Annotated in this window: 62 protein-coding genes and 1 tRNA gene (2 of these 63 running past the window's edge); 36 read left to right on the forward strand and 27 right to left on the reverse strand. The window is 67.2% G+C overall.

Annotation, left to right across the window (positions count from 1 at the left end; translation table 11 throughout):
• The 4 genes in view from KF892_23165 to KF892_23180 are tightly spaced (at most 59 nt apart) and all read left to right on the forward strand, a layout consistent with a single transcriptional unit that may run on beyond the window.
• On the forward strand, positions 1-416 hold the 3' portion of the coding sequence (locus KF892_23165) for an isoprenylcysteine carboxylmethyltransferase family protein (GenBank protein MBX3627929.1). It extends 235 nt beyond the left edge of the window; 416 of the gene's 651 nt are visible here — the last part of the coding sequence; the start codon falls outside the window, past its left edge; its stop codon occupies positions 414-416.
• Positions 416-1,378: an NAD(P)-dependent oxidoreductase gene (locus KF892_23170; GenBank protein ID MBX3627930.1), complete on the forward strand. Its 963-nt coding sequence runs from the start codon at positions 416-418 to the stop codon at positions 1,376-1,378. The genes KF892_23165 and KF892_23170 overlap by 1 nt, the downstream gene beginning before the upstream one ends.
• A complete protein-coding gene (locus tag KF892_23175) occupies positions 1,375-4,056 on the forward strand; it encodes a hypothetical protein (protein ID MBX3627931.1) in 2,682 nt (893 codons plus the stop codon). The genes KF892_23170 and KF892_23175 overlap by 4 nt, the downstream gene beginning before the upstream one ends.
• A gap of 59 nt (positions 4,057-4,115) precedes the next feature.
• Entirely contained in the window at positions 4,116-4,979 is an 864-nt protein-coding gene (locus KF892_23180; GenBank protein MBX3627932.1) for a UbiA family prenyltransferase, read from the forward strand.
• 44 nt (positions 4,980-5,023) lie between these two features.
• Here the strand turns inward: KF892_23180 and KF892_23185 are convergent.
• Positions 5,024-5,099, reverse strand: a tRNA-Ala gene (locus KF892_23185).
• An 89-nt stretch (positions 5,100-5,188) separates the two neighbouring features.
• Between KF892_23185 and KF892_23190 the strand changes: the two genes are divergently transcribed.
• The 22 genes from KF892_23190 to KF892_23295 all read left to right on the forward strand — a co-directional run bounded on the left by KF892_23190 (position 5,189) and on the right by KF892_23295 (position 25,801).
• Positions 5,189-6,082 carry an alpha/beta hydrolase gene (locus KF892_23190; protein ID MBX3627933.1) on the forward strand — a complete coding sequence of 298 codons (894 nt, stop codon included), beginning with the start codon at positions 5,189-5,191 and terminating at the stop codon, positions 6,080-6,082.
• Between the two features lie 140 nt (positions 6,083-6,222).
• Entirely contained in the window at positions 6,223-6,645 is a 423-nt protein-coding gene (locus tag KF892_23195) for a rubrerythrin family protein (protein MBX3627934.1), read from the forward strand.
• An 87-nt stretch (positions 6,646-6,732) separates the two neighbouring features.
• Positions 6,733-8,082 (forward strand): Fe-S oxidoreductase, encoded by a 1,350-nt coding sequence (locus KF892_23200; GenBank protein MBX3627935.1) that lies wholly within the window; start codon positions 6,733-6,735, stop codon positions 8,080-8,082.
• 14 nt (positions 8,083-8,096) lie between these two features.
• Positions 8,097-8,675 (forward strand): DUF3501 family protein, encoded by a 579-nt coding sequence (locus KF892_23205; GenBank protein ID MBX3627936.1) that lies wholly within the window; start codon positions 8,097-8,099, stop codon positions 8,673-8,675.
• Positions 8,676-8,831: 156 nt separating this feature from the next.
• Complete coding sequence (locus tag KF892_23210; GenBank protein MBX3627937.1) at positions 8,832-9,272, forward strand: BON domain-containing protein; 441 nt, start codon at positions 8,832-8,834, stop codon at positions 9,270-9,272.
• Positions 9,273-9,426: 154 nt separating this feature from the next.
• Positions 9,427-9,861, forward strand: coding sequence for a response regulator (locus KF892_23215; GenBank protein ID MBX3627938.1), 435 nt, complete (start codon positions 9,427-9,429; stop codon positions 9,859-9,861).
• Between the two features lie 12 nt (positions 9,862-9,873).
• Positions 9,874-10,056: a hypothetical protein gene (locus KF892_23220; GenBank protein MBX3627939.1), complete on the forward strand. Its 183-nt coding sequence runs from the start codon at positions 9,874-9,876 to the stop codon at positions 10,054-10,056.
• A 239-nt stretch (positions 10,057-10,295) separates the two neighbouring features.
• Positions 10,296-11,186 (forward strand): EpsD family peptidyl-prolyl cis-trans isomerase, encoded by an 891-nt coding sequence (locus KF892_23225; protein MBX3627940.1) that lies wholly within the window; start codon positions 10,296-10,298, stop codon positions 11,184-11,186.
• Positions 11,187-11,295: 109 nt separating this feature from the next.
• Positions 11,296-12,126 (forward strand): polysaccharide export protein EpsE, encoded by an 831-nt coding sequence (epsE, locus tag KF892_23230; protein ID MBX3627941.1) that lies wholly within the window; start codon positions 11,296-11,298, stop codon positions 12,124-12,126.
• 10 nt (positions 12,127-12,136) lie between these two features.
• Entirely contained in the window at positions 12,137-13,591 is a 1,455-nt protein-coding gene (epsF, locus tag KF892_23235) for a chain length determinant protein EpsF (protein ID MBX3627942.1), read from the forward strand.
• Entirely contained in the window at positions 13,588-14,502 is a 915-nt protein-coding gene (locus KF892_23240) for a polysaccharide biosynthesis tyrosine autokinase (protein ID MBX3627943.1), read from the forward strand. Before epsF ends, KF892_23240 begins: the two co-directional genes overlap by 4 nt.
• 14 nt (positions 14,503-14,516) lie before the next feature.
• Entirely contained in the window at positions 14,517-15,431 is a 915-nt protein-coding gene (gene xrtB / locus KF892_23245) for an exosortase B (GenBank protein ID MBX3627944.1), read from the forward strand.
• An 8-nt stretch (positions 15,432-15,439) separates the two neighbouring features.
• Positions 15,440-16,126, forward strand: a complete 687-nt coding sequence (locus KF892_23250) for an EpsI family protein (protein MBX3627945.1) — start codon at positions 15,440-15,442, stop codon at positions 16,124-16,126.
• 11 nt (positions 16,127-16,137) lie between these two features.
• Positions 16,138-17,439, forward strand: coding sequence for a polysaccharide polymerase (locus KF892_23255; GenBank protein MBX3627946.1), 1,302 nt, complete (start codon positions 16,138-16,140; stop codon positions 17,437-17,439).
• Between the two features lie 18 nt (positions 17,440-17,457).
• The gene (locus KF892_23260; GenBank protein ID MBX3627947.1) at positions 17,458-18,588 is read left to right on the forward strand and encodes a glycosyltransferase family 4 protein; all 1,131 of its coding nucleotides are present in this window, start codon (positions 17,458-17,460) and stop codon (positions 18,586-18,588) included.
• A complete protein-coding gene (locus KF892_23265) occupies positions 18,585-19,631 on the forward strand; it encodes a glycoside hydrolase family 5 protein (GenBank protein MBX3627948.1) in 1,047 nt (348 codons plus the stop codon). Before KF892_23260 ends, KF892_23265 begins: the two co-directional genes overlap by 4 nt.
• On the forward strand, positions 19,628-20,713 hold the full coding sequence (locus KF892_23270; protein MBX3627949.1) for an acyltransferase: 1,086 nt from the start codon (positions 19,628-19,630) through the stop codon (positions 20,711-20,713). Before KF892_23265 ends, KF892_23270 begins: the two co-directional genes overlap by 4 nt.
• Positions 20,710-21,690, forward strand: a complete 981-nt coding sequence (locus KF892_23275) for a polysaccharide pyruvyl transferase family protein (GenBank protein MBX3627950.1) — start codon at positions 20,710-20,712, stop codon at positions 21,688-21,690. The genes KF892_23270 and KF892_23275 overlap by 4 nt, the downstream gene beginning before the upstream one ends.
• Positions 21,687-22,562, forward strand: coding sequence for a glycosyltransferase family 2 protein (locus KF892_23280; GenBank protein ID MBX3627951.1), 876 nt, complete (start codon positions 21,687-21,689; stop codon positions 22,560-22,562). Before KF892_23275 ends, KF892_23280 begins: the two co-directional genes overlap by 4 nt.
• A 10-nt stretch (positions 22,563-22,572) precedes the next feature.
• Entirely contained in the window at positions 22,573-23,331 is a 759-nt protein-coding gene (locus KF892_23285) for a WecB/TagA/CpsF family glycosyltransferase (protein MBX3627952.1), read from the forward strand.
• Positions 23,328-24,698: a lipopolysaccharide biosynthesis protein gene (locus KF892_23290; GenBank protein MBX3627953.1), complete on the forward strand. Its 1,371-nt coding sequence runs from the start codon at positions 23,328-23,330 to the stop codon at positions 24,696-24,698. The genes KF892_23285 and KF892_23290 overlap by 4 nt, the downstream gene beginning before the upstream one ends.
• Entirely contained in the window at positions 24,695-25,801 is a 1,107-nt protein-coding gene (locus tag KF892_23295; protein MBX3627954.1) for an NDP-sugar synthase, read from the forward strand. Before KF892_23290 ends, KF892_23295 begins: the two co-directional genes overlap by 4 nt.
• Before the next feature lie 3 nt (positions 25,802-25,804).
• Here the strand turns inward: KF892_23295 and sugE are convergent, their stop codons facing one another.
• The 14 genes from sugE to rarD form a co-directional block, all read right to left on the reverse strand.
• Positions 25,805-26,119, reverse strand: a complete 315-nt coding sequence (sugE, locus tag KF892_23300) for a quaternary ammonium compound efflux SMR transporter SugE (protein MBX3627955.1) — start codon at positions 26,117-26,119, stop codon at positions 25,805-25,807.
• A gap of 127 nt (positions 26,120-26,246) precedes the next feature.
• Positions 26,247-26,741 (reverse strand): PEP-CTERM sorting domain-containing protein, encoded by a 495-nt coding sequence (locus KF892_23305; protein MBX3627956.1) that lies wholly within the window; start codon positions 26,739-26,741, stop codon positions 26,247-26,249.
• A gap of 74 nt (positions 26,742-26,815) precedes the next feature.
• Positions 26,816-28,135 carry a hypothetical protein gene (locus tag KF892_23310; protein MBX3627957.1) on the reverse strand — a complete coding sequence of 440 codons (1,320 nt, stop codon included), beginning with the start codon at positions 28,133-28,135 and terminating at the stop codon, positions 26,816-26,818.
• A 59-nt stretch (positions 28,136-28,194) separates the two neighbouring features.
• Entirely contained in the window at positions 28,195-29,646 is a 1,452-nt protein-coding gene (locus KF892_23315) for an undecaprenyl-phosphate glucose phosphotransferase (protein ID MBX3627958.1), read from the reverse strand.
• Positions 29,647-29,818: 172 nt separating this feature from the next.
• Positions 29,819-30,289, reverse strand: a complete 471-nt coding sequence (locus KF892_23320; protein ID MBX3627959.1) for a hypothetical protein — start codon at positions 30,287-30,289, stop codon at positions 29,819-29,821.
• Positions 30,286-31,338 carry a beta-ketoacyl synthase gene (locus KF892_23325; protein MBX3627960.1) on the reverse strand — a complete coding sequence of 351 codons (1,053 nt, stop codon included), beginning with the start codon at positions 31,336-31,338 and terminating at the stop codon, positions 30,286-30,288. Before KF892_23325 ends, KF892_23320 begins: the two co-directional genes overlap by 4 nt.
• A complete protein-coding gene (locus KF892_23330; GenBank protein MBX3627961.1) occupies positions 31,335-31,607 on the reverse strand; it encodes an acyl carrier protein in 273 nt (90 codons plus the stop codon). Before KF892_23330 ends, KF892_23325 begins: the two co-directional genes overlap by 4 nt.
• On the reverse strand, positions 31,608-32,765 hold the full coding sequence (locus KF892_23335) for an ABC transporter permease (protein MBX3627962.1): 1,158 nt from the start codon (positions 32,763-32,765) through the stop codon (positions 31,608-31,610).
• A complete protein-coding gene (locus KF892_23340) occupies positions 32,765-33,682 on the reverse strand; it encodes an ABC transporter ATP-binding protein (protein ID MBX3627963.1) in 918 nt (305 codons plus the stop codon). Before KF892_23340 ends, KF892_23335 begins: the two co-directional genes overlap by 1 nt.
• Positions 33,683-33,704: 22 nt before the next feature.
• On the reverse strand, positions 33,705-34,712 hold the full coding sequence (locus KF892_23345) for a BtrH N-terminal domain-containing protein (GenBank protein ID MBX3627964.1): 1,008 nt from the start codon (positions 34,710-34,712) through the stop codon (positions 33,705-33,707).
• Positions 34,709-35,107, reverse strand: a complete 399-nt coding sequence (locus KF892_23350) for a hypothetical protein (GenBank protein ID MBX3627965.1) — start codon at positions 35,105-35,107, stop codon at positions 34,709-34,711. The genes KF892_23345 and KF892_23350 overlap by 4 nt, the downstream gene beginning before the upstream one ends.
• A 94-nt stretch (positions 35,108-35,201) precedes the next feature.
• Positions 35,202-36,335, reverse strand: a complete 1,134-nt coding sequence (locus tag KF892_23355; GenBank protein MBX3627966.1) for a beta-ketoacyl-ACP synthase III — start codon at positions 36,333-36,335, stop codon at positions 35,202-35,204.
• Positions 36,325-37,284 carry a dialkylresorcinol condensing enzyme gene (locus KF892_23360; protein ID MBX3627967.1) on the reverse strand — a complete coding sequence of 320 codons (960 nt, stop codon included), beginning with the start codon at positions 37,282-37,284 and terminating at the stop codon, positions 36,325-36,327. Before KF892_23360 ends, KF892_23355 begins: the two co-directional genes overlap by 11 nt.
• A 76-nt stretch (positions 37,285-37,360) precedes the next feature.
• The gene (gene rarD, locus KF892_23365; protein ID MBX3627968.1) at positions 37,361-38,248 is read right to left on the reverse strand and encodes an EamA family transporter RarD; all 888 of its coding nucleotides are present in this window, start codon (positions 38,246-38,248) and stop codon (positions 37,361-37,363) included.
• Positions 38,249-38,324: 76 nt separating this feature from the next.
• Here rarD and KF892_23370 point away from each other — a divergent pair, with 76 nt between their 5' ends.
• The 3 genes from KF892_23370 (at position 38,325) to KF892_23380 (ending at position 40,294) form a co-directional block, all read left to right on the forward strand.
• Entirely contained in the window at positions 38,325-38,594 is a 270-nt protein-coding gene (locus tag KF892_23370) for a MoaD/ThiS family protein (protein MBX3627969.1), read from the forward strand.
• A gap of 4 nt (positions 38,595-38,598) precedes the next feature.
• Positions 38,599-39,675, forward strand: a complete 1,077-nt coding sequence (locus KF892_23375) for an exo-alpha-sialidase (protein ID MBX3627970.1) — start codon at positions 38,599-38,601, stop codon at positions 39,673-39,675.
• Positions 39,676-39,772: 97 nt separating this feature from the next.
• Positions 39,773-40,294 (forward strand): hypothetical protein, encoded by a 522-nt coding sequence (locus KF892_23380; GenBank protein ID MBX3627971.1) that lies wholly within the window; start codon positions 39,773-39,775, stop codon positions 40,292-40,294.
• Position 40,295: 1 nt separating this feature from the next.
• Here KF892_23380 and KF892_23385 read toward each other — a convergent pair whose 3' ends face one another.
• Positions 40,296-40,664, reverse strand: a complete 369-nt coding sequence (locus KF892_23385; protein ID MBX3627972.1) for a hypothetical protein — start codon at positions 40,662-40,664, stop codon at positions 40,296-40,298.
• Complete coding sequence (locus KF892_23390; GenBank protein ID MBX3627973.1) at positions 40,661-41,614, reverse strand: MarR family transcriptional regulator; 954 nt, start codon at positions 41,612-41,614, stop codon at positions 40,661-40,663. The genes KF892_23385 and KF892_23390 overlap by 4 nt, the downstream gene beginning before the upstream one ends.
• A 102-nt stretch (positions 41,615-41,716) precedes the next feature.
• Between KF892_23390 and imuA the strand changes: the two genes are divergently transcribed.
• The 3 genes from imuA (at position 41,717) to KF892_23405 (ending at position 45,658) form a co-directional block, all read left to right on the forward strand.
• Complete coding sequence (gene imuA, locus KF892_23395; protein MBX3627974.1) at positions 41,717-42,514, forward strand: translesion DNA synthesis-associated protein ImuA; 798 nt, start codon at positions 41,717-41,719, stop codon at positions 42,512-42,514.
• An 18-nt stretch (positions 42,515-42,532) separates the two neighbouring features.
• Entirely contained in the window at positions 42,533-44,059 is a 1,527-nt protein-coding gene (locus KF892_23400; GenBank protein ID MBX3627975.1) for a DNA polymerase Y family protein, read from the forward strand.
• A gap of 108 nt (positions 44,060-44,167) precedes the next feature.
• Complete coding sequence (locus KF892_23405) at positions 44,168-45,658, forward strand: HAMP domain-containing protein (protein ID MBX3627976.1); 1,491 nt, start codon at positions 44,168-44,170, stop codon at positions 45,656-45,658.
• Positions 45,659-45,675: 17 nt separating this feature from the next.
• Here KF892_23405 and KF892_23410 read toward each other — a convergent pair whose 3' ends face one another.
• The 3 genes from KF892_23410 to KF892_23420 all read right to left on the reverse strand — a co-directional run bounded on the left by KF892_23410 (position 45,676) and on the right by KF892_23420 (position 46,842).
• The gene (locus tag KF892_23410) at positions 45,676-45,900 is read right to left on the reverse strand and encodes a hypothetical protein (protein ID MBX3627977.1); all 225 of its coding nucleotides are present in this window, start codon (positions 45,898-45,900) and stop codon (positions 45,676-45,678) included.
• Between the two features lie 81 nt (positions 45,901-45,981).
• On the reverse strand, positions 45,982-46,272 hold the full coding sequence (locus KF892_23415) for a hypothetical protein (protein MBX3627978.1): 291 nt from the start codon (positions 46,270-46,272) through the stop codon (positions 45,982-45,984).
• Between the two features lie 84 nt (positions 46,273-46,356).
• Positions 46,357-46,842: a hypothetical protein gene (locus KF892_23420; GenBank protein MBX3627979.1), complete on the reverse strand. Its 486-nt coding sequence runs from the start codon at positions 46,840-46,842 to the stop codon at positions 46,357-46,359.
• A gap of 100 nt (positions 46,843-46,942) precedes the next feature.
• Between KF892_23420 and KF892_23425 the strand changes: the two genes are divergently transcribed.
• The 3 genes from KF892_23425 to KF892_23435 all read left to right on the forward strand — a co-directional run bounded on the left by KF892_23425 (position 46,943) and on the right by KF892_23435 (position 48,431).
• Positions 46,943-47,137 (forward strand): hypothetical protein, encoded by a 195-nt coding sequence (locus KF892_23425; protein ID MBX3627980.1) that lies wholly within the window; start codon positions 46,943-46,945, stop codon positions 47,135-47,137.
• Positions 47,138-47,271: 134 nt separating this feature from the next.
• Positions 47,272-47,652, forward strand: coding sequence for a VOC family protein (locus KF892_23430; protein MBX3627981.1), 381 nt, complete (start codon positions 47,272-47,274; stop codon positions 47,650-47,652).
• Positions 47,653-47,675: 23 nt separating this feature from the next.
• Positions 47,676-48,431, forward strand: a complete 756-nt coding sequence (locus KF892_23435) for an IS1595 family transposase (protein ID MBX3627982.1) — start codon at positions 47,676-47,678, stop codon at positions 48,429-48,431.
• A 630-nt stretch (positions 48,432-49,061) separates the two neighbouring features.
• On the opposite strand, the gene KF892_23440 is transcribed toward KF892_23435, so the two are convergent.
• Together KF892_23440 and KF892_23445 are read right to left on the reverse strand one after the other, a co-directional pair.
• A complete protein-coding gene (locus KF892_23440) occupies positions 49,062-49,307 on the reverse strand; it encodes a hypothetical protein (protein MBX3627983.1) in 246 nt (81 codons plus the stop codon).
• A gap of 146 nt (positions 49,308-49,453) precedes the next feature.
• The gene (locus tag KF892_23445) at positions 49,454-49,801 is read right to left on the reverse strand and encodes a ribonuclease E inhibitor RraB (GenBank protein ID MBX3627984.1); all 348 of its coding nucleotides are present in this window, start codon (positions 49,799-49,801) and stop codon (positions 49,454-49,456) included.
• A gap of 311 nt (positions 49,802-50,112) precedes the next feature.
• Here KF892_23445 and KF892_23450 point away from each other — a divergent pair, with 311 nt between their 5' ends.
• Positions 50,113-50,964 (forward strand): IS30 family transposase, encoded by an 852-nt coding sequence (locus tag KF892_23450; GenBank protein MBX3627985.1) that lies wholly within the window; start codon positions 50,113-50,115, stop codon positions 50,962-50,964.
• Between the two features lie 9 nt (positions 50,965-50,973).
• On the opposite strand, the gene KF892_23455 is transcribed toward KF892_23450, so the two are convergent.
• The 5 genes from KF892_23455 to KF892_23475 all read right to left on the reverse strand — a co-directional run.
• A complete protein-coding gene (locus KF892_23455; protein ID MBX3627986.1) occupies positions 50,974-51,399 on the reverse strand; it encodes a hypothetical protein in 426 nt (141 codons plus the stop codon).
• Between the two features lie 712 nt (positions 51,400-52,111).
• A complete protein-coding gene (locus KF892_23460) occupies positions 52,112-52,369 on the reverse strand; it encodes a hypothetical protein (protein MBX3627987.1) in 258 nt (85 codons plus the stop codon).
• Between the two features lie 261 nt (positions 52,370-52,630).
• A complete protein-coding gene (locus tag KF892_23465; protein MBX3627988.1) occupies positions 52,631-53,212 on the reverse strand; it encodes a hypothetical protein in 582 nt (193 codons plus the stop codon).
• A gap of 109 nt (positions 53,213-53,321) precedes the next feature.
• Positions 53,322-54,068 carry a hypothetical protein gene (locus KF892_23470; protein ID MBX3627989.1) on the reverse strand — a complete coding sequence of 249 codons (747 nt, stop codon included), beginning with the start codon at positions 54,066-54,068 and terminating at the stop codon, positions 53,322-53,324.
• 148 nt (positions 54,069-54,216) lie between these two features.
• Positions 54,217-54,288 carry the 3' portion of a hypothetical protein gene (locus tag KF892_23475; GenBank protein ID MBX3627990.1) on the reverse strand. 381 nt of this gene lie beyond the right edge of the window, so only the last 72 of its 453 coding nucleotides appear in the window; its start codon lies beyond the right edge, outside the window; the stop codon is at positions 54,217-54,219.

A 54,288-nucleotide genomic window follows, 5' to 3' on the forward strand; every position in this document is an offset into this window, starting at 1 on the left:
GCGCGCGGTTCCTCACCATGCTGGCCGCGTTCCTGCCCGATGCGCTGTGGTCAGGCCCCGGGCCGTGGCTGCCGATCGGCCTCGCGGTGTTTGCGGCGGGCATCGGCTTGCGCGGCTGGGCCATCGTCACGCTCGGGCGCGCCTACTCGCACCGGGTGCGCACACCCGAGGGCGTGGGCATCGTGTCGCACGGGCCTTATCGCGTGCTGCGGCATCCGGCCTATACCGGGATGCTGCTTGCTCATGTCGGCATCGCCGTGCTGTTCTTCAATGTGTACGTGCTGCTTGCACTGGGCCTGGCCTTGCTGCCGGCACTCGTGCGGCGCATCCGCGTCGAAGAGGCTCACTTGTTGAGCCTGCCCGGTTATTCGGAGTTCGCCGCGGCACGCGCCCGGCTCGCGCCTGGGGTGTGGTGATGGGCGCGCCCCTGCAGCTGGTGCTGCTGGGTGCGAGCGGCTTCGTCGGCAGTGCGTTGCTGCGGCAACTGGAGGGCAGGGCGCATGGCACGCAGGTGCTGGTGCATCGCTCGGTGCCGGCACCCGCCTCGGCGGCGGTGACGCTGCACCCGGGCAGCCTCACCGACCTGCCGGCCGGGCTGTGGCCCGATGCGTCGCATGTGGTGATCCATTGCGCCAGCAAGCAGATCGACCACGACGGCACAGGGTTCGGCATCAACCTGCGCGGCATCGAGGCACTGTGCCGGGCCATCACGCCGCAGACACGCGCCGTGCTCTTCGCCAGCTCGTGCTCGGTCTATGGCGAGGGCGCACAGCGTGGAGTGAACGAAGACGCGCCGCTGCGCCCCGGCACGCCGCTCGCGCAATCACGTGCCGCGTGTGAAGCGCGCTTGGGGCAACTGGCTGCGCAAGGACGCTGCCGTGTCGAGGTGTTCCGCCCCCGCTTCGTGCTGGGGCAGGGTGACCGTCACGTGCTGCCCGGCCTCGCGCGCCTGGTGCGGCGCGGCCTCACGGTGGGGCGAGGGCAGCAGCGCTTCTCGGTGATCGACGTCGACGACTTCGCGCGCGTCCTGCTCGCGCGGGCCGAGGCAGCGATGCAAAGCCTGCCGGGCTTCGAGGCCTTCAACGTGGGCTATTCGAGACCGTTGGCCTTGCATGAGATCCAGGGTGCCTTGGCTGAACGTCTGGGCGTGCCACCACCCCGCTGGCGCATCCCCGTCCACCCCGTGCTGCTCGGCGCACTGGCCTGGCTGCCCGGGCTGCCGGTGCATCGATTGCGGTTGATGGGCCTTGACCACCACCTCGACGTGAGGCGCCTGCACGCCCAACTTCCTGCTCCCTGGCTGGCACTCGACCCGCTCGTTGCGCTGCGGCGTGCCATGCCGTGGGCGATCCCTTCTCCACAGGAGACCTTCGCATGACTTCCCCCATCCTCACCGACTACGGCCGCATGCCCCTCACGGCGGTCGGCGCCAAGTTCGCCCACCAGGCCACGCTGCGCAAGCTCGGGTTGCCGGTGCCCGATTTCTTCGTGCTCAGAGCCAGTCTTTTTGCCGAGCTGGTGCGCCCCAAGCGTGCGCAGCTGCAGGCCCTTCTCGCACAGGTGCGGCTCGACGACCGCGCCAGCATCACGCGCACGGCACACGCCATGCAGGCCGTGGTGCGCGATCTCGTGCTGCCGGCCGCCTTGTGCGACGACATCGAGCGCCAGTTCGACCGCCGCTTGCCCGATGCGCAGTGGGTCTCGGTGCGCGCCTGCATGGTGGCGAGCCGTGCCGAGCACAGCGAAGACTCGGTCGCCAACCCCTTCGCCGGCATCAGCGAAACCCACCTCTACGTGCCGCGGGCCGCCGTGATCGACCGTGTGCGCGACTGCTGGGCCTCGGCCTGGTCGGAGAAGGCGCTCACCTACCGCCTCTCGCAGGGCATGGATGCACTCGACGTGAGCGTGGCCGTCGGCGTGCAGCGCATGGTGTTCGGCGAGCGCTCGTTCGTGATGTTCACCTGCAACCCCAACACCGCCGCGCGTGACACGCTGCTCGTGGCCGGCCACGGCATCGGCGAAGGTGTGGTGCAGGAGGCGGTGCCGGTCGACCACTATTTCGTCAACGCCAAGACCGAGGCGATCGAGCGGGTGATCGCCGATAAGACCAAGGCGCTGGTCTTCGACGAGGTTCGCGGCCAGGGGCTGTGCGAGCAGACGGTCCATGAGGCCTGTGCCAAGGCGGCCTGCCTGTCCGACGACGAGATTCTTGAACTGCGCCGCCTCGGCCAGCGCATCGAGAAAGCCTTCGACTGGCCGCAAGACATCGAAGGCACCATCGACGCCGACGGCCAGATCCACATCCTGCAGGCGCGGCCGGTGTCGATCGACTTCACCACCAAGCGCGTGTGGACCGGGCTCAACGTGACCGAGAGCTACCCCGGCGTGTCGAGCCCCCTCACCTACAGCCTGGCGCGTCTCTTCTACCGCGTGATCTTCCGCGACATCTACCGCCGTGCCGGCGCGAGCGACCGGCTGCTCGCCGATCACCACCACCGGCTCGACCGGATGATCGGCTACGTCAACGGCCGCATCCAGTATTCGCTCAACGCCTTCTATTTGCTGCATGGGCTCGTGCCCATCTTCCCGTGGCTGGCGCGTGCGTGGGAAAACATGGTGGGGCTCAAGACCTCGTACTTCATGCACGCCGGCGAAGCGCCTGCCGAGCAAGGTCGATGGGCGAAGCGTTGGCAGGTCGCGCGCGCGATGGGCACCTTCTGCGTCGAGTTCGTGATGCTGCCGCGACGCATGCGCTCCTACAAGCAGTGGTGGCAGCAGCGTGCGTTGCAGTCGCGGGCCGTGCTGGCCGCCAAGCCCGACGCACTGGCCCTCGCCGAGGAGTTCCACCGCCTGTGGCGCGACGTTGGCCAGCAGTGGGGCGTGACACTCGTCAACGATGCCTACATCTTCACGCTGCACGCGGTCGTCAACGCGCTCTTCAAGCGCTGGAAGCTCGACGACGACCCCGCCTTGCTCAGCAACCTCTTGTGTGGCGACGACAAGGTCGAGAGCGTGGAGGTCTTCCTCTCGGTGCTGCGCATCGCCGAGCACATCCGCGCGCGGCCGGCGGTGGCCGACGCCTTTCTCGGCAGCGATGACGCCACGCTCGTGCAGCGCCTGCGCGAGCGCACGCTGGAGCCCGCGCTGATGGCCCTCATCGACACCCACATCGCGCGCTATGGCGACCGCTCGATGGAAGAGCTGAAGATGGAAAACGCCAGCCTGCGCGAAGACCCGAGCGTGCTGCTGAAGGGCATCCGCCGCTTCGTGCGTTCGGAGCTTGACGCCGAGGCCTGCCGCCAGGCCGAGCTCGGCAAGCGTGCCGAGGCCGAGGCGGCGTTGAGCGCAAAGCTCGGCCGCATCTCGCTGCGCCGCCCGTTGCTGCGCTGGATGCTCCAGCTGCTGCGCGAGGTCATCGCCCACCGCGAGAACTCGCGCTACTGCCGCAGCGAACTCTTCGGCATCTGCCGCGACATCTTCCATGCGCAGGCGCAGCACCTCATCGCTCGCGGTGCGATCACGAAGCGCGACGAGGTCTACTGTCTGACGGTCGACGAGATCCTCGGCTTCACCGATGGCACGGGTGTCGACGAGTCCTTCCACGCCACGGTGGTGCGCCGACGCGAGCAACTCGCGGCCTACGCTGCGAACGAAGTGCCCGAGACGCTGGTCACCGACGGCGCGTTGCGCAACAACCCGCTCACCCGTGCTCCCTTCGACCCCGCGCAAGCCGACCGCCAGCTGAGCGGCCTCGGCTCCAGCATGGGCGTGGCGCGTGGCAAGGCGCGGGTGGTGCGCGACCCGCACAGCGTCGACGAGCTGCCGCCCGACACCATCCTCGTCGCCCGCGAGACCGACCCCGGCTGGCTCTTCCTCATGCTGGCCTCGAAAGGCATCGTGGTCGAGCGCGGCAGCATGCTCTCGCACACCGCGATCACCGGGCGCAAGTTCGGCATCCCCACCGTGGTGGGGGTCGACGATGCGTGCAGCCGCATCCCCGATGGCGCGGCGATGGAGATCGACGGTGGCAGCGGCGCGGTGCAGTTGCTGCATTGAGCCGGGGGCAGCACATGGTCTTCCAGCCTCTCGTGGCCCTCAGCAGCCGAGCCAGGCGAATGATTGTGTTCGCCATCGAAACCCACCCGCCGCTGGTCTACGCCCTGGTGGCGGGTGGGTGGTCGACTTCCCTCCTGCTGATGCTCAGCGGTCTGGCCGACACACCGCTGCCGGCCAGCGCGCCGTGGGTGGCCGTGGTCTTCTTCCTGGTGCTGCTCTACCTGCGCGCCATCGACGAGATCAAGGACCTGCCCTACGACCGGCTGCACAACCCCGACCGGCCGTTGGTGCGTGGTGCCATCTCCGAGCCCGAGGTGGCATGCCTCGCCACCGGGGTGGCGGTCGTGGTGCTGGGGCTGAGCCTGTGGCTGTCGCCGCTGCTCGCGGTGCTGGCCGCCTTGCAGCTGGCCTATGGCCTTGGTCTGCTGATGCTGGAGCGGGCTTCACGCCGCGTCCGCGAATCCATCCTGCTCAACCTGTGCATCACCTTCCCGGTGAGCGCGGTGCTCAACCTCTACGCCTGGGCCTACCTCGCCGCCCCTGCGCTGGCGCAGGCCTGGCCGGTGCTGGCGCTGCACATGGCGGTGTTCCTGCACATGGAGTTCGGCCGCAAGCTCAAGTGGCCGCAGCATGCGCAGGCCGGTGACAACGGCTACGTGCAGGCGCTGGGCGTGCGGGGCGCGGTGACGGTCTGCATGCTGACGGGGCTCGCGGCCTGCACGCTGGCCAGTGGCGTGCACCTGCGCCAGGGAGCCGGCGCGGCGGCGCTGCTGCCGTGGCTGGCGCTATTGCCTTCGGTGGCCGGGTTGCGCCAGTTCTGGCGCAACCGCTCGCGGGCGCAGCCACGGGCCCTCAAGCCCTGGTTCGGCGCGGCGATGGTGCTGTTCTTCCTGGTCAACGTGCTGGCGGCGTTTCCAGGATGAAAAAGAGAAAACCGGCACTGAGGCCGGTTTTGATGGGTGTTTGGTGGTGGAGAGGAGGAGGATCGAACTCCCGACCTTCGCATTGCGAACGCGACGCTCTCCCAGCTGAGCTACCCCCCCACAAACGAGCCGGAGTCTATCAAAAGAAGGCGTCGGGCGGGCATTGCGTGGGGCTTGGTGTTGGGCGCAGAAGGGGTTAGAAACGCGCCATGACCACATTCGACCCCGACTGGCTCGACGTCCAATACAACAACCGGGCCCGGGTGCCGGGGTACCAGCAGATCTTCGATCGCTGGCGCACCGCGTCGGCACGGGTGCGCGAGGGCATGACCTGCGTGACCGACGTGCCCTACGGCACCGGGCCCGACGAGACGCTCGACATCTTCCCCGCCGCCGAGCCGCGCTCGCCGGTGTTCGTGTTCATCCACGGCGGGTGGTGGCGCAGCCTCGACAAGTCCGACCACTCCTTCCTCGCGGCGAGCCTCGTCGCGGCCGGGGCGATGGTGGTGATGCCCAACTATTCGCTTTGCCCGGGCACGGACGACGCGCCGGTCCGCATCGAGACCATCGCCCTGCAGATGACGAAGGCCATCGCCTGGATCTACCGCAACGCGGCGCTCTATGGCGGCAGCCCCGGGCGCATCGTCGTCTCGGGCCACTCGGCGGGCGGGCACCTCGCCGCGATGATGCTGTGCTGCGAGTGGACGGAGGTCGACAAGCGCCTGCCCATGCAACTGGTGAGCCGGGCGCTCGGCATCTCGGGCGTCTACGACTTGAAGCCCATCCAGCAGACGCCCTTCCTGAAGCCCGACCTGCGGCTCACGCCCGAGGCGGTCGACCGGCTGAGCCCGGCGCGGTTTCGGGCGCCGCGCGAGGCGCGCTTCTACGCCACCGTGGGCGGCGACGAGAGCGAGGAGTTCCTGCGCCAGAGCCAGCTCTTGCAGATGGCCTGGGGCACGCAGGTCGTGCCGCGCTACGAGCCCGTGCCGGGCACCAATCACTTCACCGTGCTGCACGACCTGGCCGACCCGGAGGGCCGGTCGCACCGCATGGCGCTGGAGCTGATGGGGCTGCCTCGCGTTAACCCTGAGAGGGACGTCTGAAAAGAGAGACGCCTGAAAAATAGGGCGCTGCTATCGCGTCGAATTGAATCTTTGTATTGGCGGCGCGAAACCCGCTGCGGTACGGTTGCCTGCGTTGGTGCCGTCATGCCAACTGTTCACCATTCATTAGGAGAGCAACGATGGCCAGCTTGAAAGGGTCCAAGACCGAGCAGCACCTGAAAGACGCCTTCGCAGGAGAGTCGCAGGCCAACCGCCGATACCTGTATTTCGCGAACAAGGCCGACATCGAAGGCCAGAACGACGTGGCAGCACTGTTCCGCTCCACCGCCGAAGGCGAGACTGGCCATGCGCATGGCCACCTCGAGTTCCTCGAAGCCGTGGGCGACCCGGCGACGGGCCTGCCCATCGGCTCCAGCCGCAACAACCTGAAGGCCGCCGTGGCCGGCGAGACGCACGAGTACACCGACATGTACCCGGGCATGGCCAAGACGGCGCGCGACGAAGGCTTCGACGAGATCGCCGATTGGTTCGAGACGCTGGCCAAGGCCGAGCGCTCGCACGCCAACCGCTACCAGAAGGCCCTCGACGCGCTGGTCGACTGACCACCGCGCCCAAGAGCCAGCAGTTCCGGCCCCGCTTGCGGGGCCGGCTTGTTCTTGCAGGAGAAGAAGCACAAGACAGGAGCGCGCATGAGCACACGGGAAGGCAACCTCGAGGCACCCACCCGGCACCCGATCGACTGGCAAAACCCGGAGTTCTATGACGAAGCGAAGTGCATCCAGGAAATGGAGCGCATCTTCGACATCTGCCACGGCTGCAGGCGCTGCGTGAGCCTGTGCCAATCCTTCCCCAACCTCTTCGACCTGGTCGACGCCACCGAGTCCGGTGAGGTGGAAGGCGTGGCCAAGGCCGACTACTGGAAGGTGGTCGACCAGTGCTACCTGTGCGACCTCTGCTACATGACCAAGTGCCCCTACGTGCCGCCGCACCCGTGGCAGCTCGACTTCCCGCACACGATGCTGCGGGCCAAGGCCATCAAGTTCAAGAAGGGCGAGGTGAAGACCGGCGAGAAGCTGCTCGCCTCGACCGACGTGCACGGCCAGTTCGCCGGCATTCCCATCGTCGTGCAGGTGGCCAATGCGCTCAACAAGACGAAGCCGATGCGCAAGGTGCTCGACTCGGCGCTCGGCGTGCACCCCGATGCGTGGCTGCCCGATCTCGCCACGAGCCGCTTCCGCTGGAGCGCCAAGAAGCGAGGCGACGCGAAAGACGTGAAGAACGGCGAACGCACGCCGGGCAAGGTGGCGGTCTATGCCACCTGCTACGTCAACTACAACGAGCCCGGCATCGGGCATGACCTCGTGAAGCTGCTGGAGCACAACGAGATCCCCTATGAGCTCGTGAGCAAGGAGTCGTGCTGCGGCATGCCCAAGCTCGAGTTGGGCGACCTCGACGAGGTGGCCAAGCACAAGGAGGCCAACATCCCCGTGCTCGCGCGTTATGCGAAGGAGGGCTACGCCATCCTCTCCGCCATCCCGAGCTGCACGCTGATGTACAAGCAGGAGCTGCCGCTGATGTTCCCCGGAGATGCCGACGTGGCTGCGGTGCAGGAGGCGATGTACGACCCCTTCGAGTACTTCATGGCGCGGCACAAGGACGGGCTCTTGAAGACCGACTTCAAGCAGCCACTCGGCAAGGTGAGTTACCACATCCCCTGCCACGGACGTGTGCAGAAGATCGGCCGCAAGACTGAAGAGATGTTCAAGCTCATCGGCGCGGCCGTCACCGTGCAGCTCAACACGGTCGAGCGCTGCTCCGGCCACGCCGGCACCTACGGCGTGAAGACGCCCACGCATCCGGTCGCGATGAAGATCGGCAAGCCCGTCTTCAAGAGCATGGCGAAGGATGAGCCCGACTACATCAGCTCCGACTGCCAGCTCGCCGGCCACCACATCGCGCAAGGCATGCAGCAGCAGGGCTCGCCCGAAGCGAGGCTGGCGCACCCGCTGAGCCTCGTGCGCATCGCCTACGGTCTTTGAAGAAAGATCTCGACATGACCATCACGAGAGACAGCCTGCTCACGCTCGAGGCCTACGCCAAGATCCGCAAGTCGAGCGCGCCCGAGATCATCGCCCACCGCAAGCGCCGCACCGTGCGCCTGGGCGAGCACATCTCGCTGCAGTTCGAAGACGAGACCACCATCCGCCGGCAGATCCAGGAGATGCTGCACATCGAGAAGATCTTCATGGAAGAGGGCATCCAGGGCGAGATCGACGCCTACCTGCCCCTCGTGCCCGACGGCAGCAACTGGAAGGCGACCATGCTCATCGAATACCCCGACGTGCACGAGCGAAAGCGCGAGCTGGCCCGCCTCATTGGTGTGGAAGACCGCATGTTCGTCGAGGTCGAAGGCCACGCGCGCATCTACGCCATCGCCGACGAAGACCTCGACCGCGAGAACGACGAGAAGACCTCGGCGGTGCACTTCGTGCGCTTCCAATTCCCGCAGGCCGCGAAGGAGGCAGTGCGCGCGGGTGCGCAGGTGAAGCTCGGCTGCGACCACACGAACTACCCCGCGCACGTGCAGATCGCGCCCGAGACGCTGGCGAGTCTGGCGGGCGACTTGCGCTGACACGCTTCCCACAAGCGTGGCGGCGCATCCCTGCGCCGCGAACAGACATTTCCTACACCCGGCGGCGGCTCGGGCCGATGTCGGCCGGGCGGTGCTGTTCCTAGAGTTGCGTTCACGGGGGTCAGCCCCGCTCTCCACAAATCGAAAGGAAGCCTCATGAACGCATTCAAGACCACCACCACCGTCGCTGCGCTGGCCGCCGTGTTCGCGCTGTCGGCCTGCGACCGCAACGCCGACGAGCGCACCGCCGGCGAACGCCTGGACGGCGCCGTCGCGAGCGCCGAGCAGCGTGCCGACGAAGCCAAGTCCGACATCCGCCGCGAGACCGCCGAAGCCAAGTCCGACATCGCCACCGCAGCCAACCAGGCCGGCGACAAGATGAAGGACGCGGCCATCACCACCAAGGTCAACGCCGAGCTGGCGCGCGACAACGACCTGAGCGCGATCAAGATCAACGTCGACACCGCCGCCGGCCACGTGGTGCTGCGCGGCACGGCGCCCAACGACGCGGCCCGCGACCGCGCCACCACCATCGCCCAGCGTGTGGACGGCGTGCTCTCGGTCGACAACCAGCTCACCGTGGGTCAGCAGGGCTAAGCGTCCGCAGCGCGGTCACACCCTGCCAGCCGCCGCTCACGCCAGTGCGTGATGCGGCGGCTGTTTCATTTGGGAACGCGCTCGCTGTCGTTGCATCGCCTGCAGGCACGCCGTTCGCCAAGAGGAGCGATCAACCGCTCACATCGAGACCCGCATGCAACGCGAACTCCACCTGGCAGGCCCGCAAGACGTTCTCTACATTGAGGACCACCCGACCAACGTGCACCTGATGCAGGCGCTCTTCAAGCGCTGCCCGCATCTCAAGCTCGTGGTGGCGCAAGACGGCCGCGAGGCGCGCCGCCTGGCCGACGAGCTGCGCCCCGGCCTGCTGCTCGTGGACCTGCGCCTGCCCGACTGCCACGGCAGCGATCTCCTCGAAGAGCTGCGCCACCGCGACGGCTACGCCGACATCCCCGCGGTGGCCGTCACCGCAGAGCCCGCGTTTCGCATCGAAGGCACGAGCTTCTGCGAGGTGTGGCCCAAGCCGCTTGATCTCGCTTTCGTGCTCGACCGGCTCGACCAGTTCGCCGCCAACGGCCCCTTCTTCGCCCACCTGCAGCGCACGCCCGCTGTGCTCCACCATGAATGAGGACGTACCGAGATGAACCTCTGCAGCTTCTCCCACCACGCCGGCGGCGCGAACACGCCGCAACCCGTGCCGCCCATGCCCTCGTTGCCGATGCCGCCCATGCAGCCTCTGCTGGAAGAGGCGCCACCCGAGATCACGGAGCCGCCGCTGCCCGGGCACTTCCCCTTGCTCGGCAACGCCCCGCACTGGCATTGATGCGCTGCAACTCTTACGGGTAAGCCCGAAAGCATCCGGTATTTCTGGGCAAGCAGCGTGCCCAAACACGCCGGCTGCATGCGCGAAACCCTCGACTTTCGCGTAAACCCGGTGGCACCGCGTTTGCCCAAGGCTCGCATCCACCAACCAACAGAGGGTGCCGCTTGGGAATCACGCGTTTTGGAATCACGTTGCGTCGGCGATGCACGGGCAGGCTGCTGCTCCTCGCCGCGGCTGCCGTGGCCTTGTCTGCCTGCGGCGGGAAGTCTCGTGAGGCCAACACGCAGATCGCCGCCAAGGTGAACCGCGAAGAGATCTCGGTCCACCAGGTCAACTACTTCCTGCAGCGCCAGGGCGGCGTCGCCCCCGATCAGGTCGACGCCGCAGGTCGCCAGACGCTCGAAGCGCTGGTCGACCAGGAAGTCGCCGTGCAGGCGGCCCTCGAGCAGAAACTCGACCGCGACCCGATGGTGGTGCAGTCGCTCGAAGCTGCGCGCCGCGAGCTGCTGGCGCGTGCCTATGCCGAGCGCCTGGCGCAGAGCGTCTCGCCGCCCACCCCGCAAGAGGTGAAGCAGTACTACGACAGCAAGCCTGCGCTTTTTGCGCGGCGCCGCCTCTACACGCTCGTCGACACCGCCATCGAGGCCACGCCCGAGCAGCAAAAGCCCATCGAGGCGCAGATGCCCACCACCCGCGGCACGGCCGACGTGAGCCTCGTGCTGCGCCAGGCCGGCGTGCGCTTCGGCTCGCGCCGCACCACCCTCGGCGCCGAGGCGCTGCCACTGCATGCGGTCGATGCCATGGCGGCGCTCAACGAAGGCCAGTCGCTGCTGGTGGGCGGCCCGCGCGATGCGCACATCTACACCGTGATCGAGACGCGGCCCGCACCGCTCAATCTCGAAGAGGCACGCGGCGCGATCGAGAACTTCCTCATCGCCGAGCGCCGCCGCACCGCGCTCGAGCAGCAGATCAAGGCCCTGCGCGCCAACGCGCGCATCGAGTACCGGGGCCGCTTCGCCCAACCGGCTTCGGCGCCTGCAGCGCCTGTTGCCGCTTCGTCGGCCAACGATGCCGTCGCGCTCGAAGAGCGTTCGCACTCGTTGACCAAGACCCACCTCCCCACCAAGTGAAGGCCAGACCAACATGCCAGCCGACCTTGCTCTCTCTCACTTCCTCCCGCCGCGCCTCCTGATGGCGGTGTGCGTGTCGCTGTCCTTGGCGGCATGCGTCAACACCCCGATGCCCGCCGACTCCGCCGCCGCCCCCGCGGCGCAGGCGCGCGCGCCGGTGCCCACGCCGCCGCCCGAGCCGGCGAACCGCGCGCCAAGCGGCCCCGACCGCAGTCGCGACTACGTGGTCGGCGCCGGCGACGTGCTGCGCATCAACGTCTACCAGAACGCCGACCTCTCGCTGGAGACCCGCGTCAACGAGAGCGGTGTCATCTCGTACCCGCTACTCGGCCAGGTGGTGGTGGGCGGGCGCTCGGTCGGCGAGGTCGAGGCGGCCATCGCCGATGGGCTGAAGAAGGGCAACTTCATCAAGCAGCCGCAGGTGTCGGTGCTCGTCACGCAAGTGCGGGGCAACCAGGCCTCGGTGCTGGGCATGGCCGGGCGGCCCGGGCGCTACCCGATCGAGGTGAAGGGCATGCGGTTGTCGGAGCTGCTCGCGCTCGCAGGCGGCGTGGCCGCGGGCGGCAGCGACATCGTCACGCTGAGCGGCATCCGCGAGGGCAAGCCCTTCCGCCAGCGCGTCGACGTGTCGCAGCTCTTCGGCGGCAGCGCCTCGGCCGAAGACCCGATCGTCCTCAATGGCGACACGCTCTACATCGACAAGCTGCCCACCGTCTACATCTACGGCGAGGTGCAGCGCCCCGGCCCGATCGCCCTCACGCAGGACATGACGCTGATGCAGGCCCTGGCCAGTGGCGGCGGCCTCACCCAGCGCGGCACCGAGCGTGGCATGAAGGTGCACCGCCGCAATGCCAAGGGTCAGGTCGAGATCGTCGAGCTGCGCATGACCGACACGCTCAAGCCCGGCGACGTGATCTACGTGCGCGAAAGCCTGTTCTGAGGAGCCGCGCATGAACTTCACGCAGTTCCTCGCCGTTCTCCGAGCGCGCTGGCTCACCGCGGTGGTCACCTTCTTCGTCATGGTGGCCCTGGTGGTGGGCGTGAGCATGCTGCTGCCGCCCAAGTACAAGGCGACGGCGGCCGTGCTGGTCGACATGCGCTCCAACGACCCGATCGCCGGGCAGGTCTCGCCCAACGGCCTGCCCATGAGCTACATCTCCACGCAGGCCGACATCATCACCAGCCCGCGCGTGGCCCAGCGCGTGGTGCGCGAACTCAAGCTCACCGAAAGCCCACAGCTGCGCCAGCAGTGGATGGACGCAACCGACGGCGACGGCAGCTTCGAGGTGTGGCTCTCGGAGGCGTTGCAGGCCGACCTCGACGTGAAGCCCTCGCGCGAGAGCAGCGTCATCAACGTGAGCTTCACCTCGCGCGACCCGAAGTTCAGCGCGGCGCTGGCCAACGCCTTCGTGCAGTCGTACCTCGACACCACGCTCGACCTCCGCGTCGACCCGGCCAAGCAATACAGCAGCTTCTTCGACAGCCGCCAGAAGGAGCTGCGCGAGGCGCTGGAGAAGGCGCAGGCCAAGCTGTCGCAGTACCAGCAGCAGCACGGGATCATCGCCACCGACGAGCGCTACGACGTGGAGACCGCGCGGCTCAACGAGCTGTCGTCTCAGCTCGTGGCCGTGCAGGCCATCACCGCCGAGTCGTCGAGCCGCGCCGCGCAGGCGAAGAACTCGTCCACGCTCGGCGACGTCATCAACAACCCGGTGGTGCAGGGCCTGCGCTCCGACCTGAGCCGCGCCGAAGCGAAGTTCAAGGAGATGAGCGTGCGCATGGGTGACGCGCACCCCGCGGTGATCGAGGCGAAGGCCAACATCAGCGAGCTGCGTGCCCGCATCGCCGAAGAAAGCCGGCGTGTGACCGGCAGCGTCTCCACTGACAACAGCATCAACCAGTCTCGCGAAGGCCAGCTGCGCAGCGAGCTCGCGGCCCAGCGTGCACGCGTGCAGCAGATGAAGGCGCAGCGCGACGAGGCGATGGTGCTGCAGCGCGACGTGGAAAGCGCCCAGCGCGCCTATGACGCGGTGGCCGCCCGCCTCACGCAGAGCAGCCTCGAAAGCCAGACCAAGCTCACCAACACCGCGCTCCTGGCCGCGGCCACGCCGCCCAGCCGGCCGGCTTCGCCCAACCTGGCGTTGAACTCGCTGCTCGGCGTGTTCGTCGGCCTGATGTTCGCGGTGGCCTTTGCGCTGCTGCGCGAGCTGCGCGACCGGCGTCTGCGCAGCGTGCACGACGCGGTGCAGGTGCTCGGCCTGCCGGTGCTGGGCCATGTGCCCGGCCCGATGAAGAAGCCCCTGCTCGGCCGCCAGCGTCTGGTGCTGCCGCAGCAGGTGATGGCGCGGCTGCCGCGGGCGCGGCAGCGTGAAGCCGCGGCCGCCGTGGGAGGGAAGCAAGCATGAGAATCGAAGCACGCACCGAGGAGCCGCGTTTCGACGCCTCCGAGTCGATCTGGGGTGCCGAGGCCGACGTGGTCGTCACCGACCGGCCCATCGGCGGCATCCTCACCGAGACCAAGCGCCTGCCTGCCGGGCAGATCGACAAGGTGCTCGAGTACCAGCGCTGCAAGGGCATCCGCTTCGGCGAGGCGGCCGTCGCGCTCAAGCTCATCACCGAAGACGACGTGCTGTACGCGCTGTCGCAGCAGTTCCACTACCCGTATGCGCCGCACACCCGGCGCGACCTGTCGGGCGAGCTGGTGGCGGCCATGCAGCCCTTCAGCGACCAGGCCGAGGCCTTCCGGGCGCTGCGCAGCCAGCTGATGATGCGCATGTTCATGCCCGGCACCGCACCGCGGGCGCTGGCCATCGTGAGCCCCGAGAAGGGCGACGGCAAGACCTTCTTCGCCGCCAATCTCGCCATCGCCATGGCGCAGCTCGGCGGTCGCACGCTCTTGATCGACGCCAACCTGCGCGGCCCGCGCATCCACCAGCTCTTCTCCATCGACGAGAAGGCGGGGCTTTCGGGCGTGCTGAGCGGGCGTGTGCAGTCGAACGTGATCCACCAGATCGCCGACCTCAACACGCTCTTCGTGCTGCCCGTGGGCGTGGCACCGCCCAACCCGCTCGAGCTGGTGGAGCGGCCCGCGTTCAGCCGGCTCCTGTCGGAGCTGCTGGGCAAGTTCGACCACGTGATCGTCGACACGCCGGCCTCGCAGCGCGGCTCCGATGCCGGCGTGATCGCGGCGCGCTGTGGTGCGGCCCTCGTGGTGGCGCGCCGCCACCAGAGCCGCCTGGGTGCCTTGCACCAGCTCGTCAGCCGCTTGAAGGACAGCCCGGCACAGCTCGCCGGCGTGGTGATCAACGAATACTGATCCCGCTGCGCGCCATGTCGTCGATTGGCCACGTTCCCCATCACCCCGGGTCGCTCACCACCACTTGGGAAGAGCCGCCCGAAGTCTCGGTGCGCACGGCGAGCCGCGCCATCGCGGCGGTGCTGCTCGTCGGGCTGCTCGCGATGTATGTGCCGACCGCACTGCGCCTCATCGACCAGGTGTGGTCGACCGCCGAGCAAGGCCACGGCCCGCTGATCCTCGCGCTGTGTGCGTGGATGGCGTGGCAGCGCCGCCAGCAGCTTGCAGCACTCCCCGACACGCCCAACCGCTGGCTCGGCATGCCCTTGCTCGTGCTCTCGCTCGCGGCCTATGTGCTGGGCCACTCGCAAGGCATTCTCGGCCTCGAAGCCGCGTCGCAGATCGGCGTGCTCACCGCGCTGCTGCTGTGCTTCAAGGGCCTGGCCGGCGTGCGGCTGATGGCCTTGCCGCTCGCCTTCATGGCCTTCACCGTGCCGCTGCCGGGCATCTTCGTGCAGACGGTGACCATGCCGCTCAAGGTGGCCGTCTCGGCCTGCGCCGAGTGGCTGCTGCATCTCGTGGGCTACCCGGTCGGCCGCATGGGCGTGGTGCTCGTGATCGGCCAGTACCAGCTGCTGGTGGCCGACGCCTGCGCCGGCCTCAACTCGATGTTCACGCTCGAAGCGCTGGGCTTCCTGTGGATGAGCATGCGCCCGCGCAGCACGCCGGCGCGCGATGCGGCGCTGGCGCTCGCGATCCTGCCCATCTCGTTCGTGGCCAACGTGGTGCGGGTGATGGTGCTGGTGCTCGTCACCTACCACTTCGGCGATGCCGCGGGCCAGGGCTTCGCGCATGACTTCTCGGGCATCGTGCTCTTCGTCGCGGCGGTGCTGATGATGATCGTGGCCGAGGCGTTCATCCGCCGGCCGCGCGCCGAGGGGCGGTCATGAGACAACGGATGCCACTGCTTCGGGCGGTCTGGCTGCTCGCCGCGATGCTCATCGCCGTCGGCCTCGCCCAGGGCCTGAAGCCCATCCGCCTGATGGCCGACCGCCTGCCGGCGATCGACCTCAAGGCGCAGGTGCCCGACGAGTTCTCCGGCTGGCGCATCGACCCCGACACCGCCCCGGTGCTGCCCGACCCCTCGCTGCAGCAGCGCCTCGATTCGCTGTACGACCAGACGCTCGCCCGCACCTACGTCAACGAGCAAGGCGAGCGGGTGATGCTCACCATCGCCTACGGCCGCGACCAGAGCTCCGAAGCAACCGCGGTGCACCGCCCCGAGTTCTGCTACGGCGCCCAGGGCTTCGACGTGCGCGGTGCCGGCCTCGGCCAGGTCGCCCTGCCGGCCGGGCAGGTGACGGTGCAGCGCCTCGTGGGGCGGCTGGGGCCCCGCGTGGAGCCCATCAGCTATTGGGTGACGCTCGCCGAAGAAGCCACGCTGCCCGGCGTGGGCCGGAAGCTGGAGCAGCTGCGCCACGGCCTCGACGGCGAGGTGGCCGACGGCATGCTGGTGCGGGTGTCGACGCTCGTGAAGCCAGGGGCCGAGGTGTCGCCCGCGTCTTACGCCACGCAAGACCGTTTCCTGCAAGACCTCGCACGGGCGCTGCCGCAGGCCGTGCGCCCGCGCTACTTCGGCGCCTGAGGGAACGACGCATGGCCGCCACCTGGACCGATCACGCCGCGCCGAGCGCCTGGGCGCGCCCCGTGGATCACCCACCCGGCAGCCTGCCGGGCGCCGGCGTCAGCGACTCCACCGTCTACGCCGGCTTCCTGCTGCTCGCAGTGGTGATGCACCACTGGCTGCTGTGCCTGCTGCACAACAAGGGCATCAGCGTGTCGGTGGCACGCGTGGCGATGGCCGAGATGGTGATCTACATCGCCTGCGTGCCACTGCTGCTGGCGCGCCTGTCGCTGCGCTCGCTCATCACCGTGTTCGTGCTGCTGGGCGCCTGCGGGCTCTTCGCGCTGCTGCGCGGCGGCTATTTCGATGCCAAGGCGGCGCGCGACCTGATGATCCCGCTCGTCTTCTTCTGGGCCGGGCGCAGCTTCGGCCAGAACGGCCGCTCGCTCGACCGGCCGCTGCTGGCCATCGCCGCGGTGGTGGTGTTCATCGGCCTGGTGCAGGCGGTGATCCCCAACCTCTACAACAGCCTCTTCAACACCTTCAGCTATTACGTGAGCCTGGGCGGCATCAACTCCGCCTCGGCGCAGGTGAGCGGCCAGGCTGTCACGCTGAACGGCATGCGGCCCGAAGGCATCGGGCGCACCCTGCTGCCGCAGGTGCTGGGCGCGCAGCGGGTGTCGTCGGTGTTCCTGGAGCCGGTGTCGCTCGGCAACTTCGCGGTGATCCTGCTCGGGTGGGGCCTCGCGAAGCCGGGCGCGCAGTGGCGCACGTCTGCATGGTTCGTGGGCGCGGCGCTCGTGTGCATCGTGCTCGCCGACTCGCGCTTCGGCTTCTACATGACCGGCCTCATGGTGCTGCTGCGCCTGGTGCTGCACGGCCGCGCGCACCTCTTGGGCATCGTCTTCCCCGCGCTCGGCGCGATGGCGCTGCTCGTGCTCGCGACCTACCTGCCCGGCGCGGGCGACAACCTCGTCGGCCGCATGACGGTGAGCGGCCAGTTCCTGCTCGGCTTCGACCACCTGAGCCTGCTCGGCCTGCGCGACTTCGCCACCAACTTCGGCGACATGGGCTACGCCTACGTCTTCAGCCGCTTCAGCTTGCTGGGCGCCGGGCTGATGTGGGTGTGCTTCTACGCGCTGCCGCTGCACGACGAGACCGCGCGGCGCTTTCGCACCTTCATGTCGGCCTACATGACCTTGATCCTGTGCGTGAGCGGCACCTCGCTCTTCGCGCTCAAGACGGCGGGCGTCATGTGGTTCGCGCTCGGGGCGCTGTCGATGCGCAAGCCCGCGGCCGAGCAGGAGACCGAACTTGACCTACGAATTCCCTAGCGGAGGACAGACATGGCTTTGAAGGTGGTGCACGTGGTGCGCCAGTATTTGCCCTCGCGCGGTGGCATGGAAGACGTGGTCTTCAACATCGCCCGCACCCAGCGCGACCTGCACGGCCAGTCGCCGCGCATCGTCACGCTCGACCGTGTGTTCCGCCAGCCTGAGGTGCTGCCCACCGACGAGGTGATCGAAGGCATTCCGGTGCACCGCATGTCGTACAGCGGCTCGGAGCGCTACCCGCTGTTCCCGGGTGTGCTGCGCGAGGTGACCGATGCCGACGTGGTGCACGTGCACGGCATCGACTTCGCCTTTGACTACCTCTCGCTCACGCGCTTCGTGCACAAGAAGCCGCTGGTGGCGTGCACGCACGGCGGCTTCTTCCACACGAGCTTCGCGCAGCGGGCGAAGAAGATCTTCTTCCACAGCGTCACGCGCTGCACCGCACGCGGCTACCACCGCATCCTCGCGAGCTCCGCGAACGACGGCGAGATGTTCAAGCAGGTCGTGCCCGAAGAGCGCATCCGCGTGATCGAGAACGGCGTCGACATCGACAAGTTCGCCAACGCTGCCTCGTCCACGCTCACGCAGACCATGATCTACGTGGGTCGCTGGACGGCGCACAAAGGCCTCGACCGCACGCTCGCACTGCTCGCCTCGCTGCGCGCCGCCGACCCGGGCTGGCGCCTCATCATCGCCGGCCGCGAATACGACGACATCAACCGCCACACGCTCGCGCAGATGGTCGAAGCGGCCGGTGTGACCAACGCCGTGGTGCTGCTGCCCAACCCCGACAACGACACGCTGCGCACCGCCATCGGGCAGGCGAGCTACGGCGTGTGCCTGTCGCGCCACGAGGGCTTCGGCCTCGCGGCCATCGAGGCCATGAGCGCGGGGCTCGTGCCCATCCTGAGCGCGATCCCGCCCTTCGAGCGCCTGGCCGACGAGACGATGGTGCCGCTGATCGTGCCCGACGACACCGCCGAAGCCACGCAGGCCGTGCAGGCGCTGCACCGCCGCGTGGCGGTGAGCCATAGCGCACTTCGCGCGCAGGCGCAGAAGGTGGTGCAGCGCTACAGCTGGCGCAACGTGGTCGGCGCCTACGTCGAGGAATACGAGCGCGCGGTGCAGGAATCGAGGCTGGCGGCATGAAGCGGCTGCTGGCCACGCCGTTCTTGGGTCTGGCCCTGGGCCTGGCCGCCACCGTGGCCGCGGCGGCGCCGTCTGCGTCCTCGTCCGGCGCCTGCCTCTCCGGCAAGCCGCTGCGCGGCGTGAACATGGCCGGCGCCGAGTTCAACACCAACAAGATGCCGGGCCAGGTGTTCAAGGACTACACCTACCCGACCGACAAGGACCTGAAGTACTTCGCCGAGCAGGGCGCCAACGTGATCCGCCTGCCGTTCCGCTGGGAGCGCGTGCAGCGCACGCTCGGCGGGCCGCTCGACGAGATGGAGGTCAAGGTGCTGCGCAAGGTGGTCGAGATGGCGAGCGCCCTCGACATGTGCGTGATCCTCGACCTGCACAACTTCGGCCAGTACGCCAAGCAGAAGCTCGGCTCGCCCGAGGTGCCGATCGAGCGGTTCACCGACGTCTGGCTGCGCCTGCGCGAGGCTTTCCCCGAGCCCGGCTTCGTGGCCTTCGGGTTGATGAACGAGCCGGCGCACGCCACGGCGCGCGGCGGCTGGGCACGGGCTGCGCAAAACACGGTGACGGCCCTGCGCGAGGCCGGCTCGCAGCACCTGCTCTTCGTCTCGGGGGCGGGCTGGAGCGGCGCGCACGACTGGTCGGTGAAGTGGCAGGGCCTCTCCAACGCCGACGCCTTCGCCGGCTTGCGCGACCCGCTCAAGCGCAGCGTGCTCGAAGTGCACCAGTACGCCGACAAGGATCACTCCGGCATGAAGGGCGACTGCATGGCGCCCGAGCGCATGCGAAAGCTCATGGGCCGCGTGACCGACTGGGCGCGCGCCAACGGCCACCGCATGTTCCTCGGCGAATTCGGCGTCGCCCCGACGCCCGAGTGTCTCGACACGCTGAAGGCGCTTCTCGAATCGATGCGCGACCCCGCCTGGGCCGGCTGGGCCTATTGGGCCGCTGGCGGCTGGTGGGGGCCGAAGTACCCCTTCGGCATCCACCCGATCCCCGGCCAGCCCGAGCGGCCCCAGCTCGCCTTGTTGCGAGAGGAATGGAAACCATGAATCCGAACCCTGCACATCCACCGTCTTCTCAGATTCTTTCGCTGAACGCGATCCGTGGGATCGCAGCCTTGCTCGTCGTCGTCTCCCACCTCCCGGAACAGGCCGGCCTGCACTTCGGCCCCATCCACGAGGGCTCGCTCGGCGTGATGGTGTTCTTCACGCTGTCGGGCTTCCTGATGGGCTACCTCTACCTCACCAAGCCGGCCAACTGGCACGAGGTGTCGCGCTACGCCATCGCCCGCTTCTCGCGCATCGCGCCGCCCTACCTGATGGTGGTGCTGGCCTCGTTCTTCATCTACACGCTCGTCGACCCGAAGTTCCCGTATGCCATCGGCACGCACAACTTCCTGCGGCACATCCTCTTCTCGGGCAACGTGAGCGTGTTCTGGAGCATCCCGCCCGAGGTGCAGTTCTATGCGCTCTTCATCGGCTTCTGGTGGGCGCTCAAGCGGGCGCAGTCGGGCCGCACGCTGGCGCTCGTGATCGTGATGGTGCTGGCGGTGGCCGCCATCTGCACGCGCGACAAGGTGCCCGGCACCTTCGCGATCTCGAAGCTGCATTACTTCCTGCTCGGCTCCATGCTGGGCGGCCTGCACCACTGGCTGCGCACCGTGCCCATCAGCACCCGCGCGCTCACCGTGCTGCAGGTGCTGCTGCTGGGCGCGCTCGGCATCTTCATGCTGGAGGTGATCCACCTGCCCGAGAAGTACTGGCACGACCTGGCGCCGGCACTCATCGCGGGGCTGGTGGTGTTCGCCTTCTCGCACGACCGCACGCCGATCGACATGGCCTTCATGGCCAAGCCCTTCCAGTGGCTGGGCGACTGGAGCTTCTCGATCTACCTGCTGCACGTGCCGATCATCTACGTCTTCGTGAAGGCCGGCCTCATGCGGGAGGGCGGATTGCTCTCCACCCTGTGCGTGGTGGTGGCCGTGCTCGCCTGCGGCGTCTTCAGCAAGTTCGTCGAACGCCCGGCGTGCGCGGCCACCAAGCGTGGCCTCACCGCCTGGCTCAAGCGACTCGAACCCGCGGCAAAGCCAAGCCTCATGCCCCACATCACCCCCGACCGGACCCGCCCATGACCACTTCACACGACACGCCACCGCTGGTGAACGACCCGCATGCGTGGGACGGCCTTCGTGACGCCCTGCAATCCTTGCAGGCACGGCGACCGTCGCGGCTGCTCTACGTGCCCAACGAAGGCAATGCCGGTGATGCGCTCATCGCGGCCGGCAGCTGGCAGTTCTTCGACGACATGGGCCTCGCGCCCGCCTATGCGAGGGTGCGCGACATCCGCCGCGGCGACACGCTCATCTACGCCGGTGGCGGCAACCTGGTGCCCGAATACGAGAGCTGCTCGCGATTCCTCGAGCGCTGCCTGGCGGTGGGGGTCGAGTCGGCGATCGTGATGCCGCACACCATCCGCGGCCATGAGGCGCTGCTGGCCCGGCTCGACGAACGCTTCACGCTCGTGTGCCGCGACCGGGCCTCGATCGCGCGTGTGCAGGCTACGGGCACTGGCGCGCAGGTGCTGTACGCGCCCGACATGGCGCTCTACATCGACGTGCCGCGCCTTTTCAAGCACTGCGAGCAGTACCGCGGCGCCGCCTTCTGGGCGCGCATGGCGCACCACGACCGGCTCGTGCCCTACCTGCGCTGGCGCCTGGCGCTGCTGCGGCGTGCGCCGCCGGCCCACCTGCGGCTCGACGTGATCCGCGTCGATGCCGAGGCCATCGCCGCGCTGCCGGGCGACCCGCGCTGGGACATGTCGAACCTCTATGGCTCGAAGTTCCGGCTGCGCGCCGAGTCGGATCTCGTCACGCGCGACTTCCTGCGCTTCTTCGGCCAGCTGATCTCGGTGCGCACCAACCGCCTGCACGCCGGCGTGGCCGCGGCGCTGATGGGCTGCGAGGTGACCTACCTCGACAACTCCTACGGAAAGATCGGCGCGGTCTACGACGCATGGCTGAGCCACCTGCCGCAGATCAGCTTCGAGCGCACGCCGGCCGTGAACCACAGCCCGGCGGCCGGCCTCGTGGTGCAGGGGGCCGGTGCATGAAGTTCTCGCTCATCATGGGCACGCTCGGGCGCCGCGACGAGGTGGGCGACTTCCTCGCCTCGCTGCAGCGCCAGGACCACCGCGACTTCGAGCTGCTCATCGTCGACCAGAACCCCGACGAGCGGCTCGCGCCGCTGATCGAGCAATACCGGAAGCACTTCCGCATCCTGCGCTACCGCAGTGCGCCCGGTCTTTCGCGCGCCCGCAATGTGGGCCTGCGCTATGCCACGGGCGATGTGATCGCCTTCCCCGACGACGACTGCTGGTACCCCGATGGGCTGCTGTCTTACGTGGCCGGGCGCCTGCAGGCCGAGCCCTCGCTCGATGGCCTGACAGGCCGCTTCGTCGACGGCGAGGGCCGCTCCGAAGGCCGCTGGCTGCCGCGCACGCAGATGCTCAACCGCTTCTCGGTGTGGCGCGGGGCCATCTCGTTCAGCATCTTCCTGCGCCGCCGCCTGGTGGAGCGCATCGGCGAGTTCGACGAAGACCTCGGCGTGGGCGCCGGCACGCCCTGGGGCGCCGGTGAAGAAACCGAATTCATGCTGCGCGGCCTGAAGGCCGGGGGGCGTGTGGAGTTCGACCGCGATCTCGTGCTGCACCACCCGGTGAAGACCGCCGACTACGGCGACGCCGCCATCGCCCGCCAGCGCCGCTACGAAGCCGGCTTCGGCCGCGTGATCCGCCGCGGCGGCTTCCCTGGCTGGTACTTCCCGTGGGTGTGCGGCCGCACGCTCGCCGGGTCGCTGCTCGCCCTGTGCAGCGGCCAGCGTGCGCAGGCCCGCTTCAAGTGGCACAGCCTGCTCGCACGCGTGAGCGGCTGGCGCAGCGGCCAGGTGCCCCGCAATGCCCTTCCATCGTCCAACCACGCTTGAGGACTGCTCGATGACCCCCTCGACCCTGCCCAGCCCGAAGCTGCCCGAGACCTTGCGCATCGGGCCGTTCCGCGTGAAGTCGTTCGGCGCGCAGGCGCTGGCCAGCCAGATCTACCGCCAGCTCGCGCTGGGCCGGCGCACCGAGCTCTTCTTCGCCAACACCAACTTCGTCGTCACCTGCCAAGGCTTCGCCGAGCGCTTCAACGACGACCCGTCGATCACCGTCGTCAACGACGGCATCGGCATGGACCTTGCGGCGCGCCTGATGCATGGCAAGCGCTTCCGGGAGAACCTCAACGGCACCGACTTCATTCCCCGCCTGCTCGGGGGCAGCCCGCTGCCGCTGCGCGTGTTCCTCTTCGGCGCCCGGCCCGACGTGGTGCGTGAGGCCTCGCGCACGGTGGAAAGCCGCTTCGGCCACACGGTGGTGGGTGCGCTCTCGGGCTATGGCGTGGAAGACGAGCTGGTGTGCGAGCGCATCCGCAGCGCCAAGCCCGACGTGGTGCTGGTGGCGCTCGGCAACCCGCTGCAGGAGCAGTGGATCCTCGACCATGCGCAGCAGCTGCCGCCGGCGCTCTACGTCGGCGTGGGCGCCTTGTTCGACTTCCTCGCCGAGCGCGCGGTGCGCGCGCCGGTGTGGGTGCGCAAGCTGCACCTGGAATGGTTCTTCCGGCTCACTCAGGAGCCCAAGCGGCTGTGGAAGCGCTACACGGTGGATGCCTTCAAGTTCTTCCGCATCTGCCGCTCGGCAAAACTCGAGGTCTCATGAAACTGGCTTCGAAGTCAGCTTGGTCGATTCTGGACAACCTGGTTCAACAGGTCCTGTCGTTCATCATCTTCGCCGTCCTCGCGCGCTGGCTCACGCCGCACGAGTTTGGCCTCTTGGCGATCGCGCACCTGATGGTGCTCTTCACCCGCATGTCGCTGCTCGATGCGCTGGCGATGCCGGTGGTGCGCGCGCCGCAGGCCGACGACCGGCTCTTCGACTGGCTCTTTACCGTCTGCACCATCGTCTCGCTGTTGGTGGCGGGCGTGATGGTGGCGTTGGCCTGGCCGATGGCGCAGTTCTTCGGTGCCCCTGATCTCACGCTGGTGCTGGTGGGCATGAGCCTCTCGGTGGTGCTCTTCGGCCTGGGCCGTGCGCATGACGGCCGGCTGCTGCGCGAAGGCAAGTTCAGTGTGATGGCGATCCGCTCGCTGTGCTCGGTGACGGCGGGTGGCGCGGTGGCACTGTGGCTGGCCGCGCGAGGCGCAGGGGCGATGGCGCTCGTGGCGCAGCAGGTGGTGATGGGCGTGGTGGCGCTGGCGGTGGCGCTCATGGCCGAGTGGCGGCACTGGCGGCCTCGATGGCACTGGTCAGCCGAACTCTTGCGCGAGCACCGCGCCGAGACACGCCGCATCGGCCTCAATGCGTGCGTCAACTACGCCAACAGCAATGGCGACGCAGCGCTCGTGAGCGTGCTGCTCGGCCCGGCCGCGACCGGCCTCTACAACCTCGCCAAGCGCGTGCTGTCGGCCGCCTACCTCGTCGTGGCCTCGTCGCTCAGCCGCGTGGGCGTGAGCCTCTTCGTGCAACGCCAGGGCGACCCGGCGGCGCTGGCGCAGGCCTATCGCCGCATGCTCGGCTGGACGCTGCTGCTGCTGGCGCCGATGTATGCGCTCGTGTCGCTCATGGCCGAGCCGCTGGTGGTGCTGGCGTTCGGCGAACGCTGGCGCGAGGCGGCGTCGCTCTTTGGCTGGCTGTCGGTGGCCTATGTGGCGCAGTCGGCCTTCTGGCTGGGGCAGAACCTCTCGTTTGCCACTCGCCAGAGCGCCCGGGTGCTCAAGCTGTCGACGGTGCAGCTCGTGATCACCGCGGTGCTGGCCGCGGCCTTGTCGCGCTGGGGCATGCAAGGCATCGCGGCCGGCGTGGCGCTCGGCAGCGTGGCCGGCTGCGTGCTGATGCAGATTGCGGTGCACCGGCAGCTGTCGATTTCCAGCCTCTCGTTCATGCGCACCACGCTGCCCGCCACGCTGGGCACGGTGACGGTGGCGGCGCTGCTGTGGGGCCTGCCCCACGCCGGCTTCGACCCCGAACGCATGCAGACCTTGTTGACCTCTCAAAAGGAATTTCTCACCTCATGGCAAAAGCAATGATCCTCGCCGCGGGCCAAGGGACCCGCGTGCGCCCGCTCACCAAGAACATGCCCAAGCCGATGGTGCCCATCCTCGGCAAGCCGGTGCTCGAGTACCTCATCGAGCATCTGGCGCGCTACGGCATCAAGGAAATCATGATCAACGTGGCCTTCAACCACTGGAAGATCGAGAACCACTTCGGTGACGGCAGCCGCTGGGGCGTGCAGATCGGCTACTCGTATGAAGGTGTGCGCGAGCACGGCGAGGTGGTGCCCAAACCCATGGGTTCGGCCGGCGGCATGAAGAAGATCCAGGACTTCTCGGGCTTCTTCGACGAGACCACGCTCGTGCTGTGCGGCGATGCGCTGGTCGACCTGGACATCAATGCCGCGCTCTTCGAGCACAAGCAGAAGGGTGCCTTGGCCAGCGTGGTCGGCCTCGATGTGAAGCGCGAGGAGGTGCAGAACTACGGCATCGTGAGCGCCGACCCGACGGGCCGCGTGCTCGAGTTCCAGGAGAAGCCCACCCCCGAGGCGGCCAAGAGCACGCTCGCCTCCACCGGCATCTACATCTTCGAGCCCGCAGTGCTCGAGCTCGTGCCGAGCGGCAAGAGCTTCGACATCGGCAGCGACCTCTTCCCGCTGATGGCGGCCAAGGGCCTGCCCTTCTACGTGCAGAACCGCTTCTTCAACTGGATCGACATCGGCCGCGTGAGCGACTACTGGAGCGTGCTGCAGCGCGTGCTGATGGGCGAGGTGGCCGAGATGGAGATGCCCGGCAAGGAAGTGCGGCCTGGCGTGTGGGTGGGCTTGAACACGCGCATTCCCTGGGAGAAGGTGCAGATCACAGGGCCGGTGTACATCGGCTCCAGCGTGTGCGTGGAGCCGGGCGTGAAGATCGAAGGCCCCACCTGGATCGGTACCGGCAGCCACTTGAAGCGCGGGTGCGAGGTCAAACGCAGCGTGCTCTTCGAATACACCCGCATCTCGTCGGAGCAGGTGTTCGAAGAAATGATCGTCTCGCCGCAATACTGCGTGGACCGCCGTGGGACGACGAACTACATCAGCGACGACGAAACCCATCGCCGCTGGGGCGACGCCCGCGGCGACGGGTGCGCCAGCTGATCGTCAGGCGGTGATCTTCAGGCCCACGATCCCCGCCACGATCAACGCCACGCAGCCCAGCCGCGCTGCCGTGGCCGGCTCCTGAAACAGCACGATGCCCAGCGCGACTGTGCCCACCGCACCGATCCCCGTCCACACCGCGTAGGCGGTGCCCACGGGCAACGTGCGCATCGCCCAGCCGAGCAGTACGACGCTGGCGACCATCGCGGCCACCGTGCCCACGCTCGGCCACAGCCGCGAGAACCCGTCGGTGTACTTGAGCCCGATGGCCCAGGCGACCTCGAAGAGGCCGGCGATGAAGAGAATGACCCAGGCCATGATGACGACCCTTTCCTCATGTGAATGGGGTCGTCCCCGGTGACAAAAGAAAAGCGCCGGCAGAGTCGTCTCTGCCGGCGCACCGGAGTTTAGGCGGCCACCGCGGTGGCCGGGTCGCGTGGGGAATTCAGAGCTTGCGGCGGCGCCCCACGAAGGCCAGTGCGCCCAGGCCGGCCAGCAGCATGGCGTAGGTGCCGGGCTCGGGGACGGGCGTCACCTGCACGTTCTGCAGCTGCATGCCGAAGTTGGGGCCGGGCACGCCGCGCAGTGCGAAGAGCAGGCCGCCCATGCCGCCGGCTTCGGTGGTGAAGGAGTAGGTGTTCCAGCCCGGCGAGGTGGTCACGTCGCTCAGCAGGCCGCGGGTCGACGGGCCTTCGAGGGTGTCGAAAAGAAAGCCGAAGCTGAGGGTCTTGTCGGCGTTACCGGCAAACTTTTCCGCCTGGTATTCGAAGCTCACGGTGTAGAAGCCCGAGGCGAGGTCTTCGAATTTCTCGAAGCAGAAACGTTGGCCGAGGCCGCTCTTCAAGGGGTCGTCGCAGCTGTTCAGCGCCGCGTGTGCGGTGCCGAGGCTGCCCAACGACAAGAGGGCGGTGGCGATGCAGGCGGTGAGTTTCTTGTTCATGGGTACTCCTGTGGGTGTCGGCTGTTCGGGGGCGGCTGGAGACGCCCGCAGCCTTTGGGCAATCTGCGCTCCCGTCACCGGATGGCGAACTCGGCGTTGCAGCCGGCCACCGTCGCCTTGTAGGCCGTGCTGAGGGCGGAGTCCGTGGTGCGCCGCTCATGCGTCACCTGGCACACGAGCGAGAGCGCGTCGAAGGGCGTGTAGGTCATCGACAGCCCGCCGATCACGGTGGTGTCGGTGCCGGTGGCGGTGGCGATGCCGCCGTTGGCGAAGCTGTTGTCGAGCTTGCGGCGGGCGTAGCTCGCGCGCGGGGTGAACGAGATCTTGGCGGTGGCGGCCCAGGTGACGGCGAGCGAGGCGATGTCGGACGCGCGGCTGTCGCTGGTCTCGCCGCCGGTGAGGGTGGAGTCGAAGTCGGCCTGGCCCACGCTGCGGTCGTGGGTGAGGTCGAGGTCGGTGGTGAGCTTGCCGGTCGGGCGCCACACCCAGCCCAGCGCGCCCGTCCAGCCGCGGCTGTTGCGCGGGCCTTGCGAGCTGTGCTTCTCGTGCGTGGCGCTCACGCGCGAGTTGAAGACGCTGGCACCGCTCGCGTTCCAGTTGGTGATGAAGTCGACGTCGTCGCGGGTGAACTCGTCGGGGGTCGGGGCGATGCCAGGGTACTTGCCTTCGCTGCGCCGCACGCCCACGCGGGTGGTGAGCGCGCTGCTCGGGCGGTAGCGCACACCGGCGTTGACGGAGGTCTGGCGCATGTCGCGGTCGTCGACGTCGACGCCGCGGTAGTCGTTCTCGCTCGCGGTCACGCCGGCTTCGAAGGACCACAGCGTGACGAGCCCCAGCCGCGCCTGGAAGCCGAGCGCGGTGCTGCGCACCTGGTTGCGCTCGAGCGAGAGCGTGCCGTTGAGGGTGTCGCGGTAGAGGCTCTGGCGCTGCTGCGCGCTCAGGATGCCCGACAATCGACCGACCGTCTCCCAGTCCCAACGCGCGTTGGCGTTGTAGTCGGTGTTGTTCATGTGCTCGTTCTTGTTGTAGCGGTTCGCATTCGCCTGCAGGTCGGCGAAGAAGTGCTGGCGCCCGAGCGATTTGTCGAGCCCGAGGTGCACGCCGCTGCTCCAGATGCGGTCACGCCGCTCGAGCGGGCTGCCGGCCGGGGCGCGGAAGAGGTTGCTCTCGCCGGTGAGGCCCTGGCGGATGCCGAAGATGAAGGGCGAGGGTTCTTCCGTCGGGCTGCCGCCAGCTGCGCCACCGGGCGGTGCCGGCGGCACGGTGTTGGGCGTGGTGGGGACGGGGGTCGACGGCGTGACCGACGGGTTGGTGGCGGTGTCCTGGGCGTGGCCCGCGGTGCTGGCAACGGCACTGATCAAGCCCATCAGCAGGGGCAGGGTGGCGGTTCTCATGTTTGTGGGCAGCAGCAGTGGTGGGTGGAGGGATCGAGATCGATCGGCGTGGCGTGTCCTCAATAGGCGTTGCGATCGAAGAACAGCACGCGCACCGTGCGCGCGATGATCTTGAGGTCGAGGGCGAGCGACCAGTTGCGCAGGTACTCGAGGTCGTACTGCACGCGCGCGGCCATCTTCTCGACGGTGTCGGTCTCGCCACGGAAGCCGTTGACCTGGGCCCAGCCGGTGATGCCGGGGCGCACCTTGTGGCGCAGCATGTAGGCCTGCACGAGCTTGCGGTATTCCTCGTTGTGGGCCACCGCGTGCGGGCGCGGGCCCACGAGGCTCATGGTGCCCAGCAGCACGTTGAAGAGCTGCGGCAGCTCGTCGAGCGAGGTCTTGCGGATGAAGGCGCCGAAGGGCGTGATGCGCGGGTCGTTCTTGGTGGCCTGGCGCACCACGGGGCCGTTGTCCTGCGTGCGCATCGAGCGGAACTTGAAGACCAGGATCTCCTTGCCGTCGAGGCCGGTGCGCCGCTGCTTGAAGATGATCGGCCCGGGCGAACTCATCTTCACGCCGATCGCTACTGCCAGCAGCACGGGCGAGATGAGCACGAGGATGATCGACGAGAGCACGATGTCGGTCACGCGCTTGACCAGGTGGTTGGTGCCCGTGATGGGCGACTCGAGCAGGCTCACCACCGGAATGCCTTCCACGTCCTGCAGCTGGCCCTGGATCACGTTGACGCCGGCGAAGTCGGGCACGTAGTGCACCGAGGTCGTGGTGTCCTGCAGGCGGCTGATGAGCTCCATCACGCGCGGCTGGGCCACGAGCGGCAGGGTGATGTAGACGTTGTGGATGCCGTGGCGCTTCACGTGCTCGACCACGTCTTCCACCCGGCCAAGCAGCTTGCCCGCGGCGTGGTCGTGCACACGGTCGTGGCCGCGGTCGTCGAAGTAGCCGACCATCTCGTGCACGCAGCCGGTGTAGGCGTCGAGCGCCTGCGCGATGCGCACGCCGTTCTCGCCGGCGCCCACCACCACCGCACGGCGCCGGTACTCGGGCCGCTCGCTCACGCGGCGCAGCCAGCGGCAGCTCGCGGTCACCAGCACCCATTGCATGGCCGGGGTGAAAGCCGCCCACCACAGCAGCATCTCGCGTGAGAAGAAATGGAAGCTGTCGGTCGCGTAGCCGAAGAGCATGAGGATCGACAGCACGGCGATCCAGTGGCTCACGATGTTGACGCCCGCTCGGAATGGGTCTTGTTTGCAGCGGTCGACGCCGGGGAAGGTCAGCACCAGCACCAGCATCCCGAGGATGAGCTCGGGGCGGTCGATGGGCTCGTCGAAGAACATCGCGGCCAGCCCTAGCGTGAGCAGTGTGGCCAGCGGCTCGGCCACGGCGGCGACGAAGGTGTTGATGGACGGTGGCGCCACCGGAAACAGGCGCACCGGCGCCGTGGTCACCTTGGCGGATTTCAGCTGCACGCCTGCGGTTGGACGCTGAACTGCTCGGTCCAAGATCGGCATGTCTGACATGGAGCTTCCCCTTTTGCCCGGTTAATCGTTCCGGTCGCGAGCCGCTGCGCTTGGCAGGCGTTGGCGCTGGTGGCGCCACGGGCTCGGACCTTGCGCGCCTTTCGGCAACCTGCGTGCCGCGCGGGGTGCGCGCCGCGGGTATCAGCGGGGGATTAGCGGGGGATCAGCGCGAGCTGTACCGCCACCACTCGGTGCGGTGGTCTTCGGCCACGGTGCCGATGAGGAAGCCCGCGGGGCCAGCTTCGAGCTGCGCGAGTTGCAGCGTGGCGTGGGTGTCGCGGCTCAGCACGTAGCGCGCGTCGCCTTGCCAGCCGAGGTGCTGGCTGAGCGCGGCCAGCGTCTGGCTCGGCTGGCTCTGCATGAAGGTGAAGGGGAGCGGCAGGCCTTGTGTCGCCTGCTCGGCCACGACGCGCGTGGCCTCCATCGGGCCATGCACGCCCACGACGCGCAGCAGTGCGCCAGTAGGAAGCTGTTCTTCCTGCGCGGCGTCGAGGCACAGGCGCGCGCCGAAGAGCGCCAGCTCGGCCCAGCCGCCGATGCGCCGCGGGCGTGTGCCGAGGCGGCGCGCGAGCTGGTCGCGCCAGTCGGCGGGCAGCGGGTCGAGCACGACGTGGGCCTTGAGGAAGAAGCTCATGCCTGCGTGTCCTCCAGCACCACCGCCGTGTGGCCACCGCCGAAGCCGAGGATGCTCGCCAGCACGTGACGGGCGCGTGACGGCGGCACGTTGGCGAGAGGGGCTTGCAACGCGGGGTCTTGCGCGTGGTCGGCGCGCGGCCAGTGGTTCGATTCGAGGCAGGCGGTGAGCAGGGCGAGTTCGGCCACGCCCGAGGCGCCCAGCGTGTGGCCGATGGCGGCCTTGAACGAGACGAGGGGCGGGAGTGGGTCGAACACCTGGTGCAGCGCGCGTGCTTCGGTGGCATCGCTCGCCGCGCCGCCTGCCGCTTGCGGTTTGACGAGGTCGATGTCGGCGGCGGAAAGGCCGCTGTCGGCCAGCGCCTGGTGGCACATGTCGATCTCGGCGCTCTCGATCGAACCCGCGGGGTCGCGCCCGTCGACGACGTTGGCGCCCCCGGCGATGCGCCAGCGCGAGGGCTGCGCTGAAACCTGCAATGCGGCGACCGCTTCGCCCAGCACCAGGCCGTTGCGGCCCACGCCGTAGGGCAGGGCGCCGGTGGGGCTCAGGAGCTGCATGCCGGCGAAGCCGCCGAGGGTTAGCGTGTTGCGCAACTCCAGCCCGAGCACGAGCGCGTGCGGCACGACGCCGTGGCGCACCAGCGTGCGTGCGCTCATGAGAGCGTTGAGGCCCGAGGTGCAGGCGGTCGAGACGGTGTAGACCGGGCCTTGCCACCCGAGCCAGCCCGCCACGGTCTCGGCGAACGCGTGGTGGTCATGGGGGAGTTGGCCGGTGCTTTCGATCAGGCCGATGTCGAGCGAGGAGGAGGCGATGAAAAGTGCGCCGGTGGGGTCGGCTCCGGCTTCACGGGCGGACTGCTGGACGAGTCGCCGACTGCGCGAGGCCCAGTCCGCTTCGTCGTCGGCGATGGCGTACCAGGGCCAGGACGAGCCGTCGGCCAGTGTCACCGTGCGAGGCGCGACGCCGGCCGCCACGGCCTGCACGGCGTTCGCGAGATCGGGCCCCAGCGCCGACGCGAGCGCACGGCCGGCGAGGTAGGCCTCGTTCATTCCTTCAATGAGGGTGCGTGTTGGCGCAGGTGCTCGGCCAGGTGCGCGATGGAGGTGAGCGCGCGGCGCGTGTCCTTGCTGTCGGGCATGCGCACACCGTAGCGCTGCTGGATGGCCATCGAGATCTGCAGCGCGTCGAGCGAGTCGAGCGCGAGGCGGGCGTCGGGGCCGAAGAGCACTTCGTCGTCGGTGAGGCCGCCCTCGGGCTCGGTCTTTTCGGCGGCTTCGAGCACCAGGGTCTTGAGGTCGGCGATCAGGTCGGAGGACATTTATCGGGGCGAACGTTGAAACAACACGAGCGCGATGGCGAACATCAGCGCGGCGAAGAGCGACAGGCGTGCGAGCTGGGGCGCGGTGCTGGCGATGTCGCCGCCGCGTAGCACGACGTTGAGCAGGGCTTCCAGGCCCCAGTTCATCGGCGACCACTCGGCGAGGCGCTGCATCGACAGCGGCATCACGAACTTGGGCACCATGATGCCGCCGATGGCGGCCATCAGCACGTTGATGATCGGCCCGACGGCGGCGGCCTGCGCATGCGTGCGCACGGCGCAGGCGATGGCGAGTGCCATGCTGACCGCGGCGAGGCTGATGGCGGCGAGTGCCAAGAGCAGGGCGGGCCAGTTCACGTGGGCGAGCGACAGCGCGTCGCCGCCGATCGCGGGCATGAGCCACACGCCGACGGCCAACATCAGCGCGGCCTGCACGGCGTTCACGCCGAGATAGGGCAGGCCCTTGGACGCGAGCAGCGCGGCGCGCGAGACGCCCAGGCTCTGCAGGCGCGCCAGCGTGCCGCTGCTGCGCTCTTCGACCACCAGGCCGGCCAGCGAGGCGACGACGAAGAACATGCCGAAGACGAGCCAGGCCGGCACGTTCTGCTGCACGGCGCTCGGGCGCGGGCCGTTCGTGCCGGCGCGCTCGGTCTGCACGAGCTTGAGCATCGAGGCGTCGGGCGCGGGCTTGGGGGCGTTGTTCTGGGCGAGCGCGGCGCGGGCCTTCAGCTCGCCCGCGGTGCCGGCAAGCTGCGCCTGCAGCGTGTTGAGCAGGTTGCCGTCGAGCCCGGGCTCGGCGAGCAGGCGCAGGTACGACTGCGTGGGCAGCGAAGCGTCTTCCAGCTCCCGCGAAAGGCCGGGCTGCAGCACCAGCACGTACTTGAGGCGGCCTTCGCGCAGCTGCTGGGGCCAGTCGGCCGGCAGGGGCTGCGCGGGGCCGTGGCCACGCTCCCACGCCTTGACGAGCGCGCGGGCGAGCGGGTCGGTGTCCTCGGCTTGCACGGCATAGGGCAGGCTCGTCTGCGGCGGGCTGTAGTAGTCCTTCAGCGCCAGCGACATGATGACGATGAAGAGCACCGGCAGCAGGAAGAGCGCGGCCAGGCTGTGCGGGTCGCGCACCAGGGCGAGCAGCTCTTTCCTGATGAGGGCGGTCAGCATCAGTCCCTCAATGAACGTTGGGTGAGCGACATGAAGAGCTGCTCCAGGTTGCCGCGGCCGAATTCGGCGGAATGCACCGTGGCACCTGCGGCGTCGAGTGCGGTCAGGACGGCGGCCGGGCGGCTTTTCAGGCGCAGGCTGACTCGGGGGGCGGTGCCGTCGAGCACGGTGCCGTGCTGGGCCAGGAGGTCGAGCAGAGCCGCGCGCTCGAGGCCATCGGCTGCGAGCACCATCACCGGCTCATGCTGCGCCAGCAGCTCGTCCAGCGAGCCGGCGCACAGCCGGCGGCCACGGTCGAGGATGACGATGCGGTCGGCGATGGCCTCGATCTCTTCCATGTAGTGCGAGGTGTAGATGACCGCCGCGCCGTGTTTCGCGAGCGACTTGATCGCGTCGAGGATGAAGGCACGCGACTGCGGGTCGACACCGACGGTGGGCTCGTCGAAGAGCACGAGCTCGGGCTCGGGCAGCAGCGCGATGGCGAGGTTGAGCCGGCGCTTGAGGCCGCCCGAGAGCTTCTCGGCGCGGGTGTGCTGGTAGCGCTCGAGCTGCGCGAAGGCGAGGCAGGCGGCGATGCGCTCATCAAGCTTCGCGCCGCCCAGGCGGCCGGCGGCGGCGAAGCAGGCGAGGTTCTCGGCCACGCTCAGCATCGGGTAGAACGCGTATTCCTGTGGCGCGACGGCGATGCGCGTGGGCGTTGCGTGGCGCACCGTGGCGAGCGGCTGGCCGTCGACGAGGATCTGGCCCTGCTGCACGGGCAGGAGGCCGGCGAGGTGGGAGATCAGCGTCGTCTTGCCGGCGCCGTTGGGGCCAAGCAGGCCCAGCACATGGCCACGCTCGGCCGTGAGCGACACGCCCTCGAGCGCGGGCTGCTCAGTGCGAGGGTAGCGGTAGCCGAGGTGCTCGATCGACAGCATGGGGCCGCGATTGTCGCTGCGCTCACTTCACCGCAGCTTGCAGGTCCTTGAAGAAGGCTTCTTCCTGATCGGCCTGCTGGCGCAGCAGCGCCGCGATGGCCGACGGGTTCACCGGCTCGCGGCCCTTGATCATGCGGGCGGCCTTCAGCGCCATCACGCGCCAGCCGTCGCCGATGGCGGTGAGCCGCTCGGAGAATTGCGCGAGCACGGGCCGCTCGGCCAGCTGCGCGGCTTCCTGCAGGAAGGCGGCGTAGATGAAGCGGAAGCCGGCGCCGCCGGTGCCGATCTCTTCCTGCATGCGCACGATCTGGCCGATGAAGTCGGCGCTGCGCTTCTCTTCTGTTTTGTCGCCGGCCGGGAGTTTGTCGACGTGCTTCGCCAGCCAGCGCATGCCTCGCACGCCGGCGATGGGCACGGGTGGCAGCATGGCGCGGCAGTTCTTGCGGATGGCGGCGCGCACGGCTTCGGGCGTGATCTTCTTCTGCGGGATGGTCGTCGGGTAGTACAGCAGGCCTTTGGGCGCGAGCGCGCCCTTGGCGAAGCGGGCGCGCAGCAGGTCGGCGCTGGCGCAGCGCTGCGGGTGCTCGAACACCGGGTCGCTGATCAGGTACTCGTCGCCCTCTTTGCCGTAGACGAGCAGGTTGTGCGCATTGAAGTGGAAGCGCATGTCGGGCGGCATGTAGGGCAGCCAGTAGACCGAGGTCTGCAGGCCGACGATCTCACCCTTGGCGAGCAGCTCGTCGAGGCGCTTCGCGCCGGCCTGCGGCGAGCGGAAGGTCTCGAAGCGGAAGCGCGTGGCCAGCGGCGCCAAGAGGCCCTTGATGATGCCGCGCGGCAGCGTGCGGTAGGCGATCAGCGGCAGGCCGTTGATCTTGATGAAGGGCAGGTAGGCGAAGGCGAGGCCGGCCGAGAGGCCGAAGGCCAGGCTCTCCGACACCGGCACGCCGTGGTGGCGCAGCAGGTTGGAGATGACGCCGCTCTCGCAGTGCGCGGCGTGGGCATGCTGGAAGGTGGCGGCGTGGCTGTTCATGAGGGCAACTTGCGCAGTTCGGCGATGGAGAGGCCGAGTGCGTCGGCGTAGCGCTGCAGGTGTTTGTCAGTGAGCGTGGAGAAGACTTCGGGCCGAAGGTGGCGCTTCACGCGCCATTGCCAGAAGCCGCTGGTCTGCGACAGGAGCGGGATATCCATGCGGCGAGCGCACATCCAGTATTCGAGCGTCGACGCGGTGCCGGCCTGCACCCGCTGCCGCGCTTCTTCGGCCAGCGCATGCAGCGTGTCGACGGCGTTGCTGGTGACGATCTCTTCGGCTTCCCAGCCCTTGCTGGGGGCGATCACGATGCGGCCGTTGGCGTCTTTCGCATAGACGGCCTTGCGGTGGCCGCCGAGGGTGGCGTTGCCTTCTTGCGGGACGTTGTCGAGGTCCATGGCGGAGGTGTCGATCCGTTCGCCCTGAGCTTGTCGAAGGGCCCTTCGTCGGGCTCAGGACAGGCTTCGACAGGCTCAGCCCGAACGGTGAGTGTCAGACGGCAGTGAGGTGAACGAATCCTGTCGAGAAACGGCCGCTTTCCGGGATGTACATCAAGAGCTTCTGCCCCTTCTGAATGCGGCCCGAGCGGAACAGCTCGTCGAGCATGATGTACGGCGAGGCCGAGCCGGTGTTGCCCTTGGTCACGAGGTTGCTGAACCAGCGCTCGCGCGGGATGGGCAGGCCGGCTTCTCCAATGGCTTGCTCGACGGGGCCGCTGAAGAAGGCCGACGAGACGTGCGGCAGGAACCAGTCGATCTCGCTCGCCACCAGGCGGCGCTTGTCGACGATCTCGGCCAGCGGCTCGCGCACGGTGGCGCGGATGACGTGTTCGTTGAGCAGGCGAACGTCTTGCTTGACGGCGAAGATCGACTTGGCCTGCCACTCGTCGGTGCCGAAGCGCAGCCAGCCGCGCAGCGTTCCGTCTTCGTTCTTGTCGCCGCCGGCGTACATGCACACCGGCAGCTCGTGGGCGGCCGACGAAAGCTCGATCCAGTCGACGCGCAGCGAGAGCGGGCCGCGCGGGGCCGTCTCGAGCAGCACGGCACCGGCGCCGTCGGACAGCATCCAGCGCAGGAAGTCTTTCTCGAACGCGATCTCGGGGCGCTCTTCGAGCTGCTGCAGCTTGTGCTCGACCTCGGGGTCGAAGTTGCGCGCCAGCATGATGGGCGAGGCCAGCTCCGAGCCGGTGGCCACCGCGCGCTTCGATTCACCCGCACGCACGGAGAGCCACGCATGCTTGAGCGCCGCGGCGCCCGAGAGGCAGATGCCAGCGCACGACACCGCTTCGAGGCGCGGCCAGCCGAGTTCGCCGTGCACCATCACCGCATGGTTGGGCATGAGCTGGTCGGGCAGCGAGGTGCCGGTGGCCAGCGTGTCGACGCGGCCGATGTCGCCCATCGAGCGGATGGCGTTGGCCGTCATCTGCGCGTTGGTCATCGCCGGCTCGCCGGTGGCGCGGTCGATGGCGTAGTGGCGCGACTGGATGCCGTTGCTGCGCAGCACCAGCCGGCGTGCCCGCGAAGGCTTGCCGCCGACCATGCCGAGCACGGATTCGATCTCGTCGTTGGAAACAGGCGCGAAGGGGAGGAACGCTCCGGTGCGCGTGAGAAAGACGTCAATCCCCATACAAGTTACTGCGCTCTGTGGACGAGCCGGACGGCTGTTCGTATTGGTTTTTGATTTTAGAGAGCCACCCTCCCATGAAGGGCCGCAGAAGCGTCTGGATGAGGATGCTGGTGGGCACTACCGTGATGATCATCACGATCAGGAAGGTCACGTAGATCGCGAGCAAGGGCACGCGCTGCGGCGCCCCCGGCTTGCCGGCGGCCATCAGCAGTTTTCCCCAGACGTGGAAGCTGCGCGAGGCGGCTTTTTCGCTGAAGTAGAGGCGGGGGTCGACGGTGGCCGCGCCCAGGCCGGCCAGCAGCGGCTGCGTGCTTTTTTCACGATCGGCATGCAGCGATTCGGCGAGCGCCTTGCCGAAGCGGCGGGCGCTCTGGATCTGCGTGTCGTTCAGGCCTGCGTCGGGCATGCCCCAGAAGCCCTTGCGGCTGCCGGAGAGCACCCACTTGGGCGTGGTGAAGAAGGTGGCGAGCGTGGGGCCGGGGTCGACGTAGACCACGTTGTCGAGGAGGCGCGCGCCCGTGGCGGCGAGCAGGCCCTTGACCTTCTCCTGCGCCATCAGCCACATGTTGCGGCAGGCGATGAGCGTGACGACGGGCTTGCCATGGAGCAGCTTCTTCGCCACCGGGTGTTGCAGGAAGGCCGTGACCGGCTGCGAGGGGGCGAGGTACCACACCTGGTAGGGCAGCACGATGAGGTCGAAGTCTTCGTCGCCCTTGAGCGACAGCGGCTTCAGCTCGGGCCCGCGCAGGTGGTAGGACTCGGGGAAGGCGTCGAGGAAGGTGAAGAAGCCCCAGGGGAAGGGGAAGGGACGACGTGGCTCGATGGTTTCGACGTGCAGCGAGATGCCGGGGTCGGCGCGCAGGGCGCTCACGAAGCTGTCGGTCAGGGTGTTGAGTTGTCCGCTCTGCGAAAAGCGCAGCACGAGGACCTTCTTGACGGTGTTCACCACAAAGCCATGAGAAGAAAACGGGATTGCCTATGGTAGGCGAGTACACGCCAACACGAAGTCCTGAAAAGGCAGGAAGTCAGGCAGTTTGTGGCGCCGCGGTGGTACGGCTGCGCCACCAGCCCTCGGCGCTGTAGAGGGCGAGCGCCGCCCAGATCAGCGCAAACCCCATCAGCCGTTTGGCCGAGAAGGGCTCGTGGAAGATCCACAGCCCGATGGCCAGCTGGATGGTCGGGCCGATGTACTGCAGCAGGCCCAGCGTGGTGAGCGAGATCTGCCGCGCGCCGGCCGCGAAGAGCAGCAGCGGCACGGCGGTGATGGGGCCGGCGGCGATCAGCCAGAGGTTGGTGCCGGCCTCGGGCGCGGGGAAGACGCTGGTGCCTTGCCACATCCACACCCCGAGCACTGCGATGGCGATGGGGGCGAGCAGCAAGGTCTCGAGCGTGAGCCCTTCCAGCGCGCCGAGGCTGGCCACCTTGCGCATCAGCCCGTAGGCGCCGAAGCTCGCGGCCAATGCCAGGGCAATCCACGGCGGGTGGCCGGCGAGCACCGCGAGCCACAGCACGCCGGCCCCGGCGATGCCGAGCGCCAGCCACTGCACGGGCCGCAGCCGCTCGTGCAGCACGGTGTAGCCGAGCAGCACGTTGACCAGCGGGTTGATGAAGTAGCCGAGGCTCGCCTCGATCACATGGCCGCTGTTGACGGCCCAGATGTAGGTGAGCCAGTTGACCGACAGCAGCACCGCGCTCGCCGCGAAGGCCAGCAGCACCTTGGGGCTGCGCAGCACCGGCTTGACCCAGGCCCATTGCCGCCGCAGCGTGAGCACGACCAGCACGAAGACCAGCGACCACACGATGCGATGGACGAGGATTTCACCGGAGGGGACGCTCGCGATCTGGCGGAAGTAGAGCGGGAAGATGCCCCACAGCGCGAAGGCGAGGGCGGCGTACAGGGCTCCGATGGGCATCGGCGGATTCTCCCAGCCCTGCTGCCGGGTTGCTGACGGGTGGTCATTCGGCGGGCCTGGCGGCATGATCCGCCGCGTGGCCCACGTCGTCTTCACCCAGCAGCTCAAGCGCTTCACCGAGGTGCCCGAGGTCGACACGCCCGCGGCCACGCTGCGCGAGGCGCTGCAGGCCGCGTTCGATCGCAACCCGCGCCTGCGTGGCTACGTGCTCGACGACCAGGGCCATCTCAGGCCCAACGTGGTGGTGTTCATCGATGGCCGGCGCAGCCACGAGCGCGTGCGGCTCGACGATGCCTTGAAGGCCGACAGCCAGGTGCACGTGCTGCAGGCCCTGTCCGGAGGATGACGAGATGACGGCAACGAGGGCGTGGGTGGCCACGCGCAAAGGTCTGTTCGAGCTGCAACGCTCTGCCAAAGGCTGGGGCGTGGCGCGGGTGAGTTTTCTCGCCGAGCCGGTGTCGATGGTCTTGCCACCGATCGGCGGGACCGGCCGCATGCTGGCCGCGCTCAACCTCGGCCACTTCGGCGTGAAGGTGCACGCGAGCGACGACGCCGGCGCCACCTGGCGCGAGGTCGACACCCCCACCTACCCGCCGCAGCCCGAAGGGGCCGAGGGGCCGGCGTGGAAGCTGGTGCAGATCTGGTCGATGGAGGCGATCCACGGCGCCATCTGGGCCGGCACCCTGCCGGGCGGGCTCTTCAAGAGCAGCGATGGCGGCGAGCACTGGCAGCTGGTCGACTCGCTCTGGTCGCGCCCCGAGCGGCTGGGCTGGTTTGGCGGGGGGTACGACGTGCCGGGCATCCATTCCATCCTGCCGCACCCCACGCGCCCGGGCGAGCTGCTGCTGGGCATCAGCTGCGGCGGCGTGTGGGGCAGCCGCGAAGGCGGCACGCAATGGGAGCTGCAGGCCAAGGGCATGCGCGCCGACTTCATGCCGCCCGACCAGGCCGACGACGAGAACACGCAGGACCCGCACCTCATTGCCGCGTGTGCCGCGGTGCCCACGGCCGTCTGGTGCCAGCACCACAACGGCATCTTTCGCTCGACCGATGGCTCGCAGCGTTGGCAGGAGTTGAAGCCGCCGATCGCCGGCTTCGGCTTCGCGGTGGCCGCGCATCCGCGCGAGCCCGACACGGCGTGGTTCGCGCCCGCTGTGAAAGACGAGAAGCGGGTGCCGGTCGACGGCGCGCTCTTCGTGCACCGCACACGCGACGGCGGCAAGAGCTTCGAGGCGCTGCGCACGGGCCTGCCGCAGAAGGACTGCTATGACCTCGTCTACCGCCACGGCCTGGTCGTCGACGACACCGGGCGCTCGCTGCTGATGGGCAGCACCACCGGCAACCTGTGGGCGAGCGACGACGCGGGCGACAGCTGGGTCGAAGTCGCCGGCCACTTGCCGCCGATCCACGCGGTGCGGTTCGGGTAGTTCCTCCCCCTGCAACATGGGGCGACACCCTGTGCATGGGATGACAACTCATGCGTGAGCTGTCGAAATGACACCCATCGTGCGCCGGAGTCCTGCCATGCCCATCACCATCGCCGTTGGAGCCCGTTCCCTCTTCGTCACCGCCATCGCCTGGCTGTTCATCGGGCTCGGCCTGCTGGCCAGCGGCTCGGCGCTGCTGCAAAACGCGATGCTCGCGTCGCTGCTGCCCCTGCCGCCGCAGGCCGGTTTGACGGGCTGGCTGGTGGCGAAGCTGCCGTGGGTCACGGGCACGAGCCTCGTGCTCTCGCTGGCGATGCTGGCCTCGGCGGTCGGCCTGCTGCTGCGGCTGGACTGGGCGCGCCGCACCTTCATCGGCCTGCTCGTGGTGGCCATCGTCGCCAACCTGCTGGGCCTGTGGCTGCAGCAGGAGCTGATGCAGGCGATCGTCGACCACGCGCTCAGCAGCGCATCGCTGCCGCCCAAGGCCGCAGGCGTGTTCGGTGGTTTCGTGACCGCGGCGCGGGTGATGGCGGTGGTGGTGACGCTCGGCGCCTGCGGGCTGCTGGCGTGGATCATTCGCCGCTTGATGTCGGCATCCGTCCGCCAGGAATTCGCCTGAGCTAGCTCAGGTCGCCATCGACGTAGTACCAGCGGCCGTCTTCGCGCACGAAGCGGCTCTTTTCCTGCAGCCGGTGCGCCCGTCCACCGAGCTTGCTGCGGGCGACGAACTCCACCGTCGCATGGTCGGCGTCCTGTACCTCGTGCTTCTTCACGTCGAGGCCGAGCCAGCGCAGGCCGGGTGGATTGGGCTCGATCGTTGAAGGCCGTGTGCTCGCGTGCCAGGTGGCGCGCAGGTAGTCGATGAGGTCGCGCACATAAGCGGTGTAGCGTGAGCGCATCAAGGCTTCGGCATCCGGGGCTGGCAAGCCCGCGTGAAAGCGGCCGCAGCAGTCTTCGTATCGGCGCGGTGCGCCGCAATCGCAGGTCATGTCAATTCTTTCTGCCAGGTCTCGCCGACGAGGTCGTGCCCGAAGCTTGTGTGCGACTCGCTCGCCGTGAGGGTGTAGCCGGCTTTCTGATAGATGCCTCTTGCGGCGAGCAGCAGGCTGTTGGTCCACAACACGATGCGCTGGTAGCCCGCCATGCGCGCGAAACGCTCGCATTCGTGCACCAGCCGCTGGCCGAGCCCGAGGCCGCGGGCGGTGGGCTCGACCAGCAGCATGCGCAGCTGCGCCACGCCGGGCAGGGGCGCGTGGGTGGTCTCATGGCGCGCCTGCACGAGGAAGACGCTGCCGATGTTCTGGCCGTCGCGCTCGGCGATCCAGCAGGTTTCGCGGGTGGGGTCGAAGCGGTCGATGAAGTCGGCGGCGAGGCGCGCCACCAGGGCTTCGAAGCGCATGTCGAAGCGGTACTCCTGCGCATAGAGCGCACCGTGGCGCGACACGACCCAGCCCATGTCGCCTGCGCGGTGCGGCCTGAGGAGATAAGGCTCAGGGCCTTGACGCGGCGCCTCGTCACCCAGCAGGTGCTGGAGCGTGCTCATGGCCTGCAGCAGCCGCTGCTGGTGCGCTTCGGGCAGCGGGGTGAGCCAGGAGCCGATCTGCTCGCGCGAGCGCTGGTCGAGCGGCGCGAAGGCAGCGCGACCGGCCGCGGTGAGGCTCAGCTGCGTCTGGCGGGCATCGGTGGGCGAGCGGGTGCTGCCGATCAGGCCCTGGTCCTTCAGGCGGCGCAGCAGGCGGCTCAGGTAGCCGGCGTCGAGCTCGAGCGTGCGGGCCAGCTCGGTGGCGGTGGTGTGCTCATGGTGGGCCAGCTCCCACAACAGGCGCGACTCGGCCAGCGAGTAGGGCGAGCCGAGCAGGGTGTCGTTCAACGCGCCGATGCGGCGGGTGTAGAAGCGGTTGAAGGCGCGGATGGCTTCGAGGCGGTCGGCGACAAGCATGGGTGGATTGTCTGGATTTGATTGCCAAAGGCAATCAATCGATTGCCTGACTGAAAAGGCATCAAGGTTGCGTGAGAGGCTGTATATCCATACAGTATCTTCATGGACGCGCCCCAGCTCTTCGCCCCCGATCCCGCCTCTGCCAGTGGCCCGGCCGCCCGGGCGCGGCCGGTGCTGGCGCCCGAAGACCTGCACCCGCAGCTCTGGCGGGCCCACCAGCTCGGCCGCGATGCCGAGCACCCCATTGCCAGCGGCTTCGAGCGGCTCGATGCCGAGCTGCCCGGCGGCGGCTGGCCACGCCGGGCGCTCACCGAGCTGCTGCTGTCGCACGCCGGCATCGGTGAGATCCGCCTCTTGGCCGCCTGCCTCGCCGCGGTGCAGCGGGCGGGCCGGCTGGTGATGATGTTCGACCCGCCGGCGGCGGTCTCCGCCCCGGCGCTGGGCGAGCTGGGGCTCGACGTGGGGCAGCTGCTCGTGATCCAGACGCACCTTCAGCTGCACCCCGGGGCCGACCGGCTGTGGGCGCTGGAGCAGGCGCTGAAGAGCGGCCACGTGGGCGCGGTCGTCGCGTGGTTGCCGCCGCGAGTGCGGGCCGAGCGTGTGCGCCGCCTGCAGCTGGCGGCGCATGGCCACGACGGGCCGGCCTTCGTCTTCCGCGAGCCCGCCATGCAAAGCCAGGCGAGTGCGGCACCGCTGCGCCTCGCGCTGCACCCGGCCGGGGCCGACCAACTGGCGCTGCGTGTGCTCAAGCGGCGCGGGCCGCCCTTGCTGGCGCCGCTGCACCTGGCCTTGCCGCCGGTCCTGCCGGAGCTGGCGGCGCGCCGCGCGCAGTTCGGGGCCGACACCGCCGAGGGCGCGCTGCCCGGGCTGCGCGCCGCCACCTTCATCAACCTCGCCTGAGCGTCATGGAGGCTCGCGATGTTGTGGGTTGGCGTCCACCTGCCCTTGCTGTCGCTGGAATCGTTTGCGGCCAGCCTGCCGCAGCGCACCGATCAGCCGATGGCGCTGGTCGACACACACCTCATCGTGATTGCCGATGCCGCCGCGCAGGCCCTCGGCGTGAGCGTGGGCATGAAGCGCGCCACGGCGCTGGGGCTCGCGCCGCACCTGCTGCTGGGCCAGGCCGACGCATGGCGTGATGCGCAGGCGCTGCAGGGCGTGGCCCATGCGGCGCTCGCGTTCACGCCGATGGTGTGCCTCGACCCACCCGATGGCGTGTTGCTGGAGGTGCAGCCGAGCCTGCGTTATTTCGGTGGGCTGGCGGCGCTGGTCGGCCGGCTGCGAGACACGCTGGCTCCGTTCGGCCACCGCCTGCAGATCGTGAGCGCCCCCACGCCGCATGGCGCGGCGCTGCTCGCGCGCCTGCACGACGAGCTGCACTGCCCCGACCGCCACACCCTGCAGCGTGCCCTCGAAGAAGCGCCGATCGGCGTGATGGCCACCGGCGCGCCGCATGTGCAGACTTTGCTCGGCATGGGCGTGCGCTGCCTGGGCGAGCTGCGCCAGCTGCCCCGCGCCGGCGTGGCGCGGCGCTTCGGCAAGGAGCTACTCGACGAGCTCGACCGCGCCTTCGGCGACCGCCCCGACCCGCGCGAGCCCCTCGTGCTGCCGCCCACGTTTCGCAGCGGGCTCGAACTCTTCGCCCGTGCCGACACCACCGAGCAGCTGCTGCACGGTGCGCAGATGCTGCTGCTGCGACTGGTGGCGTGGCTGTCGGCCCAGCACGCGTTCGTCACGCGCTTTCGTCTGCTGATGAAGCACGAGGCCCGCTGGCGCGATGGCCACACCGCGCCCGTCACCCTGCTCGAGCTGGCATTGGCCGAGCCTTCGCGCGATGCGGCGCACATGCTCACGCTCTTGCGCGAGCGCCTCGCACAGGTGACGCTGCCGGCGCCCACGCTCGAGCTCGCCATCGAGTCCGACGACATCGTGCGCCGGCCGCCGCCGAATGCCGAGCTCTTCCCCACGCCGCAGAGCGAGCGGGCTGGCCTCGTGCAGCTGATCGAGCGGCTGCAGGCGCGCCTCGGCCGCGAGCAGGTGCAGTGCCTGGTGCCGGTGGCCGACCACCGCCCCGAGCGCGCCACGCAGGTCGTGCCGGCCGATCCACGGCTGATGAAGCGGGCCGATGTCGTGGCGCCGGTCGTCACCTTGTGCGATGCCACCGCGTCGGAGCGCGAGACCCTCACCCGCCCGCTGTGGCTGCTGCCCGAGCCGCAGGCCTTGAAGGAGCGGCAGTCCCACCCCTTGCTCGATGGCCAGCTCGTGCAGCTGCTCGTCGGCCCCGAGCGCATCGAAACGGGCTGGTGGGATGGCGGCTTGGCCGAACGTGATTACTTCATCGGCCAGACGAAAGACGGGGTGCTGGTGTGGGTCTATCGCACGCGGCCGCAGCATCTGCCTACAAGCCGTGTGCCGGGGTGGTTTCTTCACGGGCGATTTGCGTGAATTCGCGGCGAATTGGCACGGCAGCATCTGCTTAATTTCGCTGATCTCCCGCCGATACAGAAAGACGATGCAGCTTGCATCGTTTGCATTTCCGATCGGGACTTCGATATGAAGATCGACAACTTGACCCTGCGCTCGCGCCTGCTGATCGGCTTCGTGCCCTTGCTGCTCATCCTCGCGGTGAACACCGTGTGGGCCGCGTCGATGGCCCAAGGGAGCGCGCGCTACTGGATTGGCGCCCTCGGCGCGTTGGCCGTCGCCTTCGGCGCGGTGCTCGCCTGGTGGCTGGTGCGCAGCGTGGCCGCGCCGGTGCGCGAAGCGCTCGACGCCGCGCGCCAGATCATGGCCGGCGACCTGACCCTGCCCATCACCCACACGCGCCAGGACGAGTTCGGCCAGCTGATGCAGGCCCTGCACGGCCTGAAGGATTGCCTCTTCAAGGTGGTGAGCGACGTGCGCACCGGCACCACCACGGTCGCCAGCACCTCCTCGCAGATCAACCGCGACAACACTTCGCTCTCGGAGCGCACCACCACGCAGACCGACTCGCTGCAGCAGACGGCCGCGTCGATGGAAGAGATCACCATCACGGTGAAGCACAACGCCGACAACGCCGAGCAGGCCAACAAGCTCGTGCTCGAAGCCTCGGGCCATGCGGTGAAGGGCGGCGAGGTGGTGAACCAGGTGGTGACGACGATGGGCTCCATCAAGGAGAGCTCGCGCCGCATCGCCGACATCATCGGCGTGATCGACGGCATCGCCTTCCAGACCAACATCCTCGCGCTCAACGCCGCGGTGGAAGCGGCGCGTGCCGGCGAGCAGGGCCGCGGTTTCGCCGTCGTGGCGGCCGAGGTGCGCACGCTCGCGCAGCGCTCGGCCACTGCCGCGAAAGAAATCAAGTCACTCATCGGCGACTCGGTCGACAAGGTCGAGACCGGCAGCCGCCTCGTCGACGACGCGGGCCGCGCGATGACCGAGATCGTGTCGTCGGTGAAGCACGTGGCCGGCCTCATGCAGGAGATGGCAGGCTCGAGCCACGAGCAGAGCCAGGGCATCCAGTCGGTCAACCAGGCCATCGCCGAGATCGACGGCATGGTCCAGCAGAACGCCAAGCTCGTGAAAGACGCGACGCAGACCGCCGCCACGCTCAACGAGCAGGCCGTGGGCCTCCTGAAATCAGTGGCGGGCTACAACCTCGGCACGCGCGAACACGGCAGTGCCGAAGAAGCCGAAGCGCTGGTCAAGGCCGGCCTCGCCTTCTACAAGGCGCATGGCCGAGACGCACTGATCGCCGAGATCAACAAGCTCGGCAAGGGGCAGTTCATCGACCGCGACCTGTACCTCATGGCCATCACCATCGACGACTACAAGTTCTGCGCCCACGGCAACAACCCGCGCACGCTCGGTGCCGGCCCCGTCAGCAAGGACGTCGACGGCAAGTTCTTCGTGAAGGAGATGGCCGAACTCGCGCGCAACGGCGGGCAGGCCTGGGTCGACTACAAGTGGGCGCACCCGGTGACCAACGAGATCCGGCTCAAGTCGTCTTACGTCGAGCGTGCAGGCGACCTCGCGCTCGCCTGCGGCATCTACAAGGGCTGAAGCCCCAGCGGTTTCGTTCAGCCCTTCCGGCCGCCGCCGAAGAGCAGCAGCGCAGCACCGCCCACGATGGCGGCGACGCCGGCCCACACCGGCACGTTGACCGATTCCTTTTCCTTCACCGAGAACTCGATCGGGCCGAGCTTCACGTCGTGCGTGTTCTTCGTGTAGCTGAAGCCACCGTAGACCAGGGCCAGCACGCCCGCGGCGATCAAGACCGCGCCCAGCAGTTTGAGAGGTGTCATGTGCGTGTGATCTCCTGTGCTCGCTGTGAATCTGGATGGCGGATTCTGCCTGCGTAGGTGCGGGCCCGTTGGTGGGGCCGGTCAGCCCGGCAAGGCGAGGCGCAGCACGGTGACGGCGATCGCTGCGGCCAGCCACGCGCCCACGCGCTTGAGCAGGGCTGTGTCGACAGACCCCGGCGCGCTCGCCTGCGGTCGTGAGAACCCGACCACGAGCGCGTGCGCGGGCAAGGCGATGACGAGCAGGGTCGCGACGACCAGCTCGACGCTGCCGGCGCTGCCCGGCCCGCCGTAGCGCGCCCACAGATAAGGCCATGCGATGGCGGCGATGATCCCGGCGAGAGCCGCGGTCAGTGGCGTGGGGGTGATCTTCATGGTGGGCCGCATGATGCCATTCATCGTTTGACATGAGAGGCGGCGCAAGGGCGTAGCCCTTGTGACGTCCTCTCGATGGAAGGGTTAGGCATCGCTCTGCGCGAATGAGACTTCAGATAGCTCAATGCCACCGAGTACATACCGACGAACTCCTCCTTCGTAGAGGGTGTCCGCTTCTGGAATGCTGTCGCGCAGTCCGAGTTTCCTGAGTGTCGCGTCTTCATCTGGAGTGACGACGCAGACTCTGGAAAGCTTCAGTAGTGCTCCTACTTCTTGTTCGGTTGGATGCTCGAGATTGATGATCGCTTCCTCGATCACACTCCGAGGCACGATGTGTTCGTGTATCAGACCTATTCCGCCCCATGAGCTGTTTGCTTGCCGAAGTGCCAGCGCCTTCTTACTCCACAAGTTGCAAGCGTCATTCCGATTCCGAGCGTTCGACCCCCACCAACATGCTCCTCTTAGAGCTTGCCGAACGATCGCCTCTTGGAGCTTCTTCTCTCGGTAAAGCTCGAGCAAAAGCAAGATGTCTGGCGCCAACTGCTCAGCTGTAAGTTTGTAAATGGACATCTGTTCCTCTGCGATGCCTAACGATCGGTGCTCGCCGGCCTTGGAAGGGCCGCTGCAGACGGCCTCATACAATCGCGCACCCCCCGATGGATCTGAGACCTTGAAAACGACCTCGAAAGCAGTTCGCCCTGGAAAAAATCTCCTGCCCAAGGCAGAGAAGAATGAAGAAGCCGTCGTGGTGGTGAGCCCGCCCGTGCAGACGGAAAAAGCCCGCATGAAGACCATCCTCGTGGCCTCGTATGGCTGGCCCACCGCCGACATGCAACCGTCCCGCCGCCAAGCGGCGCGCCGCTGAGATCTGCGGCTGAGGCGTGGGGCCGTGCGCCGCTGGCGCCCACGTCATTGACGGCGTAAGCTGAAGGGCCGCCCGAGCACCACGCTGCTCGCCTCAAGGCCATCGTCGGGCCGGACGGAGTGAAAGGACTTCCCATGTTGTCCAACTCGTCTGTGACCACCATGCTCCCCGTCAAGGACATGGCCCGCGCCCGATCCTTCTACGAAGACCGATTGGGCCTCAAGCCTGGCGGACTGCGCCCCGACGGCAAGTTCGTCTACGCCGTGGGCGGCAGCACGCTCGCCCTGTTCCCGAAGCCCGAAGGCACCAAGGCCGACCACACCGCCATCAGCTTCCGCGTCGACGACATCGTCGCCAGCATCGACAAGCTCAAACGCGCGGGCGTGGTGTTCGAGGACTACGACTTCCCCGGCTTGAAGACCGTCAACCACGTGTGCGTGCTCGGTGCCGAGAAGGCTGCGTGGTTCAAGGACACCGAGGGGAACTACCTCTGCATTCATGAGGACCTGGGTTGAGTGGTTTTCGTCGCGCGTGGTGCTTGCGACGTCGCCTCGGCGGAAGGGGCCGACCGCATAACGCCAGCAAGCTGCCGCTGACGAGGTGGTTCCAAGCGGCCTACGTGCTCAGCCAGGCCAAGAACAACGTGAGCGCGCTGGAACTGATGAGGCACCTGGGGGTGAGCTACCCGACGGCCTGGTCGCTCAAGCACAAGCTGATGGAGGCGATGCGCGAGCGTGAGCGCACCCGCACGCTGCAAGGCACGGTACAGGTGGACGAGGCCTTCCTGGGAGGGCAAGCCAGCGGGCACTCCAGCCTGGGCAGGAAGGGTAAGGTCCCGTTGCTGGCGGCCGTGTCGGCCGCACCTGACGGCAAGGCGGCTCAGGTGTGCTTCTCCCAGCAGCCGGCCACCGGAGAAGACGTGGTGGTGTTCTGCCTGAACACGCTGGCCCCGAGGTGCATGGTGGTCTCTGACGGGGCACCCAGCTTCAACTACGTGAAGTGGAACCGCATTGCCCAGCATCAGCCCATCGTCACCGGGGGAGGCAAGCAGGCCTGCGAGATCCCGGCGCTCAAGGCGGTGAACACGGTGCTGAGCAACCTGAAGACGGGCATTGCGGGCACGTACCACGCGTTCAAGTTCGCCAAGTACGCCCCGCGGTACCTTGCCGAATACCAGTTCCGCTTCAACAGGCGGTTCGATCTGGCCGGCCTCATGCAGAGCGTGATCCGGGCCGCCGCAGCCTGCAAACCCGTTCCTCTGCCTGTGCTTCGCATGGCTGAGGTTCGTTGCTAATCAGGGACTTCTGCGATGCCTAACGTTTGACATGAGAGGCTCGACCCGGCTTGCCGGGGCGAGTCCTCTCGATGGAAGGGTTAGGCATCGGGCGTGCCAAGGCCTGACTTCTTCTGGAAGCTACTTCTTGGCAGCCTTTTTCGCTTGCTTCTTAGCTGCGGACTTCTCGGCGGACTTCTGCTTGGCTGCTTTGCCCTTCGCCTCGTCTCGCAACTGCTTCTCGGTCTTGGCTTGGGCGAGGCTCGGAACCAGGGCTATTGGGGCTGCGACCAAACTCACGGTGAGCACTGCATCGGAGAGCTCCAAAGTTGCGGTTCGCCACCACGGCGGCCCGTTGAAAGCATTCTGTAGCCCACCGGCGCTTCGCCCCAACTTCCTTTCAGACCATGTGCGGCATGTGTCACGTTCTTGCGCTGCGAATCTGAGGTGCGCAGAGGCCGCTGAAAACACCGTCGGGAAGCACTTGCGTGACCCTTCGGTTGGGTTCATCCGATGCCTAACGTTTGACATGAGCTGCGGCCGACGGGCGTAGCCCGTTGGACGTCAGCTCGATGGAAGGGTTAGGCGCCGCCGTGTTGGCCGTGCACCTGAACCAAGGTGACCGCAGTGCAGCAGGTTTGTGCATGGAACCTACTTCTCACCCCAACGCCACCTCGGTGGCTCGCCTTTGAGCCAGCAGATGGCCAGCAGAACAAGGCTTAGCCCAACCGCATAGCCAACGAACAGCGTTGACCCCCACTGCGGCAGGAACAGCGAACCGACCCCGAGCAACACGAAGAACGCAACTAGGACAGCCCAGCCTTGCCAGGCACTCGGTACACCCCAGCCCCAGCCGTAGCGCTTGGCGGGGAACCAGTATTGCGGTTGGTTCGACATGTATGAGCTCCGATGCAGGGTGCGCGCTACAGCGCGATGCGAGATCGTATCGGGCGGCGCGGTGCTTCCTCTTTGGCGGCGCCTAACGTTTGACATGAGCTGCGGCCGACGGGCGTAGCCCGTTGGACGTCAGCTCGATGGAAGGGTTAGGTCTCTGGCGGGAGACCAACGTCCATGCCGTCATAGCTTTGCAAACCATGGTCTTGGGCGAATGCATAGAACTCTTGATTTCGAGCATCAAGAGAGGATGGAGTGTGGATTTCGACTTTCTCAACATGGAGAAAGTAATAGGGCTCAACGCCGGGGTCGACATTCGCCTCAAAGACATCAACTGGAACGTAGCCCTGGCGCTCAAGCTTGGGAACCAGCGCGTTCAGCTTCTGCGAAGACGTATCGGTAAAGAAGTAGCCCCACAGCATTGGCTTTGTCATGTCCCACTTGCCTTGGGCCGAGATATTCCCAAACATCTCTTCCAGTTGTTCGATGGTGATCATGTTGTGTGAATGACTGTGAGAGACCTAACGTTTGACATGAGCTGCGTGACCCGGCTTGCCGGGGCACGTCCTCTCGATGGAAGGGTTAGGCGCCGCGGGTTCACAGAGTAAGTGCAACACCTTCTCCAAAAAAGGTGGGGAGCTGGCAATACTGCCTGCACCTCAACCGGCAAGAAGGGGTAGCAGACATGGGGTATCACCAACTCACCCAGGATGAACGGTACAACATCGCCCGGATGCGGGCCAGAGGGCACAGCCAGCGAGAGATTGCCAAGTGCCTAGGGCGATCACCTTCGACGATCAGTCGAGAGGTGTGGCGCAACCGAAGCGTGCACGACGGCTTCTACCGGCCCAGCAAGGCGCAGAGCAAGGCGATGGCCAGGCGAAGCAAGAGCCGCAAGAAGAGCCAGTACACCCGCCAGGAGTGGGCCAGGCTGTTGGTGCAACTCAGGCGCTACTGGAGCCCCCAGCAAATAGCAGGACGGCGCAAGCGGCTGGGGCGACGCCCCATCAGCCACGAGACGATCTACCGCTACGTGAGGAAGAACCGGCTAGGAGGGGGCGACTTGTGGCGCAGCCTCAGGCACATGAGCAAGATCGGGCGCAAACACCGGGGAAGCCCCGCCACGCGGGGCCTATTGGCGGGCAAGAGCCACATCAGCGAGCGACCACCCGAGGTGGAGCTACGCCAGGAGATTGGGCACTACGAAGGCGACACCGTGATGGGCCCAGACGGACGCCACTGCATCCTGACGCTGGTGGAGCGGGTGACCGGCTACGTGCTGATCAAGAAGCTGAGCGCGAGGAATGCAGAGCAGGCTGCATCGGCACTGGCTCGCATGGTGATCGGCCTGAAAGGCCGGATCAAGACGATCACGCTGGACAACGGCACCGAGTTCCACGGCTACAAGAGCGTGCAGGACCAGTTCGGGGTGAAGTTCTTCTTCGCCACGCCCTACCACTCATGGGAGCGGGGCACCAACGAGAACACCAACGGATTGATCCGGCAGTACCTGCCCAAGGGCATGTGCTTGAAGAATCTCACCCAGGCCCAATGCAACTGGATCGCCAACGAGCTCAACAACCGGCCGCGTGAGCGACTAGCATTTAGAACACCGGCGGAAGCCTTCCGCCGTCCGCAGGGTGTTGCACTTCAAAGTTGAACTCAAGCGTCATTTTTCGTACTCGCAAGAGCTTTGCTGACTTTGCCAGCGACCGCCGCGGTCTAGGCAGTGATCTTGCGCCAGATACTCACTCGTAGCGGAGTAGATGTGCGTGGCAACGATAACGATCGCCACAAGCAGGATGCAGCCAAGGACGGTTGCGACCAAGTACCAGCCTGTGCGTGCTGGGGAAAACGCTTTTCCTGCTTCTCTTCGCTCGAAGTACTGAGTTGCCTGCTTGATGCCGGGAAGCGCCATATACGCGTGGACGACGAACTCGAAGGCTGTACTGGCGATGAGATAGGCCGGAACTGCAAGTACTGCCCACAGCGCCCAAACGACGGCACCACTTGGCGAATACAAGTACCAGGCTGCTCCGGCAACTGACGCTGCGAGCAGCCACGCTACGAGAAGAATCAGCACTTTGCGTGACATCGTTGGTGGGGCGCTCTTTCTATGACGCCTAACGTTTGACATGAGAGGCTCGCCCCGGCTTGCCGGGGCGAGTCCTCTCGATGGAAGGGTTAGGCATCGGGCGTACTACTTCCGATACCGGCCTTTTTCGCACCAGAACTTCGTCTTAACTTCTGGTTGCCGCTGGAATAGATCCCTGGCTTGATCGCAATTCTCACGGTTGTATGCCTCACCGTCAGACGCGTCGAACGTTGCGACATGAATACGCATGCTCGTATCGACGACGCTACTCCGATAGAGCACATATGTAGACGAGTCACCGCAGGCGGACAGTGCGGCGCTGAGCATCAGAACAGTCAGTCCGTGATTCATGGTGCTACAGCGTGCAGTATGCAAAGCCAATGCTTGGATCTGGATCTTTGCGGCAAATCATTTCACCCGGTCTGGATTTGCTATCGCACAGCATATCGGCCCAGTTCTTGTGACTTTCGCATGAGTCGAGATCTTTGAAGCGGGCTGCGACAAAGCAGTTAGATTCCGCGGCTCCGCAGATCACGTACTTGGCGGGCGTTTCTCCCTTTGCACCGCTCACGCCACCAGAGCCCTGATCGCAGGACATGAGCGCCAACAGAGGGAAGCAGAGAAGCAGCCGATTCATCCGATGCCTCACGTTTGACATGAGAGGCCCGACCCGGCTTGCCGGGGCGGGTCCTCTCGATGGAAGGGTTAGGCGTCACCGGCATTCGACGCCTTTTCCAAGATTCTTGACGACAAGGCTTAACTCTGGAAGCTGGTTGAAGCCGCCCGAATACTGAAAGTAGCGCTTTCCGCTAACTGGTGCGAGCTCGATCGCTGAGCACGGAAAGACGTGAATGACTGCCAGTGGTTGCGCGGATTTGAAGAACTCTATGTCGGTGCTGCATGCAAACTTTGTGGCTGCTATTTCCTTCGGACTTCTCACTTGAGCCATCTCTGCCACGAGCTTCTTCACTTGCGCGAGATCTTGAATCTCTATCGTTTTCTCGGGCACCCGCTTGCAACGAGTGATCACGACTCTGATGCTCGTCGACTCTTGAATTGAACGTGGAAGAGGAGCGAGCTCGCCGGCTGGAGACTGAGCGACTGCAAATGAGCAAAGTAGCCCAGCTGAGAGACGACGAACTCGCTTCATGACGCCTAACGTTTGACATGAGAGGCTCGACCCGGCTTGCCGGGGCGAGTCCTCTCGATGGAAGGGTTAGACATCGCTGTTCTACCTGTAGAGATTCATGAAGAAGTTGGGCATAGCACCACGCTTAACCTTCTTCTCCCAGATGGACAGCCAAAGACTACCGCTCTTCCAGAATGAGCGGCATTGCTCAAAGTAGGCAAGGACGCTCTCAGATTCGCCCGCCTTAAGAAGCTCTCTAGCGAGCTGCATGGTTGGGCCGAAGGAACCGAGCTGCGGGGAACCGCGAACGCTGCCAGAGGCGTGGAGCGCTTCGACCGCCTGCTGGGTGCTCTTGCTGCGAAGCGCCAGCAGACCCAAGACAGTATGACCAGCGTGTAGCGCGTTGCTGTAGTTCCAGTTGTCTTTGAACTGCTCGGCGAGCGTGATTGACCTTCTGGCGAGTTGTTCTGCTTCTTCGAATAGCCCCAGGTAGTACGCAGCAAATGCTGCGCTCGGCAGGGCGTAGAAGGCCTCTTCATCTGTAGATGCATCTGCCAGCTCAGAAAGCTCCTTCTCCGCGCGCTGAAGTACGGCCTTCCGAATGCGCCGCTCCATTGCAGGCTTGACCACCAGGCGCTCACTCTCGACTTCCCAGCTGACTTGCTTGACGCGACGCTTCGGCATAGGCGATGTCTAACGTTTGACATGAGAGGCGGCGCAAGGGCGTAGCCCTTGTGACGTCCTCTCGATGGAAGGGTTAGGCCGCGCGCGAGCCGCTCGGTGAGGCGGCGAATCAGTGATCACTTCTCGAACCCTTGCTAGGCGCTTGAGCGTCACGAATGCCCTTTACCGTCTCTTCGGGCCTGAAGACCTCGCGGATGTGCGCCGAAACCTGACCTGGGCCTAGGAGGCCGAGCACATGCAACCATGTTGCATGAACAACATAGCGGTTCGCGTAGAACTCTCCTATAAGGGCGCTGCCGCCGCTGCTTCGATATTTGCTCATCGTCCAAGCAAGCGACTCAAGTTCCTTCTCCATTAGGAAAGCTCTTACCTTCACTTCTGCATCATGTGCTTCCAAATCACGATTGGAGAAGGCGTAGGCGTTCCAGTTCTCTGTCTTTTCTATCGCTGTAAGCCCAGCCTGCATTAGCACATCGTGAAACGATTGCCCCTTATGCAATGGGTTGCGCATAGGCTCGCGAAGAAACTCGTCGACCCTGGCTGAGAGGCCTGCCGCCAAGCGTTGTAGCTCTTCGATCCCGGATTGAGACCGCACCATGCTTAGCTGGCGGGACTGAAGCCCAATAGTCAGCGCGACGCCCAAGAACGCGAGAAAGGAAAAGATTGGATTGAGTATTCCTCCTACGAAGTCACCGAAGGCGCCCCACAGTTCTTGATCTCTTGAAAGAGTTAGCCAGTCTGCTCCACGGCCGAACTTATAGAAGTACAGGCTGTATGTAGCCAACACTGCGACGGTTCCGACGATGAAAAACGCAAAGAGGATGCGGCCAAGGGTGAGGCTTAAGTTTCTTGTCATCTGTTCCCTCCTTCTGTGTGCCGACTGTCATGCTCTGGTTGTGGTCGTCGGCTGGTCGCTGGCACCGAGTTTCGCGAGGCCTAACGTTTGACATGAGAGGCATGCCCCGGCTTGCCGGGGCATGTCCTCTCGATGGAAGGGTTAGGCGTCACTTGGGCCGCGCTGGAATGGCTTGAACCCTGAGTGCAACGCGACACCACAAGAAGGTGACTAGGCACAG

It is taken from the genome of Rhizobacter sp. (assembly GCA_019635355.1).
Classification (GTDB): domain Bacteria; phylum Pseudomonadota; class Gammaproteobacteria; order Burkholderiales; family Burkholderiaceae_C; genus Rhizobacter.

Excerpts from the sequence above, each read along its gene's own strand:
- KF892_23195 (MBX3627934.1), top strand. The coding sequence starts at position 6,223 with ATGGCCAGCTTGAAAGGGTCCAAGACCGAGCAGCACCTGAAAGACGCC.
- KF892_23405 (MBX3627976.1), top strand. The coding sequence starts at position 44,168 with ATGAAGATCGACAACTTGACCCTGCGCTCGCGCCTGCTGATCGGCTTC.
- KF892_23400 (MBX3627975.1), top strand. The coding sequence starts at position 42,533 with ATGTTGTGGGTTGGCGTCCACCTGCCCTTGCTGTCGCTGGAATCGTTT.
- KF892_23180 (MBX3627932.1), top strand. The coding sequence starts at position 4,116 with ATGATTGTGTTCGCCATCGAAACCCACCCGCCGCTGGTCTACGCCCTG.
- rarD (MBX3627968.1), bottom strand. The coding sequence starts at position 38,248 with ATGCCCATCGGAGCCCTGTACGCCGCCCTCGCCTTCGCGCTGTGGGGC.
- epsE (MBX3627941.1), top strand. The coding sequence starts at position 11,296 with ATGCCCGCCGACTCCGCCGCCGCCCCCGCGGCGCAGGCGCGCGCGCCG.
- KF892_23190 (MBX3627933.1), top strand. The coding sequence starts at position 5,189 with ATGACCACATTCGACCCCGACTGGCTCGACGTCCAATACAACAACCGG.
- KF892_23250 (MBX3627945.1), top strand. The coding sequence starts at position 15,440 with ATGCCACTGCTTCGGGCGGTCTGGCTGCTCGCCGCGATGCTCATCGCC.
- KF892_23470 (MBX3627989.1), bottom strand. The coding sequence starts at position 54,068 with ATGACAAGAAACTTAAGCCTCACCCTTGGCCGCATCCTCTTTGCGTTT.
- KF892_23310 (MBX3627957.1), bottom strand. The coding sequence starts at position 28,135 with ATGAGAACCGCCACCCTGCCCCTGCTGATGGGCTTGATCAGTGCCGTT.
- KF892_23200 (MBX3627935.1), top strand. The coding sequence starts at position 6,733 with ATGAGCACACGGGAAGGCAACCTCGAGGCACCCACCCGGCACCCGATC.
- KF892_23430 (MBX3627981.1), top strand. The coding sequence starts at position 47,272 with ATGTTGTCCAACTCGTCTGTGACCACCATGCTCCCCGTCAAGGACATG.
- KF892_23330 (MBX3627961.1), bottom strand. The coding sequence starts at position 31,607 with ATGTCCTCCGACCTGATCGCCGACCTCAAGACCCTGGTGCTCGAAGCC.
- imuA (MBX3627974.1), top strand. The coding sequence starts at position 41,717 with ATGGACGCGCCCCAGCTCTTCGCCCCCGATCCCGCCTCTGCCAGTGGC.
- KF892_23205 (MBX3627936.1), top strand. The coding sequence starts at position 8,097 with ATGACCATCACGAGAGACAGCCTGCTCACGCTCGAGGCCTACGCCAAG.
- KF892_23220 (MBX3627939.1), top strand. The coding sequence starts at position 9,874 with ATGAACCTCTGCAGCTTCTCCCACCACGCCGGCGGCGCGAACACGCCG.
- KF892_23440 (MBX3627983.1), bottom strand. The coding sequence starts at position 49,307 with ATGTCGAACCAACCGCAATACTGGTTCCCCGCCAAGCGCTACGGCTGG.
- KF892_23280 (MBX3627951.1), top strand. The coding sequence starts at position 21,687 with ATGAAGTTCTCGCTCATCATGGGCACGCTCGGGCGCCGCGACGAGGTG.
- epsF (MBX3627942.1), top strand. The coding sequence starts at position 12,137 with ATGAACTTCACGCAGTTCCTCGCCGTTCTCCGAGCGCGCTGGCTCACC.
- KF892_23175 (MBX3627931.1), top strand. The coding sequence starts at position 1,375 with ATGACTTCCCCCATCCTCACCGACTACGGCCGCATGCCCCTCACGGCG.
- KF892_23320 (MBX3627959.1), bottom strand. The coding sequence starts at position 30,289 with ATGAGCTTCTTCCTCAAGGCCCACGTCGTGCTCGACCCGCTGCCCGCC.
- KF892_23295 (MBX3627954.1), top strand. The coding sequence starts at position 24,695 with ATGATCCTCGCCGCGGGCCAAGGGACCCGCGTGCGCCCGCTCACCAAG.
- KF892_23350 (MBX3627965.1), bottom strand. The coding sequence starts at position 35,107 with ATGGACCTCGACAACGTCCCGCAAGAAGGCAACGCCACCCTCGGCGGC.
- KF892_23375 (MBX3627970.1), top strand. The coding sequence starts at position 38,599 with ATGACGGCAACGAGGGCGTGGGTGGCCACGCGCAAAGGTCTGTTCGAG.
- KF892_23215 (MBX3627938.1), top strand. The coding sequence starts at position 9,427 with ATGCAACGCGAACTCCACCTGGCAGGCCCGCAAGACGTTCTCTACATT.
- KF892_23385 (MBX3627972.1), bottom strand. The coding sequence starts at position 40,664 with ATGACCTGCGATTGCGGCGCACCGCGCCGATACGAAGACTGCTGCGGC.
- KF892_23410 (MBX3627977.1), bottom strand. The coding sequence starts at position 45,900 with ATGACACCTCTCAAACTGCTGGGCGCGGTCTTGATCGCCGCGGGCGTG.
- KF892_23455 (MBX3627986.1), bottom strand. The coding sequence starts at position 51,399 with ATGTCACGCAAAGTGCTGATTCTTCTCGTAGCGTGGCTGCTCGCAGCG.
- KF892_23170 (MBX3627930.1), top strand. The coding sequence starts at position 416 with ATGGGCGCGCCCCTGCAGCTGGTGCTGCTGGGTGCGAGCGGCTTCGTC.
- KF892_23420 (MBX3627979.1), bottom strand. The coding sequence starts at position 46,842 with ATGTCCATTTACAAACTTACAGCTGAGCAGTTGGCGCCAGACATCTTG.
- sugE (MBX3627955.1), bottom strand. The coding sequence starts at position 26,119 with ATGGCCTGGGTCATTCTCTTCATCGCCGGCCTCTTCGAGGTCGCCTGG.
- KF892_23255 (MBX3627946.1), top strand. The coding sequence starts at position 16,138 with ATGGCCGCCACCTGGACCGATCACGCCGCGCCGAGCGCCTGGGCGCGC.
- KF892_23275 (MBX3627950.1), top strand. The coding sequence starts at position 20,710 with ATGACCACTTCACACGACACGCCACCGCTGGTGAACGACCCGCATGCG.
- KF892_23380 (MBX3627971.1), top strand. The coding sequence starts at position 39,773 with ATGCCCATCACCATCGCCGTTGGAGCCCGTTCCCTCTTCGTCACCGCC.
- KF892_23340 (MBX3627963.1), bottom strand. The coding sequence starts at position 33,682 with ATGCTGTCGATCGAGCACCTCGGCTACCGCTACCCTCGCACTGAGCAG.
- KF892_23390 (MBX3627973.1), bottom strand. The coding sequence starts at position 41,614 with ATGCTTGTCGCCGACCGCCTCGAAGCCATCCGCGCCTTCAACCGCTTC.
- KF892_23270 (MBX3627949.1), top strand. The coding sequence starts at position 19,628 with ATGAATCCGAACCCTGCACATCCACCGTCTTCTCAGATTCTTTCGCTG.
- KF892_23290 (MBX3627953.1), top strand. The coding sequence starts at position 23,328 with ATGAAACTGGCTTCGAAGTCAGCTTGGTCGATTCTGGACAACCTGGTT.
- KF892_23285 (MBX3627952.1), top strand. The coding sequence starts at position 22,573 with ATGACCCCCTCGACCCTGCCCAGCCCGAAGCTGCCCGAGACCTTGCGC.
- xrtB (MBX3627944.1), top strand. The coding sequence starts at position 14,517 with ATGTCGTCGATTGGCCACGTTCCCCATCACCCCGGGTCGCTCACCACC.
- KF892_23415 (MBX3627978.1), bottom strand. The coding sequence starts at position 46,272 with ATGAAGATCACCCCCACGCCACTGACCGCGGCTCTCGCCGGGATCATC.
- KF892_23240 (MBX3627943.1), top strand. The coding sequence starts at position 13,588 with ATGAGAATCGAAGCACGCACCGAGGAGCCGCGTTTCGACGCCTCCGAG.
- KF892_23305 (MBX3627956.1), bottom strand. The coding sequence starts at position 26,741 with ATGAACAAGAAACTCACCGCCTGCATCGCCACCGCCCTCTTGTCGTTG.
- KF892_23335 (MBX3627962.1), bottom strand. The coding sequence starts at position 32,765 with ATGCTGACCGCCCTCATCAGGAAAGAGCTGCTCGCCCTGGTGCGCGAC.
- KF892_23465 (MBX3627988.1), bottom strand. The coding sequence starts at position 53,212 with ATGCCGAAGCGTCGCGTCAAGCAAGTCAGCTGGGAAGTCGAGAGTGAG.
- KF892_23325 (MBX3627960.1), bottom strand. The coding sequence starts at position 31,338 with ATGAACGAGGCCTACCTCGCCGGCCGTGCGCTCGCGTCGGCGCTGGGG.
- KF892_23445 (MBX3627984.1), bottom strand. The coding sequence starts at position 49,801 with ATGATCACCATCGAACAACTGGAAGAGATGTTTGGGAATATCTCGGCC.
- KF892_23210 (MBX3627937.1), top strand. The coding sequence starts at position 8,832 with ATGAACGCATTCAAGACCACCACCACCGTCGCTGCGCTGGCCGCCGTG.
- KF892_23265 (MBX3627948.1), top strand. The coding sequence starts at position 18,585 with ATGAAGCGGCTGCTGGCCACGCCGTTCTTGGGTCTGGCCCTGGGCCTG.
- KF892_23315 (MBX3627958.1), bottom strand. The coding sequence starts at position 29,646 with ATGCCGATCTTGGACCGAGCAGTTCAGCGTCCAACCGCAGGCGTGCAG.
- KF892_23355 (MBX3627966.1), bottom strand. The coding sequence starts at position 36,335 with ATGGGGATTGACGTCTTTCTCACGCGCACCGGAGCGTTCCTCCCCTTC.
- KF892_23345 (MBX3627964.1), bottom strand. The coding sequence starts at position 34,712 with ATGAACAGCCACGCCGCCACCTTCCAGCATGCCCACGCCGCGCACTGC.